General features: G+C 46.5%; 51 protein-coding genes and 2 pseudogenes (2 of these 53 running past the window's edge). 28 read left to right on the forward strand and 25 right to left on the reverse strand.

All coding sequences use genetic code 11. From position 1 onward, the window contains the following. A pseudogene (locus QH73_RS27985) lies at positions 1-562 on the reverse strand (IS1 family transposase) (its annotated part extends 46 nt beyond the left edge of the window); the annotation flags it as partial. A gap of 458 nt (positions 563-1,020) precedes the next feature. Between QH73_RS27985 and leuB the strand changes: the two are divergent. The 8 genes from leuB to psbV2 all read left to right on the forward strand — a co-directional run bounded on the left by leuB (position 1,021) and on the right by psbV2 (position 6,582). Beyond that, positions 1,021-2,112, forward strand: coding sequence for a 3-isopropylmalate dehydrogenase (gene leuB, locus QH73_RS02280; protein WP_039715061.1), 1,092 nt, complete (start codon positions 1,021-1,023; stop codon positions 2,110-2,112). Between the two features lie 181 nt (positions 2,113-2,293). Beyond that, the gene (locus QH73_RS02285; protein WP_039715062.1) at positions 2,294-2,557 is read left to right on the forward strand and encodes a hypothetical protein; all 264 of its coding nucleotides are present in this window, start codon (positions 2,294-2,296) and stop codon (positions 2,555-2,557) included. Between the two features lie 93 nt (positions 2,558-2,650). Then, positions 2,651-3,469, forward strand: a complete 819-nt coding sequence (locus QH73_RS02290) for a prepilin peptidase (protein ID WP_039715063.1) — start codon at positions 2,651-2,653, stop codon at positions 3,467-3,469. A 183-nt stretch (positions 3,470-3,652) separates the two neighbouring features. Next, the gene (locus tag QH73_RS02295; RefSeq protein ID WP_039715064.1) at positions 3,653-3,850 is read left to right on the forward strand and encodes a putative signal transducing protein; all 198 of its coding nucleotides are present in this window, start codon (positions 3,653-3,655) and stop codon (positions 3,848-3,850) included. A gap of 156 nt (positions 3,851-4,006) precedes the next feature. After that, positions 4,007-4,957, forward strand: coding sequence for an acetyl-CoA carboxylase, carboxyltransferase subunit beta (gene accD, locus QH73_RS02300; protein WP_039715065.1), 951 nt, complete (start codon positions 4,007-4,009; stop codon positions 4,955-4,957). A gap of 323 nt (positions 4,958-5,280) precedes the next feature. After that, positions 5,281-5,475: a translation initiation factor IF-2 gene (locus QH73_RS02305; protein WP_039715066.1), complete on the forward strand. Its 195-nt coding sequence runs from the start codon at positions 5,281-5,283 to the stop codon at positions 5,473-5,475. A 66-nt stretch (positions 5,476-5,541) separates the two neighbouring features. Beyond that, a complete protein-coding gene (gene psbV, locus QH73_RS02310; protein ID WP_039715067.1) occupies positions 5,542-6,033 on the forward strand; it encodes a photosystem II cytochrome c-550 in 492 nt (163 codons plus the stop codon). A 60-nt stretch (positions 6,034-6,093) separates the two neighbouring features. Next, on the forward strand, positions 6,094-6,582 hold the full coding sequence (psbV2, locus tag QH73_RS02315) for a photosystem II cytochrome PsbV2 (RefSeq protein WP_052289969.1): 489 nt from the start codon (positions 6,094-6,096) through the stop codon (positions 6,580-6,582). Positions 6,583-6,694: 112 nt separating this feature from the next. Here the strand turns inward: psbV2 and truB are convergent, their stop codons facing one another. The 3 genes from truB to hisD all read right to left on the reverse strand — a co-directional run bounded on the left by truB (position 6,695) and on the right by hisD (position 9,580). Next, the gene (gene truB, locus QH73_RS02320; RefSeq protein ID WP_039715068.1) at positions 6,695-7,597 is read right to left on the reverse strand and encodes a tRNA pseudouridine(55) synthase TruB; all 903 of its coding nucleotides are present in this window, start codon (positions 7,595-7,597) and stop codon (positions 6,695-6,697) included. Between the two features lie 44 nt (positions 7,598-7,641). After that, positions 7,642-8,067 (reverse strand): universal stress protein, encoded by a 426-nt coding sequence (locus QH73_RS02325; RefSeq protein ID WP_039717336.1) that lies wholly within the window; start codon positions 8,065-8,067, stop codon positions 7,642-7,644. Positions 8,068-8,236: 169 nt separating this feature from the next. Further along, positions 8,237-9,580: a histidinol dehydrogenase gene (gene hisD, locus QH73_RS02330; protein WP_039715069.1), complete on the reverse strand. Its 1,344-nt coding sequence runs from the start codon at positions 9,578-9,580 to the stop codon at positions 8,237-8,239. A 200-nt stretch (positions 9,581-9,780) separates the two neighbouring features. Between hisD and rpsT the strand changes: the two genes are divergently transcribed. The 6 genes from rpsT (at position 9,781) to QH73_RS02360 (ending at position 21,107) form a co-directional block, all read left to right on the forward strand. Further along, positions 9,781-10,083, forward strand: a complete 303-nt coding sequence (rpsT, locus tag QH73_RS02335; RefSeq protein WP_039715070.1) for a 30S ribosomal protein S20 — start codon at positions 9,781-9,783, stop codon at positions 10,081-10,083. Between the two features lie 80 nt (positions 10,084-10,163). After that, positions 10,164-10,949 (forward strand): TatD family hydrolase, encoded by a 786-nt coding sequence (locus QH73_RS02340; protein WP_039715071.1) that lies wholly within the window; start codon positions 10,164-10,166, stop codon positions 10,947-10,949. A 245-nt stretch (positions 10,950-11,194) separates the two neighbouring features. Further along, positions 11,195-11,392 carry a hypothetical protein gene (locus QH73_RS02345; protein ID WP_132866498.1) on the forward strand — a complete coding sequence of 66 codons (198 nt, stop codon included), beginning with the start codon at positions 11,195-11,197 and terminating at the stop codon, positions 11,390-11,392. A gap of 222 nt (positions 11,393-11,614) precedes the next feature. Further along, positions 11,615-14,917, forward strand: a complete 3,303-nt coding sequence (gene rpoB / locus QH73_RS02350; RefSeq protein WP_039715072.1) for a DNA-directed RNA polymerase subunit beta — start codon at positions 11,615-11,617, stop codon at positions 14,915-14,917. A gap of 85 nt (positions 14,918-15,002) precedes the next feature. Beyond that, entirely contained in the window at positions 15,003-16,880 is a 1,878-nt protein-coding gene (locus tag QH73_RS02355; protein ID WP_039715073.1) for a DNA-directed RNA polymerase subunit gamma, read from the forward strand. A gap of 180 nt (positions 16,881-17,060) precedes the next feature. Then, positions 17,061-21,107: a DNA-directed RNA polymerase subunit beta' gene (locus QH73_RS02360; protein WP_039715074.1), complete on the forward strand. Its 4,047-nt coding sequence runs from the start codon at positions 17,061-17,063 to the stop codon at positions 21,105-21,107. An 81-nt stretch (positions 21,108-21,188) separates the two neighbouring features. On the opposite strand, the gene QH73_RS02365 is transcribed toward QH73_RS02360, so the two are convergent. Continuing rightward, positions 21,189-22,397 (reverse strand): HhoA/HhoB/HtrA family serine endopeptidase, encoded by a 1,209-nt coding sequence (locus tag QH73_RS02365; RefSeq protein ID WP_039715075.1) that lies wholly within the window; start codon positions 22,395-22,397, stop codon positions 21,189-21,191. A gap of 248 nt (positions 22,398-22,645) precedes the next feature. Between QH73_RS02365 and QH73_RS02370 the strand changes: the two genes are divergently transcribed. Beyond that, a complete protein-coding gene (locus QH73_RS02370) occupies positions 22,646-23,041 on the forward strand; it encodes a metal-sensing transcriptional repressor (RefSeq protein WP_039715076.1) in 396 nt (131 codons plus the stop codon). A gap of 84 nt (positions 23,042-23,125) precedes the next feature. Here QH73_RS02370 and QH73_RS02375 read toward each other — a convergent pair whose 3' ends face one another. From QH73_RS02375 to QH73_RS02395, 5 genes are all read right to left on the reverse strand, one after another. Beyond that, on the reverse strand, positions 23,126-23,860 hold the full coding sequence (locus QH73_RS02375; protein ID WP_039715077.1) for a class I SAM-dependent methyltransferase: 735 nt from the start codon (positions 23,858-23,860) through the stop codon (positions 23,126-23,128). Positions 23,861-23,880: 20 nt separating this feature from the next. After that, the gene (gene cobJ / locus QH73_RS02380) at positions 23,881-25,851 is read right to left on the reverse strand and encodes a precorrin-3B C(17)-methyltransferase (RefSeq protein WP_309476432.1); all 1,971 of its coding nucleotides are present in this window, start codon (positions 25,849-25,851) and stop codon (positions 23,881-23,883) included. 107 nt (positions 25,852-25,958) lie between these two features. Next, positions 25,959-26,336 (reverse strand): hypothetical protein, encoded by a 378-nt coding sequence (locus QH73_RS02385; RefSeq protein ID WP_039715078.1) that lies wholly within the window; start codon positions 26,334-26,336, stop codon positions 25,959-25,961. A gap of 264 nt (positions 26,337-26,600) precedes the next feature. Next, positions 26,601-28,316 carry an ABC1 kinase family protein gene (locus tag QH73_RS02390; protein WP_039715079.1) on the reverse strand — a complete coding sequence of 572 codons (1,716 nt, stop codon included), beginning with the start codon at positions 28,314-28,316 and terminating at the stop codon, positions 26,601-26,603. A 455-nt stretch (positions 28,317-28,771) separates the two neighbouring features. Next, on the reverse strand, positions 28,772-31,363 hold the full coding sequence (locus QH73_RS02395; RefSeq protein ID WP_039715080.1) for a M1 family metallopeptidase: 2,592 nt from the start codon (positions 31,361-31,363) through the stop codon (positions 28,772-28,774). A gap of 342 nt (positions 31,364-31,705) precedes the next feature. Between QH73_RS02395 and QH73_RS02400 the strand changes: the two genes are divergently transcribed. Both QH73_RS02400 and QH73_RS28570 read left to right on the forward strand, forming a co-directional pair. Further along, complete coding sequence (locus QH73_RS02400) at positions 31,706-32,341, forward strand: Alr2735 family protein (RefSeq protein ID WP_039715081.1); 636 nt, start codon at positions 31,706-31,708, stop codon at positions 32,339-32,341. 9 nt (positions 32,342-32,350) lie between these two features. Continuing rightward, positions 32,351-32,482 (forward strand): hypothetical protein, encoded by a 132-nt coding sequence (locus QH73_RS28570; RefSeq protein WP_286194069.1) that lies wholly within the window; start codon positions 32,351-32,353, stop codon positions 32,480-32,482. Between the two features lie 5 nt (positions 32,483-32,487). On the opposite strand, the pseudogene QH73_RS29085 reads toward QH73_RS28570, so the two are convergent. After that, positions 32,488-32,553: pseudogene (locus QH73_RS29085) on the reverse strand (type II toxin-antitoxin system HicA family toxin); the annotation flags it as partial. A 48-nt stretch (positions 32,554-32,601) separates the two neighbouring features. Between QH73_RS29085 and QH73_RS02410 the strand changes: the two are divergent. Next, entirely contained in the window at positions 32,602-32,826 is a 225-nt protein-coding gene (locus QH73_RS02410) for a DUF4926 domain-containing protein (RefSeq protein WP_039715082.1), read from the forward strand. Positions 32,827-32,893: 67 nt separating this feature from the next. On the opposite strand, the gene QH73_RS02415 is transcribed toward QH73_RS02410, so the two are convergent. The 4 genes from QH73_RS02415 to QH73_RS02430 form a co-directional block, all read right to left on the reverse strand. Next, positions 32,894-33,034, reverse strand: coding sequence for a hypothetical protein (locus QH73_RS02415; protein ID WP_165587605.1), 141 nt, complete (start codon positions 33,032-33,034; stop codon positions 32,894-32,896). Further along, on the reverse strand, positions 33,031-33,435 hold the full coding sequence (locus QH73_RS02420) for a hypothetical protein (RefSeq protein WP_039715083.1): 405 nt from the start codon (positions 33,433-33,435) through the stop codon (positions 33,031-33,033). Before QH73_RS02420 ends, QH73_RS02415 begins: the two co-directional genes overlap by 4 nt. Before the next feature lie 257 nt (positions 33,436-33,692). After that, entirely contained in the window at positions 33,693-33,983 is a 291-nt protein-coding gene (locus QH73_RS02425) for a YkvA family protein (protein ID WP_039715084.1), read from the reverse strand. A gap of 246 nt (positions 33,984-34,229) precedes the next feature. Beyond that, the gene (locus QH73_RS02430; RefSeq protein ID WP_039715085.1) at positions 34,230-36,443 is read right to left on the reverse strand and encodes a phosphoketolase family protein; all 2,214 of its coding nucleotides are present in this window, start codon (positions 36,441-36,443) and stop codon (positions 34,230-34,232) included. Positions 36,444-36,813: 370 nt separating this feature from the next. Here QH73_RS02430 and QH73_RS02435 point away from each other — a divergent pair, with 370 nt between their 5' ends. Then, the gene (locus QH73_RS02435) at positions 36,814-38,157 is read left to right on the forward strand and encodes a cytochrome P450 (RefSeq protein WP_039715086.1); all 1,344 of its coding nucleotides are present in this window, start codon (positions 36,814-36,816) and stop codon (positions 38,155-38,157) included. Between the two features lie 123 nt (positions 38,158-38,280). Then, positions 38,281-39,132 (forward strand): LmeA family phospholipid-binding protein, encoded by an 852-nt coding sequence (locus QH73_RS02440; RefSeq protein ID WP_309476433.1) that lies wholly within the window; start codon positions 38,281-38,283, stop codon positions 39,130-39,132. Positions 39,133-39,196: 64 nt separating this feature from the next. On the opposite strand, the gene QH73_RS02445 is transcribed toward QH73_RS02440, so the two are convergent. After that, positions 39,197-39,352, reverse strand: a complete 156-nt coding sequence (locus QH73_RS02445) for a hypothetical protein (RefSeq protein WP_165587606.1) — start codon at positions 39,350-39,352, stop codon at positions 39,197-39,199. Between the two features lie 159 nt (positions 39,353-39,511). Next, positions 39,512-40,366 (reverse strand): formyltetrahydrofolate deformylase, encoded by an 855-nt coding sequence (gene purU / locus QH73_RS02450; RefSeq protein WP_039715087.1) that lies wholly within the window; start codon positions 40,364-40,366, stop codon positions 39,512-39,514. 463 nt (positions 40,367-40,829) lie between these two features. Between purU and QH73_RS02455 the strand changes: the two genes are divergently transcribed. Then, positions 40,830-41,123 (forward strand): hypothetical protein, encoded by a 294-nt coding sequence (locus QH73_RS02455; RefSeq protein WP_015152567.1) that lies wholly within the window; start codon positions 40,830-40,832, stop codon positions 41,121-41,123. 106 nt (positions 41,124-41,229) lie between these two features. On the opposite strand, the gene trxA is transcribed toward QH73_RS02455, so the two are convergent. Beyond that, positions 41,230-41,547 carry a thioredoxin gene (gene trxA / locus QH73_RS02460; protein ID WP_039715088.1) on the reverse strand — a complete coding sequence of 106 codons (318 nt, stop codon included), beginning with the start codon at positions 41,545-41,547 and terminating at the stop codon, positions 41,230-41,232. A gap of 273 nt (positions 41,548-41,820) precedes the next feature. On the opposite strand from trxA, the gene fabG reads away from it, so the two are divergent. Together fabG and groL are read left to right on the forward strand one after the other, a co-directional pair. After that, positions 41,821-42,585: a 3-oxoacyl-[acyl-carrier-protein] reductase gene (fabG, locus tag QH73_RS02465; RefSeq protein ID WP_039715089.1), complete on the forward strand. Its 765-nt coding sequence runs from the start codon at positions 41,821-41,823 to the stop codon at positions 42,583-42,585. Positions 42,586-42,702: 117 nt separating this feature from the next. Next, positions 42,703-44,370, forward strand: a complete 1,668-nt coding sequence (gene groL / locus QH73_RS02470) for a chaperonin GroEL (protein ID WP_039715090.1) — start codon at positions 42,703-42,705, stop codon at positions 44,368-44,370. Between the two features lie 51 nt (positions 44,371-44,421). On the opposite strand, the gene QH73_RS02475 is transcribed toward groL, so the two are convergent. From QH73_RS02475 to QH73_RS28575, 3 genes are all read right to left on the reverse strand, one after another. Beyond that, entirely contained in the window at positions 44,422-46,869 is a 2,448-nt protein-coding gene (locus QH73_RS02475; protein ID WP_039715091.1) for a selenide, water dikinase SelD, read from the reverse strand. 135 nt (positions 46,870-47,004) lie between these two features. Next, entirely contained in the window at positions 47,005-47,868 is an 864-nt protein-coding gene (locus tag QH73_RS02480) for a DMT family transporter (RefSeq protein ID WP_039715092.1), read from the reverse strand. After that, entirely contained in the window at positions 47,865-48,947 is a 1,083-nt protein-coding gene (locus tag QH73_RS28575) for a bifunctional transcriptional activator/DNA repair enzyme AdaA (protein ID WP_052289971.1), read from the reverse strand. The genes QH73_RS02480 and QH73_RS28575 overlap by 4 nt, the downstream gene beginning before the upstream one ends. Before the next feature lie 74 nt (positions 48,948-49,021). On the opposite strand from QH73_RS28575, the gene QH73_RS02490 reads away from it, so the two are divergent. Together QH73_RS02490 and QH73_RS02495 are read left to right on the forward strand one after the other, a co-directional pair. Further along, on the forward strand, positions 49,022-49,450 hold the full coding sequence (locus QH73_RS02490) for a hypothetical protein (RefSeq protein WP_309476434.1): 429 nt from the start codon (positions 49,022-49,024) through the stop codon (positions 49,448-49,450). Further along, on the forward strand, positions 49,447-49,854 hold the full coding sequence (locus tag QH73_RS02495; protein WP_039715094.1) for an HNH endonuclease: 408 nt from the start codon (positions 49,447-49,449) through the stop codon (positions 49,852-49,854). The genes QH73_RS02490 and QH73_RS02495 overlap by 4 nt, the downstream gene beginning before the upstream one ends. Before the next feature lie 31 nt (positions 49,855-49,885). Here QH73_RS02495 and QH73_RS02500 read toward each other — a convergent pair whose 3' ends face one another. Beyond that, positions 49,886-50,452: a DUF3611 family protein gene (locus tag QH73_RS02500; RefSeq protein ID WP_039715095.1), complete on the reverse strand. Its 567-nt coding sequence runs from the start codon at positions 50,450-50,452 to the stop codon at positions 49,886-49,888. 275 nt (positions 50,453-50,727) lie between these two features. Then, complete coding sequence (locus QH73_RS02505; protein WP_039715097.1) at positions 50,728-51,549, reverse strand: PD-(D/E)XK nuclease family protein; 822 nt, start codon at positions 51,547-51,549, stop codon at positions 50,728-50,730. Between the two features lie 97 nt (positions 51,550-51,646). Between QH73_RS02505 and QH73_RS02510 the strand changes: the two genes are divergently transcribed. Both QH73_RS02510 and QH73_RS02515 read left to right on the forward strand, forming a co-directional pair. Next, complete coding sequence (locus QH73_RS02510; RefSeq protein ID WP_374189006.1) at positions 51,647-53,077, forward strand: phosphoglucomutase/phosphomannomutase family protein; 1,431 nt, start codon at positions 51,647-51,649, stop codon at positions 53,075-53,077. A 134-nt stretch (positions 53,078-53,211) separates the two neighbouring features. Next, entirely contained in the window at positions 53,212-53,481 is a 270-nt protein-coding gene (locus tag QH73_RS02515) for a LapA family protein (protein WP_039715098.1), read from the forward strand. 10 nt (positions 53,482-53,491) lie between these two features. Here QH73_RS02515 and QH73_RS02520 read toward each other — a convergent pair whose 3' ends face one another. After that, on the reverse strand, positions 53,492-54,028 hold the full coding sequence (locus tag QH73_RS02520) for a phosphate-starvation-inducible PsiE family protein (protein ID WP_039715099.1): 537 nt from the start codon (positions 54,026-54,028) through the stop codon (positions 53,492-53,494). A gap of 306 nt (positions 54,029-54,334) precedes the next feature. On the opposite strand from QH73_RS02520, the gene QH73_RS02525 reads away from it, so the two are divergent. After that, entirely contained in the window at positions 54,335-54,904 is a 570-nt protein-coding gene (locus tag QH73_RS02525) for a DUF4168 domain-containing protein (RefSeq protein ID WP_132866507.1), read from the forward strand. Positions 54,905-54,965: 61 nt separating this feature from the next. On the opposite strand, the gene QH73_RS02530 is transcribed toward QH73_RS02525, so the two are convergent. Beyond that, on the reverse strand, positions 54,966-57,671 hold the 3' portion of the coding sequence (locus QH73_RS02530; RefSeq protein ID WP_039715100.1) for a CHAT domain-containing protein. 78 nt of this gene lie beyond the right edge of the window; the window shows 2,706 of its 2,784 coding nt (coding positions 79-2,784); the start codon falls outside the window, past its right edge — the gene reads right to left on this strand; its stop codon occupies positions 54,966-54,968.

Genomic DNA, 57,671 nt, shown 5'->3' on the forward strand with positions numbered 1-57,671 from the left:
GCGCCAATATGATTCTCTACCGACTTCGAGAACCACAAGGTTTTTCGCACTAACCGAGAGACTCGAGGAGCGCAAAGTGTTATTGAATCGTTCAACATAGCTAGTCTTACCCGTTTCCTTGCCCACAGCTCGATGACGCTTTGAGGGTAGAACAGAGGCGTAGGCTGCCCAGAAGTCAGTATAGGCAATCGCGCATTGGCGATCAACAGCAGGTAAGGATTCTCACAATTTGCGTGCTGCGGTTTTGTCGCGTGCGCCAATATAAACACCAACAATCTCACGAGAGATTGGCGGTAAGAATAATTCTTCCGCCAACTCTCTCACGGGTGTCTGCATTAAGTGCTAACCAAACCCATTGCTGATTGCCTTTGTTGTCCACAAATGACCATAGCTCATCGCATTGAATGGTTAGCTTCCCCTTTTTTTGGGTGTCACCTGCACTTGCCGAGGCACCTGAGCGTATTTCTCGTTTACGTAGGTTTGTAGCCATTGTTCAGAAACTTGGGTGGCACGAGCAATTCCAGCCAGCGCTCCGGCGCTCCAACAACAATCTGTCTATTAATTGTTAGCTTATCCTCATGCTGTCCAGAGAGATGAAAATGAAATTTTAACCAGCTTGGGTGTTCGGGGCAATCTATGACTAGGCGATCGCACAGGCGAAAATTTGTAATTTCTAACACTAATCCTTCACGTAGCTCGATCCATCTCATACATCCATGCCCAACGACTTTGGGAATTTGCCAGGTAATATCTAACGGGTCGAGCGGATCGCGTTGAGTAGTTTGGTTTATTTCATTTACATCCTGTTGTAGATCTTCCCATGCTTGCAGTGAAATAGTGAAGGTCATTATATTGCTTGAGCGAGTGATGTTAGCAAATCAATAACGGATCTTTCTTAATAAGAAACTTTATTATTTAGCAAGCTGGGATAGCAACTAGATCGGGAAATAATCTCGAATTCACGCTCCGTTTCCCTGCTAAGATAGTTAACCCGACAAGTCTTTATCCAAATCATCCAATATGTCACAGCAGCAATACCGAATCGCGCTTTTACCTGGAGATGGCATTGGTCCCGAAATCATCCAAGTAGCGGTAGAGGTGCTGAAACTGGTGGGAGAACAACTCAATATCGGCTTTGCATTTCAGGAAGCCTTAATTGGTGGTGCAGCTATTGATGCTACAGGCGAACCCCTACCAGAGAAAACATTGGAAATTTGTCGTAGCAGCGATGCGGTATTATTAGCGGCGATCGGTGGTTACAAATGGGATAACTTACCGCGCCACCAGCGCCCCGAAACAGGGTTATTAGGACTGCGGGCGGGTTTAGGTCTATTTGCCAATTTGCGCCCCGCCAAGATTCTGCCGCAACTCATTGATGCCTCTTCCCTGAAGCGAGAAGTCGTTGAGGGTGTAGATATTATGGTGGTACGAGAACTGACAGGGGGAATTTATTTCGGACAACCCAAGGGCATTTTTTCCAGTGAAACGGGAGAAAAGCGAGGAGTCAACACGATGGCTTACGCCGAGTCAGAAATCGATCGCATCGGACGAGTCGCATTTGAAACAGCCCAAAAGCGTAGGAACAAACTCTGTTCTGTGGATAAGGCGAACGTGTTAGAGGTCTCTCAACTGTGGCGCGATCGCATCACCGCCCTTGCCTCAGAATATCCCGATGTCGAACTCACCCACATGTATGTCGATAACGCCGCCATGCAGCTAGTTCGTAACCCGAAACAATTCGACACAATAGTTACAGGCAACCTTTTCGGTGATATTCTCTCAGACGAAGCAGCTATGCTGACAGGTAGTATCGGGATGTTACCCTCCGCTAGTCTAGGTGCTAGTGGTGCAGGAGTTTACGAACCCGTCCACGGTTCCGCCCCCGACATTGCCGGACAAGACAAAGCAAATCCTCTAGCACAAGTTCTCAGTGCTGCTATGATGTTACGCTACGGCTTAAACCAACCAGAGGCAGCCGATCGTATCGAGCAAGCGGTATTAAGAGTTTTAGACAGAGGCGATCGCACGGGCGATATCATATCCCCTGGTATGAATTTACTGGGCTGTCGGGCAATGGGTAAAGCACTGAGCGAAGAATTAACTAGAGGATGAGAGGTAGTTGGTAGTTGGTAGTTGGTAGTTTGTAATAAAAATTCACCTTACAAAATTCTTTACATATCATTACCATATACCTCGCGCCCTGATAACTGACAACCGACAACTGAAAGGGTGACAAACCTAGATGCACCAGCTATAACTTAAGAATAATTTTAGATAGAGATGGAGCAATTTTGTGGTATATGCTGGATCGCGGAGAACTGAAGACCCCTCTCATCCCCTAAATTACCCTGTGTTGATCGACCCTACAATCTTGAAAGTAGCTCGTCAAATTTACCGCGACTACTGCGAAACTCACGTCTCAAATGCCAAGCGCCCATCAGGAGTTGTTGTCAATCAATTAACTTATCAGGGTAAAGTTCTCTTTTCTACTCAACCGATCCTGTTACCCCAAGAACGCTTCATCCCCATCGCCCAAATCGAAGCAGAAAACCCATAAGTTAAGTCGTAAGTCGTAAGTCGTAAGTTGTAAGTCGTAAGTCAGAACTTACTGCACTCTTACCCCTTACCCCCGATTCCTTACCCCTCATAAATGGACACTCTCCTTGCCATACCAGTTGCAGTTATAGTTTTTGCTCTTGGAGCGTCTATTGGTAGCTTCATCAATGTTGTAGTTTATCGCGTACCAGCAGGGTTATCCGTTCTCTATCCGCCTTCTCGCTGCCCTCATTGCTTGCATCGGCTAGGAAAAGAAAATTTACCAGTGCTAGGGTGGTTGTTACTGCAAGGGCGCTGTAAGTACTGTAGAAATCCAATTTCCATTCGCTATCCAATTATTGAAGCAGTCACGGGACTGCTATTTTTATCAATTTTTTGGACTTTTGATATTTCAGCTCAAACCCTCGGTTATTGGGCTTTTGCAAGTTGGTTGCTGGCACTATCGCTGATCGATCTAGATACGATGACATTGCCCAACCCCCTAACACAATCGGGATTAGTTTTGGGTTTGGTATTTCAACTAGCTATGGGTTATTTAGTTCAAGGTACTTGGGCAGGAGCAATTCATCAATTCATGGCTGGTGCGATTGGAGCTGTATTAGGAATTTGGTTATTTGATGCCATTATCATCGTGAGTTCCATCTGTCTCGGACAAACCGCAATGGGTGGAGGAGATGCGAAATTAGCCGCCATGATGGGTGCTTGGTTGGGCTGGAAATATTTACTCTTATCGGGTTTTCTGGCTTGTGCTTTGGGTGCATTTGTCGGCGGAGGTGCGATCGCCCTTGGTATACTCCATCGCCGCCAACCAATGCCCTTCGGTCCCTTTCTCGCCCTCGGCGCAGTCATCACCGTGTTTGCTGGTGAAGCCATTCTTGCGACTTACTTGCGGTTGATGTTTCCTACTATGTAGGGAGCAGTGACCAGTTATCAGTGACCAGTTATCAGTGAAGAATGGGGTGTGGGGTGTAAAGATTTTAAATTTCTTTCTCCGCGACTCTCCCTCAGCTCCCACACTCCCCACACTGCCCACGCCACCCACCACTCACTCCTCGCTCCTCGCTCCTGATTCTGGTAACATAATCTTGTGAACTGGATGACGCTAAGAACTACGAGCTGGCGTTGGGAAGCGGAGCTAATGCAACAAATCCTAGAGGCGCATGGCATTCCGACGCGGATATTAGATTTGGGTAGTACGAGCTATTTTGGTGCAGGCAGTCCCGCCGCTTTGCAGGTATACGCAAAGGATCGGTGGACTGCCTTACTGCTGTTGAGTCCAATTGAAGAGGAGTAAATCAGCACTAAAAAATGTCAGAATATCTAAGCTTAAGTTTAATAACACGAGAGTAACTAAAGTAACCAAAATAAGGTAGCGAAGTTACAGAAACTAGAAGTGTAGGGCATAAACGCTGTTTACAAATTTCCTAACTGGTAGAAGATCGAGATAAACATGGCTACTAACGACGAATCTCGCGGTTTAATGTCTTTACTTGACTGGTTTGCCAATCGCCGCAAATCTGGTTCTATTAGTCAAGAACGCCACGAGCGTGACATTGCTGATGGATTGTGGAATAAATGCCCTGAATGCGGGGTTCTGGCTTACAACAAGGATTTGATGGCAAATCAAATGGTTTGTTTGGAATGCGGGCATCATATGCGGGTAGATAGCAACGAACGTATCCGCCAGTTGATCGATGCCAATACCTGGAAACCGATTGATGAGAATTTGCGTCCCGCCGATCCACTACAATTTCGCGATCGCAAAGCCTATAGCGATCGCTTGCGGGAATATCAAGAAAAAACTGGTTTAAATGATGCCGTGCAAACAGGTTTCGGTCAAATTGACGGTTTACCAGCAGCCCTTGGCGTGATGGATTTTCGCTTTCTCGGCGGTAGTATGGGTTCGGTGGTAGGTGAAAAGCTCACCCGTTTGATCGAACAAGCAACCCAGAAGCGATATCCTGTAGTCATTGTCTGTGCCTCTGGTGGTGCGAGAATGCAAGAGGCAATGCTCAGCTTGATGCAAATGGCAAAAATTTCCGCCGCTTTAGAACGCCATCGCGCTGACCAATTGCTATATATTCCAGTGTTAACCAATCCAACAACTGGCGGTGTCACAGCGAGTTTTGCTATGTTAGGCGACATCATCTTGGCAGAACCAAAAGCAACAATCGGTTTTGCCGGACGACGGGTGATCGAGCAAACCCTGCGCCAAAAACTCCCAGATAATTTCCAAACCGCTGAAGACGTACTAGAACACGGTTTTGTCGATGCGATCGTCCCTCGTACCCAACTTAAGAAAACTTTGGCTCAGTTGATCGCCCTACATCAACCACTTACTACTGCTCCAAATCTGGTACATATAGAAGGCATAGCTCTTAGTTCGAGTATTTCTGGCTGAAATAGGAGCGTAGACGCGACAGCGGCTTCTCAGAGAGTGGAGCGAGGAGTGAGGGCAGGGGAAATCGCTCCTCTCTATCTTTTCAATACCAATCGTTGCCATACTGAACGTGGCATGAGTGTATACTGCAACCCAGTAAGTTTACAATTTTTTACATAAAATTCATAAACTAGCCCTTTCCTTCGTCCCTCGCTCCTCACTCCTCTCTCCTCGCCCCTCCTATCTCTTCAAGGTTTAGGAAACAAATTGTGCAGTGACATGGTATTCATACATAATTAGAGCGTCTGTCTCAATCTCTAATTGTTTCTAAACAATCGTTCATTATGGGTTTTGCCGATTTGTCCATTGCAGAAATCGCAGCAGACTATAACCTTCCCGCAGCGGAGGTCATGGTTTTGTGCGATCGCTTGGGAATAGCTTATAAAAATCCTCAGACCCGTCTAGCTTTAGAAGATGCCAAGGCAATTATCAGTCAAATTTTGTCTCAAAGGCAAAGTGAGACTAGCGATCGTCAGTGAAATCGAACTAGAGATTGAGCAAACCGGAACAAGTGCTGTGTTGAGCGTCCAAATTTTAGGAGAACCATGTTCAAAAGATTAATCGGGCTAGTAATGGCGACTGTGATGCTAGCATTTGGGCTAGTTGTTGGCAGCGCCGCCGCAGTTGAGATGAGCGAAGCTATCCGTACAGTGCCACTGAATGACAAAGGCGACACTACGGTACTCAGCCTCAAACAGGTGCAGGAAGGCAAACGTCTATTTAACTATGCCTGCGCTCAGTGTCACGTTGGCGGTGTGACCAAAACCAACCAAAACGTCGGATTAGACCCTGAAGCTCTAGCCGGAGCTTCGCCATCCCGCAACAACATTGAAGGGTTGGTGGATTATATGAAAAATCCTACTACCTATGACGGAGAGGAGGAAATCGCCGAAATCCATCCCAGTATCAAGAGTGCGGATATTTACCCGGCGATGAGAAATCTACGGGATGAGGACTTAACAGCGATCGCCGGACATGTTCTGCTTCAACCAAAGATTTTGGGTGACAAGTGGGGAGGCGGCAAAATATATTATTAAGTCATTAGTCCTTAGTTTTTTACCAATGACTGATGACCAATGACCAATGACTAATGACTAATGACCAATAGATTGTTTGGCTGTCTGTTTTTTTCTCTCATAGTTTGCCTGGGAGTGCTACTGCTGCCAAGTACTCCTGCTCAAGCTGCGATTGACTCCTACGTGGCTCGGTATTTACATGTCACTGAGCCAATCGATTTGGAAGTGAGCGATCGCGAGACTCGTTCGTTTTCACCAGAAGAAATATCCCAAGGGAAGCAGTCTTTTTCACAAAGCTGCCAGACTTGTCATGTCGGTGGTAGCACCATATCTTTTCCAGAAGTTTCACTCTCTCTGGAAAAGCTGAAAGGAGCTATGCCATCGCGGGACAATATTAACGGTTTAGTTGCTTACATGCGTAAACCAATGACTTACGACGGCAGCGAGGAAACTTACTGGTGTCGCGAAGTCCCTGAAAGCTGGTTGACACAAGCACAAGTGGAAAATCTAGCAGCTTTTATTTTGACAGCAGCCAAAAAAGCTCCTGGCTGGGGTACAGAAACCTTCTAATTTTGTAGAAGTCAGGAGACAGAAGACAGGAAAAATTTAAACATAGGCAGTATAAGGGGTGTTGTGTCCGCTTTGTAGTAGCGGTGCAATGCCCCTTATTGTTGAAAACCGACTACGAGCCAACAAAAACTATTTGGGGAGCTAACAAACATACATCATCTGTTTGAGCTAAACGCCCGATCCCCAAAAAGCGATCGCCCTCATCTTCAACTCTTAAAAAAGTATCGTTTGTCGTGGTGACAGGAATTTCTGGGTAGGGAATTTTTTGACCCAAACACCACTTACGCGCCACTGGCTCTGATAAATTAACGCTAGGAAGATGCTGTAAAGCCATAGCAGGAGGAATAGGCTCGAATATGCCTTGCTCTAGCTGTGTGGCTAATTCATCTAAACTGAGACTGGCAGCAATTTCAAAACCGCTACTACGAGTACGAGTTAATGCTGCTAGCGTCCCACCAGTTCCTAACACCGCACCTAAGTCCCGCGCGATCGCCCGAATATACGTTCCCGCACCACAGGCGATCGCCACTTCCAATTTGGGAAAATCTCCCGCTTGCCAGTCTAAAATTTCAATCTTATCTACCTCTACCGTGCGCTCTGGCACGTCTACTTTCTCTCCTGCGCGTGCCAGGTCATACAATCGCTTTCCCTGCACCTGGATGGCGCTGTATTTGGGTGGTACTTGGACGAGCTTGCCTTGAAATTGTTTTAATCTTGGAACGATTTGCTCTAGGCTTAGATCTGTTGCTGGCTTAGAACTCAGGATCTCTCCTTCTAAGTCATCCGTCGTGGTTGCGATGCCAAATTGAATTGTAGCTCGATAAGCTTTATCTTGAGGCAAAAACTGTAATAACCGCGTAGCTTTGCCAACCGCGATCGGCAAAACGCCACTAGCCGCAGGGTCTAGCGTACCTCCATGCCCTACCCGCGACGTGCGCAACAATCTTCTTACCCGCGCCACGCAGTCATGAGAAGTCCATCCTAATGGTTTGTTTAAATTAATAAATCCTTGCACGAATTAGTTGTCAGTTATTAGTGACTTACGACTTACGACTGCTCTTACCTAGCAGGCTTCACTACCATTACAGAACAAGGAGCATTTTCAACAACTTGACTGCTGACAGAACCTTGAATGATTCGTTTTACCCCAGTCAAACCACGACTACCGATCGCAATTAGGTCAGCTTGATAAATATTTGCTAACCGAATAATTTCTTCAGCCGGATCGCCCGTGACGATCTCGATGACGCTTTCTCCAGATAATTTGGCTTGGTAAGATTGCAGTTGCTTTTCTACTTGTAAATAAGGCAATCCTTCTACGGCTTGGGGGCGATCGCTGACAACTTCTTGACTTAACTCGACCGCAGGGACGACATGCGCGAGAACTACCTTTGTCGTCGGCTGGAGTTGCAGTTCTTCCAAACTCTGAATCACTCGTTCCTGAATTTCCGAACCGTCAAGAGCCACTAAAATCGTCTTTAGCACCGCCAAACCTCCCTTATTACAGTTACCAGTTGTTAGTTATCAGTTATCAGTAAATTGTGGTGCGCGGTCACTGGTCACTAGTTTGTCATTCGTCATTTGTCATTTGTCATTTGTAGCGATTGGTTGGTCGTTAACAACTGATAACTGATAACTGATAACTGATAACTGTTTACTGTCCATCCTTTTCACCAGTTCCGATTTGCCAATCTCCCGCCTGCAAATCTTGCATTCGCAACCGCACAGAGTCAGCGTGAGAAGGCAGTCCTTCGGTTGTTGCGAGGGTATCGATTGCCCCTGCAACTGTTTGGAGTGCTTCCGGCGTGTATTGAATCACACTAGAGTGTTTGAGGAAAGTTTCTACCCCCAAAGCGGAAGCATAACGAGCAGCACCAGAAGTAGGTAACGTGTGGTTGGGACCGGCTAAGTAGTCTCCTACAGCTTCTGGGGTAGAATTGCCCAAGAAAATCGCTCCTGCATGGCGGATCTGCTCTAACAGCGCCCAAGGATCGGCTACTTCTAATTCTAGGTGTTCGGGGGCAAACTCGTTCGATAGTTGAGCAGCAGTATTGAGCGAGTCCACGACTGCGATCGAACCATAGTGGGCGATCGCTTTTTCCGTCAGCGTCCGGCGCGGGTGATTGACTAACTGGCGCTCGACTTCTGTTTGAACTTGCTTAGCCAAACTCGCATCTGTCGTTAACAATATTGCCGCAGCCATTGGGTCGTGTTCTGCTTGGGCTAACAAGTCGGCAGCAACGTGGACGGGGTTAGCCTGTTCGTCGGCAATAATCAGGACTTCTGAAGGTCCGGCTAAAGAATCGATTCCCACCGTGCCGTAGACGAGTTTTTTCGCTAGCGTCACGTAAATATTACCAGGTCCCGTAATCACATCGACTTTCGGCAGTGTTTCCGTACCGTATGCCAAAGCTGCGATCGCTTGCGCTCCCCCGACGCGATAAATTTCTTCAATTCCTGCTTCCTGAGCCGCCACTAGTACCGCTGGATTCATTGTTTTTCCCATCCCTGGCGGGGTGACGATGACGCAGCGCTTCACCCCAGCTACTTTTGCTGGAATTGCGTTCATCAACACCGTACTGGGATAGGCAGCCCGCCCCCCAGGGACGTATAGTCCTGCGCTATCCACTGGAGTGTAACGCTTACCCAATACCACCCCGTCTTCGTCAAAATGTACCCAAGATTTAGGGACGCGCTGGCGGTGAAATGCCTCGATGCGCCGACAGGCGAGCTGGATGGCGCTGAGTAGCTCTTTAGAAACCTGTTGGTAAGCTGCATCCAGTTCCGAGCCGCTCACGCGCAGGTCTTCTGGTTTCAGCGTTTGTTGGTCAAATTCTTCAGTGTAGTGAATTAAGGCGCGGTCTCCTTGGCGCTTCACGGTCTGAAGCACCTCCCGAACCGTCGCTTCCTTATGAGCCACTTGTTCGTCGTGGGTGCGATCGCAGATCCGCTGGAGTTCGGCTCTTACCTCAGCCTGCTGAGTGATGATTCGCAGCATGGAGTTCGGGATGCTAATCTAGGAATTGCCTGCTGGGGAACAAAACTATACTATAATCCGCCTGACGGCGATTATGGTTTATTTGTTCTTGCTTCTCTAGCTTAACCTGGATTTTTAGTAGAATCGCAATCTTGTCAATCTAGGTGCTATATTAGTACATCTAGGATTTTGTCTAATTTACGATTTTCCCTAACTTAACTGTGGCTAATACAAAGTCTGCTATCAAGCGCGTTCAAATTGCCGAGCGTAATCGGCTGCGGAATAAAGCATATAGCTCAGCAGTCAAAACGCTGATGAAAAAGTATTTCAGTACTCTGGAAGCTTACGCCGCCAATCCTACTCCAGAGCTGAAGCAAGAAGTCAAAGAACGGATGTCGGCAGCATACAGCAAAATTGACCGAGCCGTAAAGCGGGGCGTACTCCATCGTAATAATGGAGCCAGAAAAAAATCCCGTTTGGCAAAACGATTGAAACAGTATGAAATGGCTAAGGCTGAAGGATAAAGGCGAGAGGCAAGAGGCAAGAGGTTATTAGTTACTCTTCCCCTACTCCCTACTCCCTACTCCCTACTCCCTAGTTAAAAATGCAATTGATCGACTCTCACGTACATCTCAACTTCGACGTGTTTGAACCGGATTTGACAGCCGTGCGATCGCGATGGCAAGCAGCAGGAGTCGTACACTTGGTTCATTCCTGTGTCGAGCCAGCAGAATTTGCCAGCATTCAAGCGATCGCGCAGCAGTTTCCTGAAGTCAGCTTTGCCGTCGGGTTACATCCACTAGATGCCCACAAATGGACGGAGAGTATGTCAACAGAAATTTTGTCCTTGGCACGTAGTGACGATCGAGTCGTGGCAATCGGCGAGATGGGACTGGATTTCTATAAAGCAGAAAACCAAGAGCAACAGCGAGAAGTATTTGAAGCGCAATTGGAGATCGCAGCCACCCTGAACTTACCTGTTATTATCCATTGTCGGGAAGCAGCCGCACAAGTTAGAGAGATATTACAGTTGATGAAGCAGCGTCACGGGGAGAAAATTCGCGGGGTGATGCATTGCTGGAGCGGAACTCCAGAGGAAACTGGCTGGTTTCTAGATTTGGGGTTTTATGTAAGTTTCAGCGGCATTGTCACGTTTAAGAATGCTCGTACCGTTCAAACAGCAGCACAGATGGTAAGCAGCGATCGCCTGTTGATTGAAACTGACTGTCCGTTTTTGGCTCCCGTTCCCAAGCGAAAAGAGCGGCGCAACGAACCGGCTTTCGTGCGGCATGTCGCCGAGTCTCTGGCTCACCTGCGCGGGGTTGAACTAGAAGAGATTGCAGCTCAAACAACCGCTAATGCTTGTCAACTATTCGGTTTGTCGGCGTGAATTAGCGATGAGAGCAACGCTCGGATTCGCTACACCTGCTGTCATAGGTATATGAAAAACGCCATAATGGTTAAGGAGCATGTATGAAACAATTTTTTAGCCCACCGCACAAAAGTTGGGAAGATACATCATTACGCCGCTTCAACGTAAATTTTTGCTCTTACCCCTTGACAAAACATAGGTGAGAAAATAAGAGGAATTATTCTTTCGCTGTAGCAACCGGAATCTGCCGTCCCTACGATCTAATGAGCCAGAATAGACTGCTTTTTTCTTGTAACTGTCAAGTATTTGGTTTCCTGACTCAGAACAATTTTGATTTTTGCTTACGCGATCGCCTCAACGGGAAATTCCGTCAACGGCGATCGTTTAGCTGTTGTCTGCTTGACTTGATGGATCGAGAACAGTTTAGAAATACGGCTGAGTATAAAGAATTCGGAATTTAGAACTATATGGTATACGGTACAAGCCTCTAGATTCATTCACGGAAAACCAGAAGATGCATAGCATCGACAATCCCTCCCCCGCATTCATAACTCCATTCCAGTCTTGGGATTACACCCAGTCGAGGAAACAGCGTGGGTGAGATAACAATTCCGAATTCCGAATTCACAATTCCGAATTCGAGACGATCCGCCAAACACTTTCACTAGCGAGCTTCAAGACGCATGACTACAGAGATATCTAAAGAATCTACCTCCTACTTGCTGCCCGATTTAATCGAAATTCAAAAAGCTAGTTTTCGGTGGTTTTTAGAAGAAGGCTTAATTGAAGAACTCAACAGCTTCTCGCCAATTACCGACTACACGGGCAAATTAGAACTGCACTTACTAGGTCAAAATTATAAACTCAAACAGCCGAAATACGATGTAGACGAAGCCAAGCGTCGCGATGCTACCTATGCCGTACAGATGTACGTACCGACACGCCTGATCAATAAAGAGACAGGCGAGATTAAGGAGCAAGAGGTTTTTATCGGCGACCTGCCCCTCATGACCGATCGCGGTACGTTTATTATTAACGGTGCAGAACGGGTGATCGTCAATCAAATCGTGCGATCGCCTGGAGTTTACTACAAATCGGAAATCGATAAAAACGGTCGTCGTACCTACAGCGCCAGTTTGATTCCTAACCGAGGCGCGTGGCTGAAATTTGAAACCGATCGGAACGATTTAGTTTGGGTACGGATCGACAAAACTCGCAAACTGTCGGCGCAAATTCTGTTGAAGGCACTTGCTCTGACAGACAATGAAATTTTTGATGCCCTGCGTCACCCAGAATATTTCCAAAAAACGATCGAAAAAGAAGGGCAGTTTTCCGAAGAAGAAGCCCTGATGGAATTGTACAAAAAGCTGCGTCCCGGCGAACCACCAACGGTATTGGGCGGTCAACAGCTGCTCGACTCGCGCTTTTTCGATCCCAAACGTTACGATTTAGGGCGCGTCGGACGGTACAAACTGAATAAAAAGCTGCGCTTATCGATCCCCGATACGACGCGGGTACTGACACCAACAGATATTTTGGCGGCGATCGACTACCTGATCAACTTAGAGTTCGACATGGGTAGCACCGACGATATCGATCACTTGGGCAACAGACGAGTCAGAAGCGTCGGCGAGTTGCTGCAAAACCAAGTCCGCGTCGGCTTAAACCGCTTAGAACGGATTATCCGCGAACGAATGACCGTCTCGGATACAGATAACCTCAGCCCGACTTCATTAGTCAACCCCAAACCCCTAGTCGCTGCGATTAAAGAGTTTTTTGGCTCCAGCCAACTGTCGCAGTTTATGGATCAGACCAACCCCTTAGCAGAATTGACCCACAAGCGCCGCCTCTCAGCCCTGGGTCCTGGCGGATTGACGCGAGAACGGGCAGGTTTTGCCGTCCGAGACATTCACCCCTCTCACTACGGGCGGATCTGCCCGATTGAGACTCCAGAAGGTCCCAATGCGGGTCTGATTGGTTCTTTGGCAACTCACGCCAGAGTTAACCAATACGGCTTTTTAGAAACGCCTTACCGCGAAGTGAAAAACGGGCGAGTCTTGTACGATGGCGCTCCCATTTACATGACAGCCGACGAGGAAGACGATTTCCGCGTCGCACCTGGAGATGTACCGATCGACGAACATGGCAATCTGCTGGGCGCTCAAGTCCCCGTGCGCTATCGCCAAGACTTTACCACCACCACCCCCGACCAAGTGGACTACGTGCAGGTAACACCAGTCCAGATCGTCTCTGTCGCCACCAGCTTGATCCCGTTCTTGGAACACGACGATGCTAACCGCGCCCTGATGGGTTCCAACATGCAACGGCAAGCCGTCCCCTTGCTCAAGCCGGAGCGACCCTTAGTGGGGACGGGGCTAGAAGCACAAGCAGCACGAGATTCTGGGATGGTAATCGTCAGCCGTACCGATGGTGAAGTCAGTTATATCGATGCCACCCGTATTCGCGTCCGCGCTGCCAATGGCAGCGAAATTGAATACCAGATGTCCAAATACCAGCGCTCCAACCAGGACACTTGCCTCAACCAGCGCCCGCTCGTCCGTAAAGGCGATCGCGTTGCTGCCGGACAGGTGATTGCTGATGGCTCCTCGACCGAAGGCGGTGAAATTGCTCTGGGACAAAACATTCTCGTTGCCTACATGCCTTGGGAAGGCTACAACTACGAAGACGCAATTTTGATCTCGGAACGATTGGTACAAGAAGACTTGTATACTTCAATTCACGTCGAAAAGTATGAAATTGAGGCAAGACAAACCAAACTCGGACCCGAAGAAATTACCCGGGAAATTCCTAACGTCGGGGAAGATGCCCTGCGACAGTTGGACGAACAGGGAATTATTCGCATTGGTGCGTGGGTAGAATCGGGCGACATCTTAGTTGGCAAGGTCACGCCCAAAGGCGAATCCGATCAGCCGCCAGAAGAAAAGTTGCTCCGGGCAATTTTCGGTGAAAAGGCACGGGACGTGCGCGATAACTCCCTGCGCGTACCCAACGGCGAAAAAGGGCGCGTGGTAGATGTGCGCGTATTTACCCGCGAACAGGGCGACGAATTACCCCCTGGCGCTAACATGGTCGTGCGCGTTTATGTCGCTCAAAAGCGCAAGATCCAAGTTGGGGACAAAATGGCAGGGCGACACGGCAACAAGGGGATTATTTCCCGCATTTTGCCCCTAGAAGATATGCCCTACTTGCCCGATGGCAGACCTGTAGATATCGTATTGAACCCCTTGGGCGTACCCTCCCGGATGAACGTGGGACAAGTGTTTGAGTGCCTCTTGGGATGGGCAGGGGCTAACTTGGGTTCGCGGTTTAAGCTGACTCCGTTCGATGAAATGTTTGGCGAAGAAGCTTCTCGCTCGATCGTCCACGGCAAATTGATGCAAGCCAGAGAAGATACAGCTCAAGATTGGATGTACGACCCAGAGAATCCTGGGAAAATCCAAGTCTTCGACGGCAGAACTGGAGAACCCTTCGATCGCCCGATCACGATTGGCATGGCTTATATGCTGAAGCTGGTGCATTTGGTAGACGACAAGATTCACGCCCGCTCTACTGGTCCTTACTCCTTGGTGACGCAACAACCCTTGGGTGGCAAAGCACAGCAAGGCGGTCAGCGATTTGGCGAAATGGAAGTGTGGGCGCTGGAAGCTTTCGGCGCTGCCTATACCCTGCAAGAACTACTAACGGTGAAATCCGACGACATGCAAGGACGGAACGAAGCCTTAAACGCGATCGTCAAAGGCAAGGCTATCCCCCGACCTGGCACGCCCGAGTCTTTCAAGGTATTGATGCGAGAGTTGCAGTCTTTGGGGCTAGATATTGCCGTGCATAAGGTAGAAACTCAAACTGACGGTAGTACCTCTGATGTCGAGGTGGATCTGATGGCAGACCCGGCTGGTCGTCGCACTCCTTCCCGTCCCACCTACGAATCCCTCAGTCGCGAATCGTTGGAAGAAGAAGAAATTTAGTGGTGAGTGGTGAGTGATGAGTGGTGTTCCTACTCTTTACTCCCTACTCCCTACTCCCTACTCCCTACTCCCTTACCCCTCAAATATGAGACCAGGATTATCAAATCAGTTCGACTACGTAAAAATTGCGATCGCCTCGCCCGACCGAATTCGGGTCTGGGGAGAAAGAACCTTGCCTAACGGTCAGTTGGTGGGTGAGGTGACAAAGCCAGAAACAATTAACTATAGAACGCTCAAGCCAGAAATGGATGGGCTATTCTGCGAGCGGATCTTCGGTCCGGCGAAAGATTGGGAGTGTCACTGCGGTAAGTACAAGCGCGTCCGCCATCGGGGGATCGTTTGCGAGCGTTGCGGTGTAGAAGTCACCGAATCTCGCGTTCGCCGCCACCGGATGGGATTTATTAAACTCGCGGCTCCAGTTGCCCACGTTTGGTATCTCAAGGGCATTCCCAGTTACATTTCAATTTTGCTAGATATGCCCTTACGGGATGTCGAGCAAATCGTTTACTTTAACGCTTATGTCGTCCTCAAGCCAGGTAATGCTGAGACCCTAACTTATAAACAACTGCTCAGCGAAGACCAGTGGATTGAGATTGAAGACCAACTTTACAGCGAAGACTCTACCCTAGAAGGTATAGAAGTAGGGATTGGGGCTGAGGCATTAGCGAATTTGCTCTCGGATATCAAACTGGAACCAGAAGCAGAAACGCTGCGGCAAGAAATTGGTACGGCAAAAGGACAGAAACGGGCAAAACTAATCAAACGGCTGCGGGTGATTGACAACTTTATCGCCACTGGCTCGAAACCAGAGTGGATGGTGATGAGTTACATTCCGGTAATTCCTCCCGACCTACGCCCGATGGTGCAGCTTGATGGCGGACGATTTGCTACGTCTGACTTAAACGACCTGTATCGTCGCGTGATCAACCGGAACAACCGTCTGGCGCGCTTGCAAGAGATTTTGGCTCCTGAAATCATCGTCCGTAACGAAAAGCGGATGCTGCAAGAAGCTGTCGATGCTCTGATCGATAACGGTCGGCGGGGACGCACGGTGGTAGGCGCAAACAACCGTCCGTTGAAATCCTTGTCAGATATTATCGAAGGGAAACAAGGTCGCTTTCGGCAAAACTTGCTCGGAAAACGGGTGGACTATTCGGGACGCTCGGTGATTGTTGTCGGACCGAAACTCAAAATTCACCAGTGCGGTTTGCCACGGGAAATGGCGATCGAGCTGTTCCAGCCCTTCGTAATCCACCGTCTGATTCGCGGTGGAATTGTCAACAATATTAAAGCTGCGAAAAAATTAATTCAGCGCAATGACCCTAGCGTGTGGGACGTTCTAGAAGAGGTGATTGAAGGACACCCAGTCCTGCTCAACCGCGCTCCAACACTCCACCGCTTGGGGATTCAATCTTTCGAGCCAATTTTGGTAGAAGGTCGTGCCATTCAGCTCCATCCTTTGGTCTGTCCGGCGTTCAACGCTGACTTTGATGGCGACCAGATGGCGGTTCACGTGCCTCTGTCCCTGGAATCGCAGTCAGAAGCAAGATTGTTGATGCTAGCTTCTAACAATATTCTGTCTCCAGCAACAGGTAGACCGATTATTACTCCCAGCCAAGATATGGTTTTGGGCTGTTATTACTTAACTGCCGAAAATCCCAACAACAATCGTGGTGCTGGCAGTCACTTTGCATCGCTCGATGACGCGATCGTAGCTTACGAGCAAGAGCGAGTAGACCTACACGCTAAAGTTTGGGTACGCTACGACGGCAAAGTAGAGACGGCGAAGCCAGACAGCGAGCCCTTAAAAGTAGAACAGCAGGGCGATGGCACTGTAACTAAACACTTTCGCGAACGACGAGTCCGAGAGGATAGTAGCGGTAATTTGCTGTCGCAGTTCATCCTGACAACTCCTGGTCGGATTATTTACAACAAAGCAATTCAAGACTCGATTGTCAGCTAGGGATTAGGGGCTGGGGACTAGGAAAAATGCAAAATTCGCAATTAACTCACTCCCCCTGTAAGGGCGGGTTTAACCGCAGAAGGATTTATTCCAGAACAGGTATCTTCAAAAAACCCGTCCCTACGATTCCCCACTCATCACGCGCCACGCACTACTCACTACTCATTACTTACTAAAAACATGGCAGACGGTAAGGAATTTATTTTTCGCAACCGCGTAGTTGGTAAAAGCCAGCTGAGAAATCTAATTGCTTGGTCGTTCACGACTTACGGCACTGCTCGCACGGCAGTTATGGCAGATAAGCTGAAAGATTTAGGATTTCGCTACGCGACGAAAGCAGGGATCTCAATTAGCGTTGACGATTTGATGGTTCCGCCTTCTAAGCGATCGCTCTTGGAAGCTGCCGAAGCCGAAATTAGAGCTACGGAAGCGCGTTACCAACGGGGAGAAATCACTGAGGTCGAGCGTTTCCAAAAAGTGATCGACACTTGGAACAGTACTAGCGAAGCCCTCAAAGATGAAGTGATGAGTCACTTCGAGCGGACGAATCCGCTGAACTCGGTACACATGATGTCTATTTCTGGGGCGCGGGGTTCGATCGCCCAGGTGCGGCAGTTAGTCGGAATGCGTGGGTTGATGGCAGACCCTCAAGGGGAAATTATTGACTTGCCAATTAAAACGAATTTCCGCGAAGGGCTGACCGTTACCGAATACATTATCTCGTCCTACGGGGCAAGAAAAGGTCTGGTAGATACGGCGCTGCGCACGGCAGACTCCGGTTATTTAACACGACGCTTGGTAGACGTATCCCAAGACGTGATCGTGCGGGAATTTGACTGCGGTACGACCCGCGCCATTCCCGTGCGCCCGATGATGGATGGCGATCGCACTTTGATTCCGATCGGCAATCGCTTGCTAGGTCGAGTCGCGGCAGTTGACGTAATCCACCCAAAAACGAAAGAAGTTTTGGTGCAGAGAAACCAGCCCATTTATGATGAATTGGCGCAGGCAGTAGACAAAGCAGGCGTTGAAGAAGTGATGGTACGATCGCCCCTCACCTGCGAAGCAGCGCGATCGGTCTGCCAGCACTGTTATGGCTGGAGTTTGGCACACGCCAAGATGGTAGATTTGGGTGAAGCGGTGGGGATCATTGCCGCTCAAAGTATTGGCGAACCAGGCACGCAGCTAACCATGCGTACCTTCCACACGGGCGGCGTATTTACCGGAGAAGTGGCGCGACAAGCACGGGCAGAACAAGACGGCACGATTCGGATGCCGCGCAATCTCCGCAATCGTCCGTTTAGAACCCGCCACGGGGAAGACGCGCTGATGGCGGAAAACAACGGAGCGCTGACTTTGGAGCTTGCCAATGGTAGCAAAGTGACTATTCCCGTCAACCAAGGTTCGATCGTCTATGTCAATGACGGTCAGACAGTGACAACCGGGCAACTAATCGCTGAAGTCCCCGTTGGCAACCGTACCACCAGAGTGAATACGGAAAAAGTTACGAAAGATGTAGCTTCGGACTTGGCAGGAGAAGTCAAATTTGCGGATGTCGTCGCCGAGGAAAAGACCGACCGTCAAGGTAACACGACGACGACTGCATCTAGAGGCGGCTTGATCTGGATCTTGTCGGGAGAAGTTTACAACTTGCCCCCAGGTGCAGAACCAAGCGTTAACAACGGCGATCGCGTCGAAGCGAATAGCGTCTTGGCGCAGATGAAACTGACCAGCGTGCATGGGGGTGTCGTCCGCTTACCCCAAGCTGCTGATGGGGCGCGGCAGCGAGAAATTGAAATCATTACTGCCTCTGTGGTTCTCGATACGGCTACCGTGCGATCGGAAAGCTTCCAAGGTCGCGAGCATTACACGATCGAAACAAGTAACGGTCAACAATTTTCGCTCTTAGCGACTCCAGGCACAAAAGTGCAAAACGGTCAAGTTGTTGCAGAGCTAATTGACGATCGCTACCGCACTGCTACTGGTGGAATTGTGAAATTTGCTGGTGTAGAAATCGGGAAAAAAGGTAAGGCAAAGCAAGGTTACGAAGTCGTCAAGGGTGGAACCTTGTTGTGGATTCCTGAAGAATCTCACGAAGTCAATAAGGATATCTCCCTGCTGATCGTCGAGGACGGCACGTATGTCGAAGCGGGTACGGAAGTCGTGAAGGATATCTTCTGCCAGAATAGCGGCGTTGTCACCGTGACTCAGAAGAATGACATTTTGCGCGAACTGGTGGTGAAGCCAGGGGAATTGCTGATGTTAGACGACCCAGAAGCAGCACTCGGCAGAGACGGAACTTTAGGTCAGCCTGGAGAAGAAATCGTCCCAGGACATACCCTATCCGAACTGCGTTATATCGAGTATGTCGAATCGCCCGAAGGTCCAGCCTTACTGCTACGTCCCGCGATCGAATATGCCGTACCAGATGTTCCACCCGTACCCAGCACGCAATCCGTTAATCAATCGGGTCGCCGGATTGAGTTGAGATCGATGCAGCGTATTGCTTTTAAAGATTCCGAGCGGGTGAAGTCGATTGAAGGAGTAGAACTGCTGCGGACGCAATTGGTCTTGGAAATCGAGCAAGACACGAGCGGAGAACACGGTAGTTCGCCAATGGTGGCAGATATCGAATTGATTCCCGATGCAGAAGATCCCGAACTCCAGCGCTTGCAGTTGGTAATTTTGGAGTCTTTAACAATCCGCCGCGACGTAGCCGCTGATGCTACCCAAGGCAGTACTTCGACCACATTACTCGTAGAAGACGGGCAGAACATTCCTCCTGGTGCAGTCGTGGCACGGACGGCAATTCAGTGCAAAGAAGCCGGAGAAATTCGCGGTATTCGCGAAGGTGCAGAAGCCATTCGCCGCATACTGGTGTTGCGAGAAAGCGATCGCCTATCCATTCCAACCAAAGAACGTCCTCAAGTCAAAATTGGTGACTTGGTTGTAGCAGGTATGGAAATCGCTCCGGGAGCAGTTGTGGCTGAATCCGGGCAAGTACTGGAAATTAAGAAGGCAACGGGAGATAAAAAAGAGCAGGAACAACCAGGTGATGGAGCGTTGGTTAGCAACGCTTATGAAGTGGTTGTACGCACAGGTCGCCCTTATCGCGTCAGTAACGGTGCGGTATTGCAAGTCGAAGACGGCGAACTGGTTCAACGGGGCGATAACTTAGTGTTACTGGTCTTTGAACGGGCAAAAACCGGAGACATCATTCAGGGTTTACCCAGAATTGAGGAACTACTGGAAGCACGCAAACCAAAAGAAGCGTGTATCCTTGCCCGTGCTGGCGGTACGGTGGAATACAATCGGATTGAGGATGAAACTGTTGCCATTAAGGTGATTGAAGATTCTGGCAATCTTACCGAGTATCCAATTGGACCTGGGCAAAATGCCATTGTCTCTGATGGAGCGCACATAGAGTTAGGTACACCACTGACCGACGGTCCAGCAAATCCCCATGAAATTCTGGAGATTTTCTACAATCGCAATGCTGCCGAGGGTGTCTATGCTAGTGCGCTGGAAGCTTTACAGCGAGTCCAGACATTTCTAGTGAATGAAGTTCAGTCCGTCTACCAGTCTCAAGGCATTGATATTTCTGACAAGCACATCGAAGTGATCGTGCGTCAGATGACTTCCAAGGTGCGGATCGACGATGGTGGCGACACGACCATGTTGCCAGGGGAGTTGATCGAACTGCGGCAAGTCGAGCAGGTCAACGAAGCGATGAGCATCACTGGTGGGGCGAAAGCACAGTATACGCCGATGCTCTTGGGTATTACCAAGGCATCGCTGAATACAGATAGCTTCATCTCAGCAGCTTCGTTCCAAGAAACGACGCGGGTACTGACTGAAGCAGCGATCGAAGGTAAATCTGATTGGTTGCGGGGTCTGAAAGAAAACGTGATTATCGGACGCTTGATTCCAGCAGGAACTGGTTTTAACACCTACGAAGAAGTCAGTACGACCAGTACTGACGATTTCGACACCATGTCAACTAGCGTCTTTGATGATGGTGACGATGCCATGGATGTCGTCCTCGACGATCGCACGGCTCGCGCTTACAACCTAGAAGGCATGGGAGATAGCTTCGGTTTCGATCGCAACTCTGCCATCCTGGATGAAGATGACGATCTGATGATCGACGACTCTTCGGCTGGCGACATGGATGATGACGATGATGACGATGATGACGATGACGACTTCGACGACGACGATATCTAACTAAAAAATAGGGTGGGCATTGCCCACCCTTTCTGTTTTCTGCCAAGAGGCAAAATTTCGCCTCTCGATAAACAAAATCTCTTATTTGAGCGAAGCGCTTTGCAACTCGCCCGTGCGGACGGAAAGTTGTTGAGTTCGATCGCCCCGCCGGACTTTGACTTGAATCGCCTGCCCGACTTGAGTATCCTCAACTAAACTTTGTAGCTGTTCGGCTTTCGTAATCGTCTGCCCGTCTACTTGGACGATGACATCTCCCCGACGCAATCCAGCAGCAGCAGCAGGCGAGTTGGGTAAAACTCGCACTACCAATACGCCATTCACTTCGGGAATTTGAATCGTCGAATTAGGATCGCTGTTATTTTGTCTTGCCAACGAGGGGGTAAGGGTTTCCATTTGTACCCCAATATATGGGTGGGCAACTTTCTCACCTCGAATTAACCGATCTTTAATCGCTTTAGCTTTGTCAATGGGAATTGCAAAACCAATTCCCATCCCGTCAGCGCGAATCGCCGTGTTGATGCCAATCACTTCGCCGCGATCGTTCAATAGCGGACCTCCAGAATTACCAGGATTGATCGCCGCATCGGTTTGAATGAAATCTAGCCGCTTGTCGGGAATGCCAACTTGAGCGCTAGAACGCTTGAGAGTGCTGACAATACCAAGGGTGACGGTGTTATCTAATCCCAAAGGATTTCCCACGGCGATCGCCCAGTCTCCAACCTGGACGCTAGAAGAGTCTCCCAAGGGTGCTACGGGCAAATTTTTGCCGTTGACTTTAATTGCTGCCAAATCGGTAACTTCATCTACACCTTGCACCTGACCTTCCAAAACACGCCCATCTTTTAAAGTTACCGTCACCTTATCGGCTTGAGCGACAACGTGGGCATTGGTTAAAATCTCGCCGCTAGAATCGACAATGAACCCAGAACCCAATCCTTGTAAACGTTCGGGTGGCAATTGTTGGGGAAAGTTTTCGCCAAAAAAACGGCGGAAAAATGGGTCGTCTGAAAAAGGATCGGGTAGGCGGCGCGTAATCGTGCGTTCTGTGTCGATGCGTACCACCGCTTGTCCGACGCGATTCACTGCGGCAGTCACAAAGCTGTTGGGCTGGATGGCAGCTTTTTGAGTTGGGGTTGGTGGTGTGGGAACTTGGGAAATCGTTGCTTGAGGGACTGGGTCTGCTTGTGACGGTAGTACCTGCAAACAACCGCTTAGAAATACACCTATAACAATCGCCAACACATAAGAACTGAGTTGGCGCATATACTGCATAATTTTTCCTAATCGCATAGAATCAATCGAACTCAGTGAACAGTTATCAGTTATCAGTTATCAGTTATCAGTTATCAGCAACTAACAACCGTCTTCACGGCGTGTAGCGGAGCGCGTTTACTGTCAACTGTCAACCAACAACTAATAACAACCCTTTTAGGGTGTCATATCTAATATTTTGGCAAAGCTTGCAGCAGATAGCGGAAACTGACTCAATTGCTCTAGGCTAGAATTTGAACTAACTTTATTAGCGGGTGCGATCGCGCATGAACGGCACAGATAAACTGACAAAAAGCTCCTCGTCAATTGCTAAGACTGAAATACTCTCCCCATCTACTGACTTAGACCTCAGCCACGGTCACGTTCACGAGCAGGGAGCGGCTCACGCTCACGTCCATAGTGAAGAATCTCTACGCGCCGTGATCAATCGGCTTTCTCGCATTGAAGGGCACATTCGCGGGATTAAAACTATGGTGCAAGAAAACCGAGATTGTCCTGAAGTCTTGACGCAGATTGCAGCCGTGCGCGGAGCGCTCGATCGCGTGGCTCGAATGATTTTAGACGAGCATCTGACTGAATGTATTGCTAGAGCTGCTCAAGTGGGAAATTTGGAAGACGAGATCGATGAATTGAAAAAAGCTCTGGATCGATTTTTGCATTAGTCCAGCATCGCAGAAACAAACTGCCAACAAATCACAGCGCTAAATGCTCGTAGATTTAGATTTTTTGACTTCTAACTTCTCGTACTAAAACCGGACTTTATACAACTGAAATAACTCTCCTGCTTGCCGTGCCACAATTTTAGCGCCAGTAGCTTTTATCGTTTTTTCCCACTCAGATATAGGCTCCAGAAACACTTCTGCACCCAGGTAGGTTTCTAAAACTGCCCAATCTTCTGCTAGGGGTGTTTCGGGGTTGAGGATGTCGAAGACAAAAAAACCATTCGGTTTCAGCACTCGCTTGACTTCTGCCATGACAGTACTCCAGTACTCGCGGGGAAAATAGCAGCTAAATCCAGTGGCGATCGCTAAGTCAAATTGAGCTGGAGAGTAGTTTAACTGGTGGGCTGGTCTTAATTCAACACCTTTAAATAACTTTGAGTTCAACTGCGGACTGCGAGCATTCAAGGTATCCCGTGCTACTGTACTGACTTCTTGACCGTAAAAAAATGCTTGCCATTCCGTCCAAGGATAAATAAGAAAGCTAACACCGCAGCCAATATCTAGGCAAGTTTGGTTTTTCTGTGGTTGAGCCATCTCCCAAAAAGGAGAAGCCAGTCTGCCAGCTAAGATACCAGTTTTCCACTCATGAAATATTGGCATTGCCTGCACTTCTGGCGGGAGTGCCAAATCTTGACCTTGATACTGTCGGTTAAACCGATATCCTACTTGCTTGACTGTTTCCTCCCAATTTTGCGATTGAAAGATGTTGCTGCCGTGAAAACTAGGCGAATTAGAATTACTACTGCTTTGTTTAGACATGGTAGAAAGGTAACAGCCTGCTATGCTTTCATTTCTGGCACAAAATCCAAATAACCCCGTGGGGTGATTATCCAATCGGCATAGGTGCGAGTACTAGAATTACCAATTAATACTGTAGATAGCATATCGACAGGCAAATCGAGAAACTTTTCTAAAGTTGTTAGGAAAATTTGTTCGTCTTGACGGTAAGCCGCACGGACGATCGCCACTGGAGTGTTTGGGTCGCGGTATTGTAAGAAAATATCTCTGGCGATTTGTAGCTGTTGGACGCGCGATTGCGATCGCGGATTGTAAATTGCCGTGACAAAATCAGCCATTGCTGCGGCAATCAAGCGCTTTTCAATGACTTGCCAAGGGGTGAGTAAATCGCTTAAGCTAATGGCGCAAAAGTCGTGCATTAGAGGCGTGCCGACGCGGGCGGCGGCGGCTTGCAACGCTGTAATTCCGGGAAAAACTTGCACTTGAGGCGTGCTTCCGTCCCAGTCTCCTGCTTGCAATTCTTCCATCACCAACCCTGCCATACCGTAAATGCCGCAGTCTCCCGAAGATACCACCGCCACTGTCAAACCCCATTGTGCCAGTTCGATCGCTCTTTGAGCGCGCTGTCTTTCTTGGGTAATGGGTAAAGTTTCGATAATTTGCTGGGGTTGTAACAATGTCGCAATCAATTCTATGTAAAGAGAGTAACCGATAACTGCATCCGCTGTGGCGATCGCGCTTTTGGCAGCTGGGGTGATTTGCTCGATCGCACCAGGTCCTATTCCCACGAGGAACAGTTTACCAATACGACCCGTATATTCGATTTCCGATTGGGCGATCGCGATCGTGACTGCACCCGTGAACTCGGGAGTCGGGATTCGGTACGGGCAGGTTTCCAAACCCGCCCGTACGGGAGTCGGGGTGTTGGGTTTGAAAATTTGTTTGGGAACCAATAGCGTAGGTGTTACCTTGCGATCGGAATCTGTGTGGTGCGCCTTTGTATGAGGTGGATTTAAACAAGCGCATAAAGCCGCAGCTTCAGCAACGCTGGGAGTCCCGACTTCTCGTTCTACAACTGGGGAGGGGTTAGGGACGGAAATCGCGCTCAAGATTTCGGCGGGGAAAGTCCGTAAGGGAAAATCGTAGGCGTGGCACAATTCGACTAACCCAACTTCATCAGCTTTCAGGTCGATCGTCGCAATCCCCGCGATCGCGTCTGTGGCAAGTTGATTTTCTCGGCAGATTTGCTGAATGCCAGCTTCAATCAGTTGTCTTGAGGTTCCCCGTTCGCAACCGATTCCCACCCACAAGACACGGGGATGCCACTGAATTTGAGGCTGAAGGGAATTGCTAGTAGGGGCGCACGGCTGTGCGCCCTCAATCGGGCGTGGCGTAATCCAAATTTTGGCTGTTGCGTCAGGAGATGGCTCAAAACTCAAATTTGACTGCCGGACGCTGGCTGTCGATCGCCACAAGGTAGAACCAGCTTCTTGAATGACTTGTACGGGTTCGCCACGCACTACTGCCGCACTCACTTCCGTCCAATCTCCTCTCCCTTTATGCCATCCAAAGGGAACGCCCAATAAATCTATGGCGGGTAATCCTAAACTTGTAGAAGCGCTGGTTAATATTGGAGTTGCATCGATGAGCTGGGCAATTATTTTTGCGATCTTGTCAGCCCCGCCTTGATGTCCGCCGCACAGACTAATGACAAACTTTCCTGCCTCATCAACTACGACAACTGCCGGATCGGTGGCTTTGTTTTGCAATAAAGGTGCAACGATCCTCACAACTGCCCCAGTTGCCAAACAAAAAACGAAGGCGCGGTGAGATTGCCACAATTCGGCTACGTGAGATTTGAGCGAACCTGAGTAGGCTTGCACTCCGGCAAGACTCGACAGAGACTCTGGAACCCAGACTGGATTATTAGGTTGACAAATAGACCGCAATCTGTTTGCACCAATAGAAGTCGTCGCGATCGCGCACAAAGGTTGAAAGTCTTGCAGCAACACAATTTTTCGCTCTAAAGCACTGATGTATAAAAAGTAAGGTGAGCAATGCTCACCCTACCTATGAACCATTACAAATGACCAATGACTAATGACCAATGACTGATAGATTATTCCCAAGAATCAAGATTAAAAGCTTGAAATCCTTCCCGTTCTGCTAAAGCAAACATGCTGCCCAACTGATACCAGACTAACAAACCAGTCAGTAACGTCAGGGGAACGGCAAAAGCATAAGACATCATGATGGGGAAGCCAAAAATTTCAATCCCAGAAGCAAGAAAGACGCAAACACCAACAGCCATGCCCAAGAAAGGAAAAATTAATTGTCCGGTGCGGATTTTAGCCATTGTATCGGTATCGGTGGCGCGATCGCTCGACCATTTTTGTAGCAGCTGTTTGAGCGTGCCAGAAAACGCCGCTCCAGAAGTCAAGGCGACAAACAAACCTACAACGAGCAGGAAATAAGGCGGAGTGGACGGGTAAAACATGAAAGATACCTTTTTTAATGGACGAAAAGAGCGATCGGGGCGAGACGCTCGTAGGGGCGGGTTTATCGAGTTATTTCTATAAGTAGTAGAGATTTCTCAACAAAACCCGCCCTTAGAGTCGATAACATCGACCGAGCAACCTGCCGCGATCTTCCGGTCAATTAACCAGATTCGATCTGACAAGCGAGCGCACAAGTTACAATTTTTAATTTTAATTTTTGTGACTCTCAACATCTTACCCTTTTGCATCCATCATGTATCCCCTTACGGCTCTCGATCTGGGGTAGCAATGAGTGAAAATACTGCTGTCGGGAGAATCGCCGCCGCTCTTTCTCTAGATAGATTGGCGATCGCTCCAATCGCGGCATCAAACAGACGTGCGGGCTGAATCTCATCCTTGACTAAATTCCAGATCCGCTGTACTTCTGCTGTATGCAGGCGATCGTCTTCCGTCAGTGCCATCACCAATTGTTGCCGTAGGTATTTCCCTTCTTCAGATAGAAGATACTGCAAGCCGAGTTGAGCGGTGGGTAGAATATCAAAACTGTCGTCAGAGCTGGCGATGTCGAGCAAATCTTCCAACCGCTGCCACTGAAACTTACCATTTTTGAACAAGAGATTGAGTAACCTGCGCCGCAGTTCGGGGGTTTCACCCGTCAGTAACCGCCGCGCCACATAGGGATAAGCAACTTCAATGATCTTGAAATCAGGATTGAGGCTGAGGGCAATTCCTTCTTGCGTAATCAACGAACGGATAATTAACGCAAATTTAGAAGGTACGCGGAAAGGATAATCATACATCAACTCCGAATAGGAGTCGGTGATGGTTTTAAAGTTAAAATCTCCCACATTTTTACCGATCGCGCTACCCCAGACTGCTTCTAAAGCTGGGATAATCGGGCGAATATCAGTGTCCGGCGTGAGAAATCCTAGCTTGACGTAATCTTCTGCCAATTCGTCGTAGTCTTTATTCACCAGATGCACGATCGCATCGACTAGCGTTTCTTTCGTCCGCTCGTCCAACTGATCCATCATGCCGAAGTCAATGTAAGCCATCCGTCCGTCTGGCATGGCAAACAAATTACCTGGATGAGGGTCAGCGTGAAAGAAACCATGTTCTAATAGCTGTTGCAGCCCAGCTGTTACACCAATTTCGATCAATTCATCTGTATTCAATCCCGCTGCTTGGATGCTAGCAGTGTCATTCAGCTTAAATCCGTTAATCCACTCCAGCGTCAGGACGCGAGTATTCGTGTAACGCCAGTAAATTAAGGGAACTTTGACGTGAGGATCGTTGCGGAAGTTGGTCGCAAACTTTTCGGCATTCCGTCCTTCGTTAAGGTAATCGATTTCCTCAAATAGCTTCGTCCCAAATTCGTCTACAATCATCGTCAGATCGTGACCGAGATTGAGAGGCAACCAAGGAGATAGCCAACTCGCCGCCCAACGCATTAAGTAAAGGTCGAGGGTAATCGTCGGGCGTAAATTCGGACGCTGTACCTTAACGGCAACTTCTTCGCCACTATGGAGCCGAGCGCGATATACTTGTCCCAAACTTGCAGCAGCTACAGGGTGCGGCGAAATCTGGCTGTAAACTTCTTCAACCGAACGTCCCAGTTCAGCTTCAATCGTGCGGAAAGCGATTTCCTGCTCGAAGGCAGGTAATTGGTCTTGCAGCTTGACCAGTTCGTCCAAAAAATCTTTTCTCACTAAGTCTGGGCGAGTGGAGAGCGCTTGACCGACTTTGATAAACGTCGGACCCAGATCGGTGAGGAGCTGCCGCAGTTGGACGGCTCGTTTGAGCTTATTTTCTTCTTCGCGATCGCGCCAATCGTCCCACTTTAAACCAAAAATAAACCCAGCAAACAACCAGACGACCTTGAAAGTCCGCGCTACAGCCAGCAAAGGACGGAAGCGATAATACTGCGCGATCGCTTCTGGATCGTAGCGTTTAAGCTGAGCGAGTTGATACTGACCCACGCCTTGACTTGCCTCTTTACAATCGGATATTTACACTCGTTTACTAACCAGGGTAATCTCGTGACTACTTTTAACTACGAGTCAATCGGCTTAGATTCCCAAACAGTCAACTATAGCCTTTTAAAACTGCCCTGTCGATGTCTTCTTATACGTAGAATACGTTATTTAAATTGTATCTATTCTTAACATAGTATATAAAAGTACAAATCAATTGATAAGAAAAGTTAAGAGGAGGGGTGAGGGGTGAGGGATGAGGAGTGAGGAAATTTTGGATTGGTAAGGGGTGAGGGGTGATGGGTAATTAGTTGTTGGTTGACGGTTGATGGTTGTTGCTCCTCAGCTCCCCTGCTCCCCTGCTCTCTTTCCCAACTCCTGTACGGGCGGGTTTAACTGAAGAATTTTTGGTTCTATCATGGGTATCCTCAAAAAACCCGCCCCTACCGACTCCCGACTCCCTAGTTAGCAGCCTTAGCCTCCAGACTTTCCAGCCGACTCATCAGGGTTTGGTTTTGTTTTTTGAGCTGGTCGATTTCGTCGCGTAGTTGCTTGACGGCTTGGTCAGAACCTGCTGAGCTTTGGACTTTTGAGACGGCTTCTTCGGCGATTCGTTGGACTCGTCCATCCAAGGATTGCGTTGCTAGAGTTTGTAAAATCGCGATCGCTTTGGGAGTTTCCATTTGTCCCAGGGCAGTGACGACCGAGACTTGGGTGAGGAAGAAACTTTCGTGAGATAATTCGGTCAATCGCTCTAGAATTCGGTCTAAATTGGCAGCAGATTGTCCCGTGGAGATGGCTCCGAGGGCGCGTATGGCTGCAAGACGCAAGGCTTGAGGAACTCCTAAACGGGTGTATTCTAGAATCAGGTCGAGTGCCTCGGCTGAGGTTTTCATTTGACTCAAGCCCGCGATCGCCCCAGAGCGCACGACTTCGTTCCAGCCTGCTTTGTTTTCTAAAATCGATCTGAGCAGCTTTAAGACTTTTTCTTCCTTGGGCTTTTCCTCCAATTTAGCGGCAGCGATGCTACCAATTGCCCTGGCTGCGGCTGCTTCTACGTAATAACTGCGATCGCCATCCTCTACAATCGGCTTCAGGGCTTTGTAGCTAGCATAAGTTTTGATGTTCCCCAAAGCCTCGACTACAGCACGTCGGACTAAGGGATGTTCATCGTTTAATCCGACAACTAAAGCTTCAAAAGCTTGGTCGAGCTTAATTTGAGCTAATTGTTTTGCAACTTCTACTTTGACACCCCAAAAGCGATCGCTTTTCAATGCTTCAGCGAGGGCATTGAGCGCCTCTAGACCACCTTTTTTCCCCAAAGCTTCAGCTGCATAGATGCGAGAAATCGAATCGGGATCGAATTGCAACTGTGCCTTTAGTTCTGGAATGGAATATTCTAAAGACACGGTTTTCAAGTAGTTATTACTAGCATCAAAGCTAATAAATTGGGGTTTCTCTGCCAAAGGAAAGTAGAAACTCTGTTCCTTTTCATTGACGCGCACGGTAAATGTTTTTTGTAGGGGCGCATAGCTATGCGCCCCTACATCGCCTTGTGCATAACCGAAAGCGATTGGAATTTTCAAATCGAACAAATCGTTTTGAGTTTGGTTAACAGTCACCTTCGCTAATTTGCTATCGCCATCCCATGTGTAAGCAACTTTGAATTCAGGATGACCGCCGCGATAGACGTATTGATCGAAGAGAAATAAAAGATTTCGCCCTGTAACTTTCTCAATTGCCCGTAGTAGATCTACAGTTTCTACAGTATTGTGAGCGTTATCTTGCACGAAAGTTTGGATGGCTCGCCAAAATAACTCTTCTCCCAACTCTGCCCGGATCATGTGGTAGACGCAGGAACCCTTTTCATACAAGTGGCGATCGTATAATTCGATCGCCTCTCGATAAACGTGCGTTACAATTGGGCGACGATAGCGGCTGCTGTCTTCAGCCAGATAGTTGCGGGCTTCTAGCAAGCGGTAGTAAGCAGCATCTTCGACTCCATACTCCTGTTCCGTCCACATCACCTCAGAGTAGGATGCCATGCCTTCTTTAATCCAAGCATGAGACCAGTGTTTAATGACAACTAAATCACCAAACCACTGATGGGCGAGTTCGTGCGCTACTAGGCTTTCCGTGAGGCGGTTATCAATTGCTGCGCGTTCGTCTAACAAACATCTATCTGTCAGCAGGGTGGTAGATGTATTTTCCATCCCACCAAAAATAAAATCATCTACGCAGACTTGAGCGTATTTGGGAAAAGCATAAGGATAACCGTATTGTTGGCTGAAGAATTCCACCATACGGGGAGTTTTGCCCATGCTGCGCCGCGCATCTTCCTCTCTGCCTTTTTCTACGTAGTATGTGACGGGTTTGCCATTCCATTCATCCTGAATTTCGGCAAAGTCGCCTACTGCTAAAGTCATTAAGTAGGATGGGTGGACTTGCTCTTGCAGCCAGTGAAAGATTTTGTCGTCGCCGTTTTCTTCAGTGTGGATTAATCTACCGTTAGAAATGGCAATGTAAGGTTTGGGGACGCGCACCCGAATTTCTGAAGTTGCGAGTTGTCCTGGGTAGTCGAAACAGGGAAACCAAAAACGGGAGTCTTCATCTTCTCCTTGCGTCCAGACTTGGACTGGTTTTTTGGGGTAGTGTTTATCTGGGGCGATGAAGTAAATTCCGCGTTGGGGTTTCGCGACTGAGTAGGCGATCGCAATTTTAATCGATTGTCCGGTTTGTGTGGGTTCAGCTAGATGTACCTGTAGCTGTTGCCCGTCATAATCGTATGTCGTTGAGGTAGCATCGACTTGAACTGAGTGAATATTCAGACTGACAGCATCTAGTGTCAGGCGATCGATCCCATTACGGACGGGTTTGAGTTGAATCGTGCAAGTCCCGTTATAGCTTTGGTTGGATATATCTAAATTGAGATCGAGGAAAATATGCTCGACTTGTCCGGGGCGATCGGGATTATAGTGGGGTTTTGCCCCTGGAAGCTCAAAAGATTTATGTTTATGACCGTTATTGTCTGTATCGAAATAGGATTGCAGCATGGTAAGGGTCAACCCGCGATAGATAAAAATAGCTGACGTTTATCTTCTATTCTTTCCAGGGTAACGCCTTTGACAGTTATCAGTTGTCAGTTATCAGTTGTCAGATTTGTGGGTGAGAGTATTTCGCGATTTCAGCCATGCAGCAACAGATTATGTCTGTTTCAGGTGCTAGTTCTACAGTTACGTCTGAAAAACAACAGAATGCTTCCAATTTTTATCCCTACTCGATCGACTTATGCAGAGATATCTGATACAATACAAAAATACTTAGGAAGTCCCCCGGTCTGACAAACTGAGGACTTCCTAAATCAAAAAGCAAATATAATTTACTTGTGTAACCGTATGTTAGCACAAACAAATCCTGCTGCGATCGCCTCCAACAAAAATTCTTTAAAATCGCGCGATATAAATGAAAGAATCCGACAGCGCGATCGCCTGATAGTCGAGAATGCCTTAGCTCAAGGCTACGACTATTGGCAGATGTCCAAAGCTATGCCCAAAGACACGTTCAAAGCTTGGCTAGAGTCGCAAGGCAAGACTTTGGCTGAAGCGAAAAAGTTCATCCGGCTATTTGAGACATTCCGAGATTTTGCGATTGAGAAGATAGAGCGGATCTCTCTAACTACGTTATTTGCCCTCACTCAAAAGCGATATCAACAGTTAGTATCCAGGTTGTGGGGACTGCCAGCCACAAACGAAAAGCAGGTTTCTGAATTGATGGCAGAAGAAAGGAAGAAGCAGCAACAGGACTCTACACCAACACGAGATGTTCGAGGACTCGTCAACCTACCCAGTGGTGGGAGAGCATTTCAGTTTCCTCTATTGCACGATGATGAAACAATTGCCCGCTTGTTGCAAGTTTTACAGGATTGGGGGTTAACGCCGCAACAACTCTTAATTGAGGCGATTGTAACTCTGCACTCTAAGCTGGAAGTTGTGTCGAGAGATAGGCAAGTGTTTGAGGCGATCGCTGTATGATGTTCGCATTTGAGAGTTATGCAATTTGCGATCGCGCTTGTCGAGCATATTGACTTTTATCTATTTGCCAGAAACTCATCTACCGTCATTCCCGCTTGTCGAATCAAACTTCTCAGCAATCCTGGTGCTAATTCTCGATGATTTGGGACTGATAAAGTGGGTCTTGATTCGTGCCAAAGTATCATATGGCTTCCAGTTTGATGGTCTAACACATAATCAAATTTTACAAAAACTTTGACTGCTTCTTTACCGAGTGAATAATGATTCAAGAACTCGATCGCGTCATTCTAACAACTAATATTCCAGAACATAATTTAGAGCAAGGCGATCTTGGTACTGTTGTTTTAGTACATCGAGATCGTCAAGGATATGAGGTGGAATTTATGACCTTAGATGGAGAAACGGTAGCAGTGATTTCACTGTCGAATGAGCAGGTTCGTTCCATTGGTAGAAAAGAAATTGCTCATGTACGAGTTTTGAGTTAGTGCGATCGCTTGTTGTCAAATAAATTTTGAAAAGGGCGATCGCGCCTTTGTTTTCTAAACATACATTTTAAATTTTTTGAGGCTTGTTGAGTGCTTGTTTTTTCTCCTGCTTGAATTTTCGCAGAAAGACTAAACCAGAAAGTAAAGAAATTGTAGAAATTACCAATCCTAAGATTGCTATCAAAGCAATTAGTAAGCTAACACTCATGACGATACTCCTATTGTCAAAATTTTACAAACACCACTGATTAACAGCGAACCAGTGGATAGCAAAATAGATGCTTTACTAGCAAATTGATTTACTTGCGGTGTCCTCTGAAAGCTAGTATCTGATAATTCAGCATAACCATAACAAGCAAACAGCATAAACAACATACAAATTGCACCAGATACAATTTTCCAGGTAAGAAATTCTTGTCCGTTGGATATAATGCTACCAAGTGCATCTGCATCAATTGCCACGGCGACAATTAATAACTCACCTTTACTGAATAGTTCCTCAAGCGTTGGTTCTCTTCCCTCCATCTTAATTCTAAAAACACTAAATCCAAAAGGTAATAAGGCAATGGTAACGTTGAACAGAAACCAAAGCAGTAATTGATCTGTCATTTACGCGGCAAAAGCTTTTAGTATAATCATATACTATACAACGAAAACTTTCAGTAAAACTATTTAATTTTTGCTTGACATGTAGAGCCTGTTACTTTGACAAGCGAAGCTTTTACAACTGATTCTTTTGCGATCGTATGGTTTAAGTCGCAGCTATAAAATAAAACCTGCATCCGCAGGTTTAAAATCTTTCTATATTAGTCTGCGAAGGCGGACTTCGTTTGTGTAGCCGCGAATTCTATTCGCCCAACTGTATTTTATGAATTAAAGAAATCATTAGCTTTTTTCCTATGCTCATCTGTAATGTGAATGCCTACAGTTGCAAGGGCTGTTGCAATTACACTAGCATCATCTGTAAAACCTATACCTGCCATTACATCAGGTATAGCATCCATTGGTGATAAAAAATAGGTAAGTGCAGATGCAATTACAGCTTTCGCATAAGCTGGTGTTTTAGGATCGAGCATACAGAAATACATGGCTACTGCATCTTTTGTAAAAGGAACAAAGCCGAGAAAACGTCTAGCATTGTTCAGGAAATCATTCATGCTCAATTTACTATCAATACTCCAATATGCTTTAGCATAATTAATTATCTACTGCTTTTTAAAGAGTTCATTCGGTTCAGTTTATTCTTTTATCTAAACTTATATAATTTAAAGTAGGAATGAAGAGTGAAATATACGTAGGGAAATGCTAATGCATCTGCGTGCATCTGCGGTGAAAAATAGTAGGGGCGCACAGCTGTGCGCCCCTACCAATATCATGCACCTAACCAAGAATTACAATGAAATCTAACCCACCAACTCCAAAGCGCGTTTCACCAAATTCTCAGCCGTCATCCCATTTAACGCCATCAATTGTGCGGGACTTGCGGTGGTTTCTCCCCGCTTCCAAGCGAAAGTATCGCGATTGCAATGACTGCGCAACATAATTGGTTCCAACATCCCACTTGCACCAGATGCTACTCCAACCAAAGCATCGCCACCAAATAACGCCTCAAACCCAGCATCATTCAAAAATTCCCCATCCGGTTCAGAACAGGAATCCCAAGCAACATCGCTAGGACGATACAAACGACGAGGATTCACAACAGAAACAATTCTCACGCCAATTTCTTGCGCTTCTAAATAAGTTGCAGCTTCAAATACTGGCATCAACACCATATCGCCAATCACCGCAAATACTACTGTCTTGCTACCCTTAATTTCTTGCAGTACCACCGCGCCATCTTGAATTGCTTTGCGACTCTGTTCAAATGTCGTGCGAATTGGTAAAGGTGACTTACTTGCAGTAATGACAACACCCTTATTCTTCGTCGTCAGCGCCCAATCGTAACAAACTTGAATTGAATTTGCATCGGGTGGAAATAGGGGAAATACATTTCCATTCCGCATCATAGCGGCGAAATATGCTTCAATTTCAGGGCGTTGGTGCGTCCAGCCGTTACGCCCTTGTTCTAACGCCCCAGCCGTAAATAAAGTTACGGTAGAAGGTGTAGGACGACGTAATTCCGCCATTGCTTGCGTTACCGTTTGCCAAATTGGTAAACCATTAATCGCAAAAGACTCATAAGAACACCACAAGGTACGACTACCCATCAACGCCGAACCAGCAGCTAAACCCGCACAAGCATCTTCACTTAGCGGTTCGTAAACTTGTCCGCCTGGGGTTTGGTTATATACAGGATCTTCTGTGGGGTGGATAATTTTTAGTGCTTGGTTAATGTTGGCAATTCCCGAAGCTTCATTACCGTCAGCATTGGTGACAATGTAGTTGCGATCGCATTCTCCCACTTTCGCCACTAATTTACCCATCGCCGTTGTCGATACTTTCGGATCTCCCCCTACAGCATATTCTTCTAACGGCAATTGCCCAAGTTCTGCTAGCGGTAATACAGATTCCGTTACAGCTACCCGACTCGCCGAACCACCACCAGCGCGTTCGCAGTTCGTCCGCACAATTTCCCATGCAGCAGAGGATAAAGCACGCGATTTCAAGGCGTTGACAATATCGGGGTTATCGAGAGTATGCATCGCATAGAGGTTGTGAGATTTTGCCCCTCTCGCGTGGACTCCTGCCCCTTTTAATTGTTTGATAATTAATACCGTCAGTTTTCCACTCAAAGCAGAACGGGTAGCTTCATCGGTTGCAACTAACACGGCTTTGGTGAAAGCCAAGCGCTGCTCGAAGGAAAAAGCCGTACTATCGACATAATCGCCTGGTTGGTTTTTGTCGTCAAAGTCTTTGGCATCGACTAACACGACTTCTTCAAAACCATTACCGTGCCAGTATGCCATCATCCGTTCGTTGGATTGAGTGGACACCATGCTGTGATGTTCCTGACTGTAGCCATTCCACACCAAGACGGGCAAGAAATTTGTCACGCCGGGATAGGCTGTGTGGAAATGCGCCATGCTACTCATGATGTAGGGTTCGCCCAATCCACCATCGCCAATCGTGACGGGGAATAATTTATCGGGGTGGAGACGGGCGGCTGACATGGCGAAATGTTGCCCTTGTCCCAATGGACCCGCAGGGGCGAGAATACCAGGAATAAAGCCAGAAAGGTGTCCGAGTAAACCGTGATGTTCGCGGAAGCGATCGCGCAGTTGTTGTACGGTGGTAATGCCCATGTCTTCTAACGACCGATCTAAAAACATGGCGCTGTAAAATCCTGGGGCGTGGTGTCCCACTTCGGTAATAATGTTTTTGTAGCCCAACATCACCAAGGCTGCATATGCTTCTACTTGCGAGGCAAAGCCACCAGGGTGTCCCGAAGCTTTACTTCCCGTAACTTGGACTGTTAAATAACGTAAAGCATCGGCATAGAGGAGGGTTTGAAATACAGCCGTCGGATCGCTAGGATCGGTAATAGCAGTTTTATTTGGTGCGATCGCTGCTTGTTTGCCATATTGCTCGAATCCTGGCAAAGCTTCGCCAAAATACTGAATTCCTTGACAAAATTCTGGTGTTGCTATCTTTGCCGCTTCGGTCGATGCCGTCATGCTGAATACCCTCTCTAATTTGAGTATTTGTACTTTTTAGATAATTTTAATTATTTTACATTTAATCTCTGCTTTATGTTGTATACGGTCTGTCTATACATATCAGTTGGATTTGTCTAACTATAAATCGCCTGTTTGCAGCAAAAATTCTGACGCAGATGAGTGCGCCTAAAAATTAGTTTCAATCGAAAATTCATTGAAGGCGAGCGAAATAATATGATAAAATTTTAAACTGTATTTTTACTATGTGGACTTTATCCAAAATTGTTTCTACTTCGACCCTAATAAATATGAATATATTTCTATTCTCAAATAATCTTTAGGTAATATATAAATAAATCTCCGTAGCAGCATTGTCTACCAATTTAAGATGAAGTTAACTGAGGTAAACAAAACTCCAGCATTACTGCAAACGCTCCAGCTAATTGCCAATCCAATCGAGTTTTTAAACACTTGTGCCAACAAATACAGCGACCCATTTGCTGTGAGAGTTTTAGGTTTAAATTCTCCGCCAGTCGTATTTTTCAGCCAGCCACAAGCAATTAAAGAAATTTTTGCCATTCCCTCAGAGTACTTTGATTATAAAAAAGCAACTCACGTATTTCAACCTTTGATGGGGGAGCAATCTTTAATTTTACAAGAAGGGAAAAGCCATCAACGCCAACGCCAATTAATGCTACCTCCTTTTCATGGCGATCGCATGAAAACTTACGGGCAAATTATTTGTCAAATTACTCAAGCTGTAACTCAAAAATGGCAAGTTGGCAAACAGATTTCTATTAATCATTTTCTTCCCGATATTACTCTGCAAATTATTCTACAAGTTGTATTTGGAATCAGCCCTGGGGAGAGGTACGAACAATTAAAAGTGAAGTTAAGTTCTCTGCTAGAAGACGTGACAACTCCCTGGTACTCCAGCTTATTCTTTTTTCCCCCATTACAAAAAGACTTGGGTGCGTGGAGTCCTTGGGGACATTTTGTCAGACGCAGACAGCAAATTGACAAATTAATCTATGCAGAAATATCGCAACGGCGACGAGAAAACGATCCGACACGCACCGATATTTTATCAATGCTAATGACGGCGCGGGATGAAAAGGGACAGCAGATGAATGATGAAGAGTTACGCGATCAACTGATGTCTCTTTTATTATTAGGCTATGAAACCACAGCAGCAGCGCTAGCATGGGCATTTTACCTGATCCATTCTCATCCACAAGTCCGCGATCGCCTACAACAAGAATTGAATCATGCAGATCGTACTCAACCAGATGCGATCTCCCAACTTCCATATCTTACTGCTGTCTGTCAAGAATCCCTCCGAGTTCACCCCATTGCTTTAATTTGTACTCCTCGAATGGTAAGAGACTCCGTACAAATTGCTGGAGATAAATTCAACGCTGGAACCATTATCGTACCTTGTATTTACCTCACCCATAGAAGAGAAGAAATCTATCCTCAACCAGAAAAATTTTACCCAGAAAGATTCCTGCAACAAAAATTTTCGTCCTTTGAATATCTTCCTTTTGGTGGTGGTAGTCGCGGTTGTATTGGCGCAGCTTTTTCGTTATATGAAATGAAACTCGTACTCGCTACAGTGTTATCGCAGTATGAATTAGAATTAGCAAATTCTCGTCCCGTTTATCCAGTTCGGCGAGGAATTACAATCGTTCCCTCTGAAAATGGGATGAAAATGGCAGTTATCAGTGGCTAGTGGCTAGTGGCTAGTGGCTAGTTATAAGTAAGGTGAGCAATTCCCACCTTACTATATGCCAAATTATAGATACATTTCTTAATGCTGCGTGTCTAGATTGATCTCATAGCAATTCTCGATTGCGTGCGTGACATTTGTAGGGGCGCACAGCTGTGCGCCCCTACAAACCGTGTGTTTTACCCAATTGAAAAGCGCTATCAAGCAGAGTCAAAAGGATGCGATCGCGAGATGGATAACGAGCCACGGTTAGACGAAAAGGTAATTGATACAGTAGCAGAATTAGGAATATCTAGCCAAGTAGATAACGCTGACAAAATTGATGTTGATATTCAAACAAACCTCTTAAAGCTAATTTTAGGGCAAGCAGATTCAGTAGATTTTACTGGACAAGGCGTAGTTATACAAAAAGACATCCGCCTGCAAGAAATTGAGGTGCAGACAGATAAAGTTGACGTGAATCCACTCAGCGCTATTTTTGGCAAGGTTGAATTAGAGCGACCGTTAGATGCTATTGCCAAAATTGTGATTACAGAACCAGATTTAAATCGCGCTTTGAATTCTGATTACGTGCTAAAAAAGGCACGTAATTTTAAATTGAATGTAGACGGGCAAACTGTAATTTTAGAAATGCAGCAAATGCAATTACAGTTACCAGGAGATAATAAAATGCTCTTCGATGGTAAAGTATTGTTGCATGAAAAAGGCGAAACACAGCCACTTAGTTTTACAGCTACATTTCGCCCCCGTACCCAGAAGCAACCAGTTATCGTTGAGAATTTTCAATGCGATCGCGGGGAGGGAATCTCTTTTGCGATCGCGCTGTCATTAATGGAAAAAGTCAAACAATGGATGGAGTTACCCTATTTCGATCTAGAAGGAATAGCACTCAGAGTTGAAGAAATGACGGCGCAAGCAGGTCAGTTAGCCTTACAATTACAAATAAGAATGAAGCAAATACCTCAAGATTTAATGTAAAAGAACCCTAGTTAATTAGAAAACATTTGTTAACAGTTGACGGTTAACGGTTAACTGTCAACTGTCAACTATTAATCGTTAATTCTGTTTGTCCATACTTACTCATAATCTTGCGGTAAGTAGCAATTATGCTAGGAATATAGCGCCACCAGGTTGCTATGAGGGCTACACTGAAAGTAGAGACAAAGCCGAAGGTGAAGAATTTCTCTAGAATTGACATAGAAATTGCCTTTGTAGATGGAACAAATATTAGAAAATTCTTAAGAACTGAATTGATTGTAGTTTTTGTATATTGAGGTCATCCTCTGTAAAAACACTGTAATTGTATTTTTATCGGGCGGAGCAGCTTTTCATGGTAGTCTACGCATAATCTCTTTCACTACTCAAACACCACAGTCTTATTCCCGTAAATTAAGACACGGTGTTGTAGATGCGATCGCACGGCTCTAGCTAAAACGACTCGTTCTAAATCTTTACCTTTACGGATCAAGTCGCTCACTTCATCGCGGTGGCTGATGCGGATGACATCTTGCTCGATAATGGGTCCAGCATCGAGTTCTGATGTCACGTAATGAGCAGTAGCACCGATAACTTTTACTCCGCGTTCGTAAGCTTTCTGGTATGGATTCGCGCCTACAAAAGCAGGAAGGAACGAATGGTGAATGTTAATTGCTTGAGGAAATCGGGTAATAAATTCGGGACTGAGAATTTGCATATATTTTGCCAGAACGATGAGATCGATGTCGTACTGGTGCAAAAGTTCTAACTGTTTTTCCTCTTGAGCCGCTTTGTTATCTTTGCTAACGGGAATATAGTAATAATCTATACCAAATTGTTTTGCCACCCATTCTAAATCGGGATGATTGCTAATAATTAGGGGAATTTCTGCGGCATACTCTTTTGCCTGTTGTCGGAGAATTAAATCGAATAAGCAATGTTCTTGCCGACTCACCCAAATAGCAAGGCGTGGGATAGTGTCGGAAAAGTGTAGTTGCCATCGAGCCTCTAGCGGCTGCGCGATCGCTCCAAAGGCAGGTGCAATTAGCTCTCGCGCTAGATGAAACCCTTCTAATTGCCATTCGATGCGCGTTAAAAACAAGCCAGCAGCAAAGTCTGTATGCTGATCGGCGTGGATGATGTTACCACCATTGGCATAGATAAAATTGGCAATTTTTGCAACTAATCCTTGTCGGTCGGGACAAGAAACGAGTAGAGTTGCTGTCAGTCTATTCATATTACTTAACCTTCGTTTGATGTATAAGAAAACCTTTATAAACTGTCTTCTATCTTCAGTACCAACGTAGTATTAGATATATCCAGTTTGAATTTCATTTCCTCTGGCGCTTGCCTCTGTATTGTCCGCAACTTAAAAGTGTGAAATAATACATAAGCAAGTTGGGGACTGCTGGGAGCGCGTGTGAGAGTATACGAGCATTCATAGCACTAGTCTGGAATAACTTTTTGGGCTGGCGTATTTCATTGTCAGAGTCTTTTGCGGCTTGGAAGCCACTAACAAGGTGTTACGGATAAATGTCGATTAGGTATGGCTTTCGGGTCAGGTCATTACAGGGTGTTCGGACTAAATAGCGCTCAAAAGAGCGTATTAACGATAACTTCGTTTATCGCGCTGCTAGTTTGGGGTAGCTGCTGAATTCTTTTCAGACTCAACCTGTTTTTAGAAAATGACTTTTTAGAAGATGATGCTACAAACAATTATTACTGCTGGGGCGACTTTCTATATTACAATCGCGGCTTGTCTGTTTACTCAGTGGGCAGACATCATGCAGCGAGACCTTGGCAAACGCTCTCAATTACTTCTACTCAGAATATTTTTAGTCATAGTCACTCTTTTTTGGCCAATTATCGTACCCATTGCTTATCTAGAATTGTTAATTAAAGTTAAGAAAGACAAAGAAAAAATGAGTTGGTTGGCGGAGCGATCGCCTGAAAGTTTTTCAGCAACAACCGCTGACGATTCATTGCTGTCATAGCTGATATCATTACCGTTATCATAATTGTCATCATTGCGAATAAAATAGCTTTTTCCTATAGTAAAAGCCCGCAAATGCGGGCTTTTTATTGAATGAAATATTTTGACTAAATTAGAGCTTGCAAATGTTCGATTAAATTAGGTGCTGGTACTACGCCCTCAATGCGATCGACTGGTTGACCTTGCTTAAATAGTACTAATGTGGGCAGGGCATGAATTTGATATTGACTGGCGAGTTGTGGATATTTATCAGTATCGATTTTCACAATACGGATTTTAGATTTGAGATGCTCGTTGACTTGTTCTAAAATTGGAGCCATCATCTGGCAAGGACCGCACCATGCAGCGTAAAAGTCTACCAGTACAGGCACATCCGCACCAGAGATCATTTCAGCAAAATTATTGAACTGCTGTTTAGTAGCCATGAGATTTAACTCAGTTTTTTTACTGTTATATCTCAAGTAGCGGTGAGTGGTGCGATCGATACGGGTGTAGGGTGTAGTGAGTGGCTGGTAGCTAGTGGCTAGTGGCTGGTAGCTGGAATTCCTCCCTCAACTTCCTCAGCTTCCTTGTCCCCCTTGTCCTCCTTGTCTCCCTACTCCCTACTCCCTACTCCCTGCTCCCTATTGATAAGATGGTTAGCGCGGTGGTTTAAGTGCGATCGCTAAGTGAGAGTATCTACGTAAGAGTCATTGTTTATGGAAGTATTGCCAGAGGATTTACAACGGTTACGCCAACAAGTCGCGATCGTTACCGGGGCTTCGCGCGGAATTGGACGGGCGATCGCTTTGAGTTTAGCCGCAGAAGGGGCGAACGTTGTCGTAAACTACGCAAGTTCTAGTTCCGCCGCTAAAGAAGTTGTAGCAGAAATTGAGGCGGCGGGGGGTAGCGCGATCGCAATTCCTGCTGATGTCTCGGATGCAGCTCAGGTAGATACTCTGGTGAATGCTGTTGTAGACAAATGGAAACGAATTGATGTTTTGGTAAACAATGCTGGTATTACCCGCGATACTTTGTTATTGCGAATGAAACCGGAAGACTGGCAAGCAGTCATCGACCTCAATCTGACAGGTGTGTTCCTGTGTACCAAAGCTGTCAGCAAAATCATGCTCAAACAACGCAGCGGGCGGATCGTTAATATTGCCTCGGTAGCCGGACAGATGGGCAATCCCGGTCAAGCAAACTATAGTGCAGCAAAAGCTGGGGCGATTGGATTTACTAAAACCGTTGCGAAAGAACTTGCCTCCCGTGGCATTATCGTCAATGCTGTTGCCCCTGGTTTTATCACCACTGATATGACTAGCAACATTGATTCTGAAGATATTCTGAAATATATTCCCTTGAGTCGTTACGGCAAACCCGAAGAAGTTGCTGGTATGGTGCGCTTTCTCGCCGCCGATCCTGCTGCCGGATATATTACAGGTCAAGTCTTCAACGTCGATGGTGGCATGGTTATGGCTTAAGAGCGATTAGCGTTTAGCAATTAGCTGTTAGCTAATTGCTAAACGCCAGTAGTTTCATTAGCACTCAACTCAAGAGAGTGCTAAATTGACTAATGGAAGCTTGAGGAAACGAAGCGTATGTCAAAAATCGTTGCGTTTGATGATGAATCGCGGCGGGCATTGGAACGGGGTGTGAATGCCCTTGCCGATGCCGTAAAAATTACCCTGGGTCCAAAAGGTCGCAACGTCCTATTAGAGAAAAAATACGGTGCGCCTCAGATTGTCAATGATGGGATTACCGTAGCTAAAGAAATTGAATTGGAAGACCCCCTAGAAAATACTGGGGCGCGTCTGATTCAAGAAGTTGCATCGAAAACCAAAGATGTAGCTGGAGATGGTACGACGACGGCGACAGTTCTTGCCCAAGCAATGATTCGTGAGGGGTTGAAGAACGTTGCAGCGGGAGCTAATCCAGTGGCACTGCGTCACGGAATTGAGAAGACCGTTGCCAATTTGGTAGAAGAAATTGCTGCTGTCGCTAAACCAGTTGAAGGAAATGCGATCGCCTCTGTAGCGACTGTCTCGGCTGGAAACGATGAAGAAGTCGGCGCGATGATCGCTGAGGCAATGGAGCGAGTCACCAAAGACGGTGTAATTACCGTTGAGGAATCCAAGTCTCTAACTACCGATTTAGAAGTGGTAGAAGGGATGCAGTTAGATCGAGGCTATATTTCTCCCTACTTCATCACCGACAACGAGCGGATGGTAGCAGAGTTTGAGAATCCTCGCCTGTTGATTACAGACAAGAAAATCAGCACGATTCAAGATTTGATTTCGATTTTAGAAAAAGTCGCTCGTGCCGGACAACCTTTGATTATTATTGCTGAAGATGTCGATGGAGAAGCTTTAGCAACTTTGGTTGTGAATAAAGCTCGTGGCGTGTTGAGCGTCTGCGCGATTAAAGCCCCAGGATTTGGCGATCGCCGTAAAGAAATGTTGCGCGACATCGCCGTACTAACTGGCGGTCAGTTGATTTCGGAAGAAATCGGCTTAAGCTTAGATACCGCTTCTTTGGAGATGATGGGTGTTGCTCGTAAAGTCATCATCGACAAAGAATCTACCACAATCGTCGCTGAAGGCGAAAATAAAGCTGATGTGGAAAAGCGCATCAGCCAAATTCGCAAACAACTAGCAGAATCTGACTCGGACTACGACAAAGAGAAACTGCAAGAGCGAATTGCCAAGCTAGCTGGTGGTGTTGCAGTGATTAAAGTTGGTGCAGCTACCGAAACCGAACTCAAAGACCGCAAACTGCGAATTGAAGACGCACTGAACGCGACGAAAGCCGCAGTCGAAGAAGGTATCGTCCCTGGTGGTGGTACGACCCTAATCCACTTAGCGAAGAAGGTGGACGAATTCAAAGCCAGCTTGCAAGACGAAGAAAAAGTGGCAGCTGAGATCGTCGCTCGAGCGCTAGAAGCTCCCTTACGCCAAATGGCTGACAATGCAGGAGTTGAAGGCTCTGTAGTCGTTGAGAGAGTGCGGGAAACCGATTTCAACGTCGGCTATAATGCGGCAACTGGAGAATTTGAAGATCTGATTGCTGCTGGCATTCTCGACCCTGCTAAGGTCGTGCGTTCGGCATTACAAAATGCTGGTTCTATTGCTGGTATGGTGTTAACGACCGAAGCCCTAGTCGTTGAAAAGCCCGAGAAGAAAGCCGCTGCTGCTCCTGACATGGGTGGTATGGGTGGCATGGGCGGCATGGGAGGTATGGGCGGTATGGGTGGCATGGGTATGATGTAATATCGTCTGCGTGCGTGCATAACCTTGGTAGGGGCGCACAGCTGTGCGCCCCTACAAAATAGACAAGGCGATTGGTTGGCGATCGCCCTCTAAATCTACTACCTTGCCAATAGTGCAACTTTGTGCATAACCTAAACCGTGTAGGTTATTTAAACATTGATTGGCTTGCTCTGCTGGAATTGATGCTAGTAAACCACCCGATGTCTGTGGATCGAATAAGAGAGAGTACCGAGCAGACTGGCTGACTGATTCCGCACGAGCGATGTTTAGATCGGTAATAAAATGAGCAATGCGTAAATTTTCCGCTTGCAGCGAACTGACAATCCCTTTTTGTAATGTAGCGATCGCGCCTTCTAGAGCGGGAATTGCTGCTAAATTTAAATCTACAGCCACTTGGGAAGCTCGAACCATTTCGTATAAATGTCCGGCAAGTCCGAAACCCGTAACATCAGTACAAGCAGTGGCTCCATGTGCCATTAAACAAGCAGCTGCGACTTGATTCGATTGCAACATTGATGTTACAGCGCGATCGATCCAATCTCCCTTAGCTTCCCGTTGCATCTCGGCTGCAAAAAGGGTTCCCGTACCGAGGGCTTTAGTTAAAATTAAGACTTGCCCCGCCAGCATCCCACCTTTGCGGAGAAGTTTGTCGGGATGGACTAAACCGTTACAAGACAATCCAAATTCTAATTCAGCTCCTTCAGTGGTGTGTCCGCCAACTAGAGGTGTCTGCGCGTCAGATAGCACCTTGACTGCACCGGAGAGTAACTGATAGAGAGTTTCTTCTGTTTTGGATTCTAAAGCGTAAGGAATGGTAGCGATCGCCAATGCACTTTGAGGTGTCGCACCCATTGCAAAAATATCGCTGAGACAATGGTTAGCAGTAATTTTTCCAAAAATATACGGATCGTTGATGAGACTGCGGAAATGATCTATGGTGTGTACCATCCACAATCCTCCTGGTACTTCCACCACCGCCGCATCATCAGGAGCATCTAGCCCGATAATAATATCTTGGCGATCGCACCAGTTAGTACTATCCTGCTTGATTTGATTGAGTACCCTTTCTAAAACTGTGCTACTAACTTTAGAACCGCAGCCAGCGCAAGGCATTTTTGAGGGAGTCGGGAGTGGGAGAGTGGGAGTCGGAGGATTTTGGATTGTGGATTTTAAGTTTTGACTTTTGACTTTTGACTTTTGACTTTTTTCTGCCATTTGCGGTAAATTGCTAAACCGTTGCATAAATTTGCGATCGATTGCATCTTTCCAGCGCCACAGCCAGCCAGTAGCGCCAAAACCAAAGTTTCCCCATGCCGCGATCGCTTTGCCGTCTCCCGTACCGATTAAACTTAAATATTGTTTCTGTGGTTTGTAAGGTTGTAAAGATTGCCCTAATATTGCCCGTCGTAGGTTTTTAAATAAAGGTTTACCCTGACGGACGGCAAAGACTCCAGCTTTAGGACGGGGATAATTTGCCATTGAAGCAATATCACCCGCCGCAAATACATCTGGATGGGAAATTGACTGTAGCGCATTGTTGACGAGAATAAAACCGCGTTCGTCAGTCGCGATTCCGGCGGCTTCCAGCCAATCGGGTGCAGAGGCTTGCGTCACCCAAAAAATGCGATCGCATTCTACCTGCAATCCAGATTCGCAGTTGATGGTATGGGATGTAGGGACGCACGGCTGTGCGCCCGTACGGGAGTCGGGAGTCGGGAAGGATTTTTTAATTTTACAAACGGTTTCTCTTAGATGTATTTGAATTCCTTTCTGAATTAAAATCTCTTGGCAGCGATGCCGTACCCAGGAATTGTAATTTGGCATCAATTCATCACCGCGTTGAAATAAATGAATTTCTAAATCTCGATCTTTCCTTTCCTCCCTGAATAAGAGAGAAGACTTAGCCCCCCTTTTTAAGCGGGGTTGGGGGGATCTGATAGACTGCAAATGACCCTGCATTGCCATTGCTAACTCGACTCCCCCAGCACCTCCACCGACAATTCCTAAGCGTAGAAGCCCCCCTTTACAAGGGGAGTTAGGGGGATCTGCTACGGTAACGTCTCTACACAATTCATCCCAATGTTGCAAAAACTGCGACACTGGTTTCGCGGGAATTGCGTACTCTGCTGCACCAGGTACGGAAATTTGCGCCGGAGTGCTGCCAATATCAACGGAAAGTAGATCGTAGGCTACAGGCGGACGATTGGCACAAATAACTTTTTTATTGACTAAATCTAATCCAATAACGCGATCGCGATAGAATTGCACCTGAGCAAATTGAGCTAAACACCGCAGATCGATATGACATTCTTCATGCGTGTAGAATCCAGCTACATGTCCAGGTAACATTCCTGAATAGGGAGTATCTGACGCTTCTGTAATCAACGTGACTCGAATGCCTGGTATCGGTTTCATGCCCAGCATTCTCAGGACAATAGCATGGCTGTGACCGCCGCCAATCAGGACTAAATCTTTAGTAACAAGTTGCGATCGCTGCATTCACTCTCAAAGTAAAATATCTCTCATATTGATTCTGACAAATTAGCCAAGCTAAAAGTCGATTACTGATACGAATCTGTAGGGCTGCACAGCTGTGCGCCCCTACAAATGTATTTCTATGAGACGCGATCGCACTTATTTCTCATTTTTTGGATTAATGACTAACCAAACGCTCAATAAAATTGTTATCAATCCAAAAATTAAGCCAGAATTCACGGGTTCGCCGAGGAAAATATTGCCAAATAACAGACTGAAAACAGGAATTAGAAAAGCAACGGTTATTGCTCCAGTGGCACCGATGTTAGAAATTAGTTGAAAGTAGAGTGGATAGGCAATAGCAGTACACGCGATCGCCAGTACGACGACTGCAAAAATCGCTTCGAGCGAGGGAATTGTTTGAGGAAAAGTTGCAACAGCAACCGGAAGCAGCAAAATACTCGAACTAGTTAATTGTCCGAAGGCAGTTTCAGCTACTCGATCGTGTATAAATCTGCGACGAGCATACACAGCAGCAATACCATAGGAGAGAGCTGCAATTAAAGCCGATATTCCTCCTAGAATAACTGGGGATGTTAGCGGTAATGGACTCCACCCAACTAAAATAGCAACTCCAACAATCCCTAACACTAGTCCGATAACTTTGCGTTTGTTTAATGATTCTTTCAACCAAATAGCTGAAACGATCGCTGTAAATAGAGGAGCTGTTGCATTTAAAATTGCTGCAATTGAGGCATTAATGTTAACAACAGCGATCGCAATTAATAAAAAAGGAATAACATTGTTGAATAAACCTAAAAGAAGATAAGACTGCCAACGGCTTTTGAGCTTAAATGGTGAGGCGATCGCGCCAGATAAACCCAATACAACCGCTGCTAAAATAATCCGTAAGCTGATAGTAAAGAAAACTCCTAAAACAGGAGCTGCAATACGGATAAATAAATACGAACCACCCCAGAGCGCGGCAAGTAAAAATAAACGCGCCAGATCGATTAGTTTCATTTAAATTTTCCAGTGCGTTCTAGTTCTAGCAGCAACCGTTTTCGCCAAATGCCGCCGTTGTATCCAGTTAACTGTCCATCTTTGCCGATAACACGATGACAGGGAATCAGGATATCGATCCGATTCATTCCATTCGCTCTAGCTACGGCACGAATTGCTGTAGGTTGACCGATGCGTCGAGCCAGTTCGTCATAAGAGATTGTCGTCCCATAAGGAATGCGTTGTAACTCCGACCAAACTTTTTCTTGAAATGCAGTCCCTTGTAGAACTAAAGGAATTGTAAATTCGGTCAGCTTACCTGCGAAATAACGCGCCAGTTCATCTTTTAAATGCTCGATATGATGATTCGTCACAGGCAGAATTGGATAACCAAAATGCTTGCGAATTGTGGCATAGTGATGTTCGAGCATTTGCTTATCTGTATAGGCGATCGCGCATATTCCTTGACTAACCGCACCAACAAGTAAGGCTCCTAAAGGTGTTTCTAAAATTTGCGTGGCTACAAAGTCGCTGGTTTGGCTTTGTCCTGGGGGGACACCAAAGGCTTTGCTGAAGGCTTCTCTAAACCCACTATGAGATTCATATTGATTGGCAAAGATAACATCATCTAACGTGGCTCCCGCTCGGATTTGAGTGAAAGCATTCGCCAATCGTCTGCCGCGACACCATTCTACAAATGTCATGCCGTAATGCTCTTGAAACCAGCGTCTAACTCGTTCGGGAGTTGTTCCCAGCTCCCGCAGTTCTGCGGTTGTAATTTTTAGATCTGGTGCGGTTTCCACGCGCTGCATTAATGTCGTTACCCAATCTGGTAATGCTCCGTATACCAAGAGTGGATGACATCGTTTACAGGGACGATAACCTGCAAGCACGGCATCCCGAATTGTGGGAAAGAATTCAACGTTTTCCAGTTTTGCACGGGCAGGACAAGAAGGGCGACAGAAAATCCCTGTCGTGCGAACAGCGACAAAAAACACGCCGTCATAGCTAGCATCTTTGCTACAGGCGGCTTGTTCCATTTCAGTGCGTGATGGCAAGAGTTCTAGAGTCATTTGAACGGGTACGCAACTCGATTCCATATGGGATATTGTTACAAGCCCACGCATTGCCGTCTACCGAAAAAGCGACGTGACGTTTATCTTATACACTTTTTGTGAAGGATGAAGTGCGATCGCCAGTCAACCGTAAAACATACAGATACAATTATGAGAACAAGACTGCTAACAGGGGCAATATGCCAAAAATTACTGTTGAAATCCCAGAAGAACTCTCTGAGCAACTAGCTAGTGTTGGCGATCGCCTCCCCGAACTACTTGCTCTTAGTCTTCACCAGCCGCCCTTACCAGCTTACATTTATCATTACATTCTTAGCTTTTTAACTAGCAATCCTACACCCGAACAAATAGCTGCTTTTAGCCCTACACCTGAAATGGTGGCACGGTTATGTACTTTGCTACAACGCCACAAAGCAGGTGAAATTACAGATATGGAGCGTCAAGAACTAGATGAATACGAGCGCATCGAGCATTTAATTGTCACTATTAAAGCTGGTAATTTACCTTATCTAAAATCTAGGTCGTGAGCGTAACTTATATTCCAGTCGCGTTGCGTCGCTTAGTTGAAGAACGAGCAAACCATAGCTGCGAGTATTGTCTGCTTCCTGCGGGTTTAGCTTTTTTTCCTCATGAAGTTGACCACGTAATTGCAGAAAAGCATGGTGGTATAACGGAAGCTGATAATTTAGCTTATACCTGTTGGCGTTGCAACCGTCATAAAGGTAGCGATCTTGGTTCTTTCGATCCACAATTAGGAAGTTTCAGTTTTTTATTCAATCCGCGCCAACAAAGTTGGCTAGAACATTTCATTATTGAAAATTTTACGATCGCCGGATTATCGTCAGAAGGACGAACAACAGTGAAGTTGCTACAACTAAACAGTGATGAGCGAATAGCCGAACGGCAGAAATGGCTATTAGAAAATCTTTAGTAACACAAGTTATGGCGATCGCCTCCACTTTCTAATCGATCCATTCGAGTAATCCTAAAGAAGTAATACTACCGATTAAATGAGTCCCAATTAAGTTAACATTCGATAAAATCACCAAAATGTCTAAAGAACGAATTAAGTTTTGGCGATTGTAGATTGCAACTCCTTGAGGCACGGATAAGGATTTTGATAAGACTGCGATCGCGCTGACTTCAGATGCAACAAAAGCTATTAACATGCCGATAAAACTGACAATTAGACCAATTTTTAAAGCTTGAATGACTTCTTCTTTACGAGGATGAATCGTGCGATCGCTCGATTGCAAGCGTCTGGCTAAGCTTCGATCTCTAAAAGCCCAAACTATACTAAAAACAGCTAGTAATACCCCAACAATTGCTAAAAATATACTAAAACTAAGACCTACACTATTAGGGACTTCGCCAACATTGCGGCTAAGGATGGCAAATATTAAGGCAATTCCAGAGGTACTAGCTAATGCTAATTGTATCCAAAAGCTAAACCGACTAACAATGCGAAAAGCAGCAGCGAATCTTTGTTTGGTTGGTGTGGGTAAAGTGTCTTTGATTAATTCAGACATGGATGTTTCTCGCAGGCGTATTTTACCTTTGTTATAAAGAAGCTACTGAGAGAAATCATCAACCCAAAGTTAGCTGTTGGAATAATTTTATATATAATGACATATACCGTAGGGGCAGGTTCACCAGCAATCTCTGCATTTATGTAAAGATATTTGTAAACCTGCCCTTCTCGGGGTATTTGTCAAAGATCTGTTTTTATGTCGCGCAAAGACGCATACGCGGAGCGTTCTCGAAGAGTAGGCGCAAAGAAGGGCGCGAAGATATTTTGCTAGAACTACTTTGAGGGTTTGAAGTTGGAGAATTCGCAAATTGCACTGAAGGAACAATGCCGACAGTGATAACCTGGATTAGGAGGAAATATTTTACTAAACTTATACGGCTCTTGTTCGTAGTTATTAATATCTTGTTGGTGACGAGTTGCGATCGCAGCTAGCTGATTTTCAATTGCGTCAAGTTGGCTTGGTGTGACGCGGATTAGAGCAGATTTCTTACATTGTTCTAAATTATAAAATGAGGCAACTGCTGTATATTGAGGATATAAATAACGGGCAGCAACGAGATAGACAAATGCTTGTCTTTGGTCGAAAATAGATTTACCTGTTTTAAAATCGATAATATGTAATGTTTTATCTGATTCTGTTAAAATACAGTCCATCGTAGCATAAAGTCGAAATCGGTAATTTTGTTGTTCGATCCAAATTGGTTTAGGAAATCCTTCCTCACCACTGGTTAATTCGATGATATGTTTTCCTGCTAATAATGGATGAGCGTGATAATTTTTGAGAATCTGCGTTACTCGCTGCTGAACTTGTGCGGTTAATTTACCAAGTTTAAGTAACTGCGAGACTCTTTCCACACCATCTGGTTGAGTCAGAAATTGACGGTGACGGTGGAACTCGTAAACGCCTTTTTGCGCCAACAACCCGATCCGCTGCGGAATGCTAGCTTGAGTAAGCAAGGATTGAACGATCGGTTCTTTTTGCCTCGCCTTAATAAAACCCCGCTTCATTTGGCAATGCCAGCGTTCTTGTCCTGCGGCTGGGACAACTAACGACCACAAGTGATAACTAACAAAGGGTTGCCCAAGAATTGGCATCGTTCTCAGAAGAAACAACAAAAATACGGACTGTTTGACAAAGGCATGAAGTAAGAAACTTCTTGTACTATTGATGATGAATAGAGGGTGGCAAACTGTGAATGCCAGTCAGATCGGCAAAATTAAATTTGGTACTGACGGATGGCGAGGAATCATCGCTGACGATTTTACCTTCGCCAACGTCCGGCGAGTGACAAGGGCGATCGCAAGTTACCTAGAAACTGCATACACTAAAAGTAGACCAGTTTTGGTGGCTTACGACACCCGTTTTCTGGCAGAAAAATTCGCCCGCACCGCTGCTGAAGTTTTAGCAGAATTGGGATGGAGTGTGAAAATTACCGATCGCGACTGTCCGACTCCGGTAATTGCTTATAATGCCCGTTACTTAAACTCAGCAGGGGCATTAATGTTCACTGCTAGCCATAACCCTGCACCATATTGCGGGATTAAATATATTCCCGACTATGCTGGTCCTGCGACTCCAGAGATTACTGATACAATTGTGGCAAATATTTTTGGTGTGGAGGATACTTCACCAAAATTTATCCGCAATGACAGAATTTCTACTTTTAATCCCCAACCAGAATATCTAAAATTTCTCTACTCTCTGATCGATATCGAAAAAATTCGTCATGCGAGGCTGAGAGTCAAATACGATGCCCTCTACTCAACTTCTCGCGGCTACTTAGATACGGTATTGAGACACTGTGGTTGTGAGTTAGAAACATTCCACGCCTATCGAGATGTCTTGTTTGGTGGTGGAATGCCGGAACCAAAAGGCGAACAGTTAACTCAGCTAGTTGCAGCCGTACAAGCAGATGCCGCCGACTTAGGCTTAGCAACGGATGGAGATAGCGATCGCTTTGGTATTGTAGACGAATTGGGCAGTATCTTAACGCCGAATGCTGTCTTGTTAGTGCTTGCCCGTCACTTAATTGAGAACAAAAACAAAACTGGGGCGATCGTCCGTACCGTCGCCACCACACGTTTACTCGATAATTTTGCCGCTAAATACGGATTACCCTTGTACGAAACTCCTGTAGGATTCAAGTACATCGGGGAAAAAATGCGCGAAACCACCGTTTTGATTGGCGGCGAAGAATCGGGCGGTTTAAGCATCATCGGACATATTCCCGAAAAAGATGGGATATTAGCAAATATGCTAGTCGCTGAGGCGATCGCCTATACGGGTAAGCCATTGAGTCAACTAGTTGCAGAAGCAATTGCCGATGCTGATGGTCCCCTGTACAACCACCGCATCGATTTGCACCTCAGCGATGCCCACAAAGCCGCCATTATTGACAGTTTTACTCACAATCCTCCCAGCGCGATCGCCGGAATTGCCGTTAAAGAAGTGGGGCGCAAAGACGGAGTTAAACTGTATTTAGCAGAGGGTAGTTGGATACTCTTACGCCCTTCGGGTACAGAACCCCTCATGCGCGTCTACATGGAAACCAACTCTCTCGACAAGCAAGATCGAATTGCGATCGAAATGCAACGGTTGATTCGGCAAATTGGTAGTTGGTAGTTGGTAGTTGGTAAGTCAAAAGTTAAAAGTTAAAAGTCAAAACTGAGGAATCAGGAGTCAAAAGATAGGAGAAATATAAACACAAACTCTCACTACTCCCGACTCTCTACTCCCCACTCCCTACTCCCTAATCTATGAAATCCCTCGCTAGTTTTCTCACTTCTTCGGTTGTCGCTGTTTGGATTGTGGCAATCTCGCTACTATCTATGCAAAATGCCGATCCAATTCGGCTGAAGTTTTTACGCTATCAAACAATTCAATTACCCGTTGGTTTTGTTTTGGCTGTTAGTGCTGGTGTAGGAGTCGTCGCAACAGCTTTGATGCAGCCTCTATGGGGTATGGGTGATACGCCTGCACGATCTATTGAGGACGATATTGAAGATGAGTTTTCTTTTGATGAATAGCGTAGAAACGTTACATCTCATGTAGAGACGATACATGTAACGTCTCTATACGATCTTCTGGTACAGATCCGTTGTGGTGGGTTTTGGCGTACCGTTTTTCAGGATCGATACCTTTGAATGTGGGGGGTATCCAAACGCGGACAACGAGTAGAGCTGCTAATACCAGCAAAAAAGCACATGCAGCCAAAATTTGATTCCAGGGTACTTCCAAAACTCCCCGCACGATCACTTCTCTTAATACAGATACGATCGAGACTTCTACAGCGACACCAATCGACACTCGCTGTTCTTGCAGGTAAATAATTAGCAGTCGAAACAACTCAACCAGAATTAATAAAAAGAGAATATCAGCAGTGATTTGATGAAAGTTGAGGGGAGGTAACAGCATAAAGAAGATTCCCCTCAGTTGAATTGCCATCACACAGAACAAACCGACGCACAGAGAAATGACAATTAAATCCTGAATTGTTTCTAGGCTACGCACGATCGCACTACGATTGAAAAATTCATACCAATAATGCAATGGGCTTTTTAAAGGTTGATTCATTGGAAAATCCTCCTGTGTGCGGTTAGCTCGTTATGCTTACATTAACTTATGTTTTTAAGTTTTAAGTTTTGAAAAAGTTATATAAATAATTATTGTCCTCGATCGCAAGCGATAACTACGACTATTTACAGAAGACGGGTAATCGTTGCTGTGTTGAGTATCTGGAGCGATCGCCTGCCAAATTTTTTTCAAGATAGGTAAACATACCACAGAGATTTTGTTCTCTAAGCACATCTTTCCTTAGGAGGATTTGGGAAATTATGTGCGATGATTTCATGGAAAAAGTTTGTTTGAGGTGTAACTTGCATGAAAGCTAGATATCTATCATTCATAGGTATGGCGATCGCAGTGGCATTGAGTGGTGGTGCTGCTTGGGCGCAATCAAGTTCTGTACCGAAAGAAATCCAGCTTTCACAGGCAGATAGCCCGTCCCAAAGTCCGACTCAACCAACTCAACCCTCCCAGTCTCAGCCACCGACTCAAAAACCAGCCCAATCACAGGTTAGTCAGAAAGAACTGCAACAATTTGCTAACGCAGTCAAAAAACTACAACCAATTCAAGAGAACGCCCAAAATCAGATCGTTCAAGCAATTCAGCAGGAAAATTTGAGCGAAAAACGATTTGGTGAAATTTACCAATCGCGCCGAAACCCTCAAGCGCAGCCCACAGCTAAAATTACCCCTGACGAAAATAAGAAGTTCGACCAAGCCAACGCGAAAATCGAAAAAATCGAGCAGTCCACCCAAGGGCAAATGGAGCAAGCTGTCAAGGGCGAAGGTTTAGATATTCAGCGATTCAATCAAATCTTTCTCACTCTGAGACAAAACCCAGACTTGCTGCAAAAAGTGCGAGAAATGGTTAAGACTTCCGGGTAAAGAGTTAACAGTTGACAGTTGACAGTTAACCGTTAGCTGTCAACTGTTAACCGTCAACCGATCACAGCCAATTCCCTACCAAAACGTAGGGTGCCCAGTAAACTGGATGGCGATAGCGGGGATTTTGTAGTAGAGCGAGTTGAGCGCGGCGGAGTGCCTCGGCTTTTGTCATTTCAGCCGTAGATAGCTCCTGGTAAAACTGACTCATTAATGGTACGGTAGCGGCATCGCTGACATACCAGAGAGTCGCCAAGGTGCTACGCGCTCCGGCTCGTACTGCTACTCCAGCCATACCAAGCGCAGCTCGTCTATCTCCAGCGACGGTACGACAGCCGCTTAACACCAGAAGTTCGATCGCGTTTGGTCGTTCTAAGTCCGAGCTAGGTTCGCGTACCCGCAGAAGTTCGTCTAACTGCTTAACATTGATCGGTCCATCCCAAGCGAGAATATATGTTTGATCGGCTTGCGAGCCAAACTGAGCGTGACTGGCGATATGGACGATGGAAAAAGGCAGAGATTTAATTTGGTTTCTGAGCGATGTGCTAGTGAAATTTTGATTGAGTAGCTCTCTTCCTGGCACTTCCGAGCGAATTTGATTCAGCTCTAAGGCTACATTCGTCAGCGCTGGATAATCTCCTCGCGGTTCGGTCAATCCAGCAGTCAAGGCTCTCAAACGCTCTCGGCTTAAAGGTTGGGGCTGGAGTAATTCTAGACTGGGTGTGAGAGCGACGCTATATTTTTGAACGAGAAACTGTTTGCCATCGTGCAGAGCCGCCATTGGTAGTTTCTGCAAGGAAATATCCAGCACGAATACCAAAGTTTTTACACCACTCTTATCGATGTCAGCGGCGGCGGGTCGGATTAACCAGTCATAAACTTGTTGGGAGAGAGTCAAAAAGTCTTGAGAATAACGGATCACTAAATTTTGCCGTAACTGGTCGATCGCGCTTTCGACTTGAGTGCGAGGTAAAGCCGTGGCATAATGGCGTAAAGGTTGCTTGGGCAAGCTGAGAATAACTTCCAAACGGTCTTCTAAAATTACCGGATAAATCACAGCCGCTTGAGGATCGACGCGATCGATTTGAGTGGGCTGGGTATCCAAACAAGCTGCTCGAAAGAAATCGACGAGTTCGGCAGCTTTGAGAGATTCAAAGACGCTACGCGCTTGGTTGAGATTGTCTTGGCTCGGTTGAGTGCCATCATCTTGCAGCAGCAACCCGACAAACTGCCGATACACGGGTTCTACGCTCTCGCGGAAAGAAAACTGCACGCTGGGGTTGATGCTAACAAGATCGTTACGCAGAGATTGGAGAGTTTTCACCGCATCGGCATAAGCCGCGATCGCACCTTTATTATCTTGCTCCGCTTTCAGCAGCCTTCCTAACTGCCATTGCCAGCTATAAGCAATATCTGGAGCATCGATTGACTGAGTAATCGATAGTGCTTGCTGAGTCAGTTTTTTTGCCTCTGCCAACTGTCCCACCTGTTCGTACAATCCACCCAAGCTACCCAAAGCATAAGCTTCAGCTCGCGGATCTTTCAAACTCCGTGCCTGTTGCACCGCAGTCGCTAAGACTTTGGCAATTTCTTGGGTTGACGGTTGACGGTTAACGGTTGACGGTTGTTGCTCCTCTGCGCCTCTGCTTCCCTGCGTCTCTGCTCCCTCAGCTTTCTTCCCCCTACTCCCTGCTCCCTGCTCCCTGCTCCCTAACTTCATCAAACTATCCGCAAAGTTAATATGCGCGTAAACCGTAGCTCGGCTGGGAGGTAGTTGGGCTAGTTGAGTTTCGATTTGAGGAATTAATTCTCGGGCGGCTGAATCTCGTTGAGTTTGACTTAATACTTGCAGTTGATTGAGTTGAGCTTGAAGCTTAGTATTGGCAGTAGGAGCAGACTTTTCTGCTTGTTGATAGTAGTCTAAGGCTGCGTCGGTGTCTCCTTGAGCGCTGACCGTGTTACCTAAACTCAAGAGCGTTGCTGCGGTTTCTGGCGCAGAAGGTAGGCTTTGGGCAATTTGCAAACTTTCTTGTAGGGTTTTGCGAGACTGTTCCAGATCGCCAACTTGTTGTAGGACTTCTCCCAGGCTGCGCAAACTGACTGCTTTAGTGAGAGAAGCGGGAGTGTTACGCAGAGATTGGTTGAGTTCGGTCGATTTTGTCAAGGCACGGCTATAAAGCCCCATCGCCCGTAACGCTTGGACGGAATTAATCTGACTGCGGATCTCTCCTGCTTTATTACCAACTTGAGTATAGAGCGCTGCCGATCGCCCCCAAGTCTCGATCGCTGTTTCTGCTTCCCCTGTTAGTAGTTGCAATCTGGCTTGGATGTCTAAAGCTTGGGCGAGAACTTCTTGGGTGCGGGAGTCGGTAGGGGCGCACTGCTGTGCGCCCGTACAGGGGAGTCGGGATTCGGGGGTTTTCTCTGCTGCGTATCCGAGCAACTTGAGACTCTCATCGATCGCCTGTTTTGCTTCTGTCCAAGCGCCGAGTTGTTGATATGTTAGCGAGAGATTACTCAAAGCTAGGGCTTGCTTGAGAGTATCGTTTTTAGCACGGTAGTCTTGCAGTGCTTGTTGCAAGACATTGACTGCCTCTGCATACTGACCCGTATCGTAAAATGTTTTACCTTGTTGCAAGCGATCGCCCGTCTGTGCAATTGGGATTGACTGACTGGGAATCGTTGCAGATGGAGCGGGAATTTTGGCGATCGCGGGTACTTGTGTCGTACACAGCAATGCTACCAGGGCAAATAAGCTATATATAATTCG

This window comes from Scytonema millei VB511283 (assembly GCF_000817735.3).
Taxonomy (GTDB): domain Bacteria; phylum Cyanobacteriota; class Cyanobacteriia; order Cyanobacteriales; family Chroococcidiopsidaceae; genus Chroococcidiopsis; species Chroococcidiopsis millei_B.

Excerpts from the sequence above, each read along its gene's own strand:
- leuB (WP_039715061.1), top strand. The coding sequence starts at position 1,021 with ATGTCACAGCAGCAATACCGAATCGCGCTTTTACCTGGAGATGGCATT.
- QH73_RS02290 (WP_039715063.1), top strand. The coding sequence starts at position 2,651 with ATGGACACTCTCCTTGCCATACCAGTTGCAGTTATAGTTTTTGCTCTT.
- QH73_RS02295 (WP_039715064.1), top strand. The coding sequence starts at position 3,653 with ATGACGCTAAGAACTACGAGCTGGCGTTGGGAAGCGGAGCTAATGCAA.
- accD (WP_039715065.1), top strand. The coding sequence starts at position 4,007 with ATGGCTACTAACGACGAATCTCGCGGTTTAATGTCTTTACTTGACTGG.
- QH73_RS02305 (WP_039715066.1), top strand. The coding sequence starts at position 5,281 with ATGGGTTTTGCCGATTTGTCCATTGCAGAAATCGCAGCAGACTATAAC.
- psbV (WP_039715067.1), top strand. The coding sequence starts at position 5,542 with ATGTTCAAAAGATTAATCGGGCTAGTAATGGCGACTGTGATGCTAGCA.
- psbV2 (WP_052289969.1), top strand. The coding sequence starts at position 6,094 with ATGACCAATAGATTGTTTGGCTGTCTGTTTTTTTCTCTCATAGTTTGC.
- hisD (WP_039715069.1), bottom strand. The coding sequence starts at position 9,580 with ATGCTGCGAATCATCACTCAGCAGGCTGAGGTAAGAGCCGAACTCCAG.
- QH73_RS02340 (WP_039715071.1), top strand. The coding sequence starts at position 10,164 with ATGCAATTGATCGACTCTCACGTACATCTCAACTTCGACGTGTTTGAA.
- QH73_RS02345 (WP_132866498.1), top strand. The coding sequence starts at position 11,195 with ATGAGCCAGAATAGACTGCTTTTTTCTTGTAACTGTCAAGTATTTGGT.
- rpoB (WP_039715072.1), top strand. The coding sequence starts at position 11,615 with ATGACTACAGAGATATCTAAAGAATCTACCTCCTACTTGCTGCCCGAT.
- QH73_RS02355 (WP_039715073.1), top strand. The coding sequence starts at position 15,003 with ATGAGACCAGGATTATCAAATCAGTTCGACTACGTAAAAATTGCGATC.
- QH73_RS02360 (WP_039715074.1), top strand. The coding sequence starts at position 17,061 with ATGGCAGACGGTAAGGAATTTATTTTTCGCAACCGCGTAGTTGGTAAA.
- QH73_RS02365 (WP_039715075.1), bottom strand. The coding sequence starts at position 22,397 with ATGCGATTAGGAAAAATTATGCAGTATATGCGCCAACTCAGTTCTTAT.
- QH73_RS02370 (WP_039715076.1), top strand. The coding sequence starts at position 22,646 with ATGAACGGCACAGATAAACTGACAAAAAGCTCCTCGTCAATTGCTAAG.
- QH73_RS02375 (WP_039715077.1), bottom strand. The coding sequence starts at position 23,860 with ATGTCTAAACAAAGCAGTAGTAATTCTAATTCGCCTAGTTTTCACGGC.
- QH73_RS02385 (WP_039715078.1), bottom strand. The coding sequence starts at position 26,336 with ATGTTTTACCCGTCCACTCCGCCTTATTTCCTGCTCGTTGTAGGTTTG.
- QH73_RS02395 (WP_039715080.1), bottom strand. The coding sequence starts at position 31,363 with ATGCTGCAATCCTATTTCGATACAGACAATAACGGTCATAAACATAAA.
- QH73_RS02400 (WP_039715081.1), top strand. The coding sequence starts at position 31,706 with ATGTTAGCACAAACAAATCCTGCTGCGATCGCCTCCAACAAAAATTCT.
- QH73_RS02410 (WP_039715082.1), top strand. The coding sequence starts at position 32,602 with ATGATTCAAGAACTCGATCGCGTCATTCTAACAACTAATATTCCAGAA.
- QH73_RS02415 (WP_165587605.1), bottom strand. The coding sequence starts at position 33,034 with ATGAGTGTTAGCTTACTAATTGCTTTGATAGCAATCTTAGGATTGGTA.
- QH73_RS02420 (WP_039715083.1), bottom strand. The coding sequence starts at position 33,435 with ATGACAGATCAATTACTGCTTTGGTTTCTGTTCAACGTTACCATTGCC.
- QH73_RS02425 (WP_039715084.1), bottom strand. The coding sequence starts at position 33,983 with ATGAATGATTTCCTGAACAATGCTAGACGTTTTCTCGGCTTTGTTCCT.
- QH73_RS02430 (WP_039715085.1), bottom strand. The coding sequence starts at position 36,443 with ATGACGGCATCGACCGAAGCGGCAAAGATAGCAACACCAGAATTTTGT.
- QH73_RS02435 (WP_039715086.1), top strand. The coding sequence starts at position 36,814 with ATGAAGTTAACTGAGGTAAACAAAACTCCAGCATTACTGCAAACGCTC.
- QH73_RS02445 (WP_165587606.1), bottom strand. The coding sequence starts at position 39,352 with ATGTCAATTCTAGAGAAATTCTTCACCTTCGGCTTTGTCTCTACTTTC.
- purU (WP_039715087.1), bottom strand. The coding sequence starts at position 40,366 with ATGAATAGACTGACAGCAACTCTACTCGTTTCTTGTCCCGACCGACAA.
- QH73_RS02455 (WP_015152567.1), top strand. The coding sequence starts at position 40,830 with ATGATGCTACAAACAATTATTACTGCTGGGGCGACTTTCTATATTACA.
- trxA (WP_039715088.1), bottom strand. The coding sequence starts at position 41,547 with ATGGCTACTAAACAGCAGTTCAATAATTTTGCTGAAATGATCTCTGGT.
- fabG (WP_039715089.1), top strand. The coding sequence starts at position 41,821 with ATGGAAGTATTGCCAGAGGATTTACAACGGTTACGCCAACAAGTCGCG.
- groL (WP_039715090.1), top strand. The coding sequence starts at position 42,703 with ATGTCAAAAATCGTTGCGTTTGATGATGAATCGCGGCGGGCATTGGAA.
- QH73_RS02475 (WP_039715091.1), bottom strand. The coding sequence starts at position 46,869 with ATGCAGCGATCGCAACTTGTTACTAAAGATTTAGTCCTGATTGGCGGC.
- QH73_RS02480 (WP_039715092.1), bottom strand. The coding sequence starts at position 47,868 with ATGAAACTAATCGATCTGGCGCGTTTATTTTTACTTGCCGCGCTCTGG.
- QH73_RS28575 (WP_052289971.1), bottom strand. The coding sequence starts at position 48,947 with ATGGAATCGAGTTGCGTACCCGTTCAAATGACTCTAGAACTCTTGCCA.
- QH73_RS02500 (WP_039715095.1), bottom strand. The coding sequence starts at position 50,452 with ATGTCTGAATTAATCAAAGACACTTTACCCACACCAACCAAACAAAGA.
- QH73_RS02505 (WP_039715097.1), bottom strand. The coding sequence starts at position 51,549 with ATGCCAATTCTTGGGCAACCCTTTGTTAGTTATCACTTGTGGTCGTTA.
- QH73_RS02515 (WP_039715098.1), top strand. The coding sequence starts at position 53,212 with ATGAAATCCCTCGCTAGTTTTCTCACTTCTTCGGTTGTCGCTGTTTGG.
- QH73_RS02520 (WP_039715099.1), bottom strand. The coding sequence starts at position 54,028 with ATGAATCAACCTTTAAAAAGCCCATTGCATTATTGGTATGAATTTTTC.
- QH73_RS02525 (WP_132866507.1), top strand. The coding sequence starts at position 54,335 with ATGAAAGCTAGATATCTATCATTCATAGGTATGGCGATCGCAGTGGCA.